The sequence below is a fragment of the Legionella jamestowniensis genome, from assembly GCF_001467745.1.
Taxonomy (GTDB): Bacteria; Pseudomonadota; Gammaproteobacteria; order Legionellales; family Legionellaceae; genus Tatlockia; species Tatlockia jamestowniensis.
The window spans coordinates 982,697-1,040,367 of the sequence record NZ_LNYG01000013.1; the positions used below are offsets into that span (position 1 = coordinate 982,697).

Genomic DNA, 57,671 nt, shown 5'->3' on the forward strand with positions numbered 1-57,671 from the left:
TAGAGGCAAATCTGATTGGCATAAAAATGCCAACCAGACCTTAATATTTTTATTTGAGATGGATTTTGTTTCGTCTCGACTAAGTTCGCGACACTATTAATCAATTTCCCAACTGATTCTGCTGGTGCAGTACTTGCTGGATAGTTGTACGCTTTGCATGTAAGTTGTAAACGAGAAAATTAAAAATAGACTCCGCAATGTTTTGATACGCTTGTTTCACGTCTTGAGCACTATCAAACGAATTAGAGTCGTCGCACTTGGTTAAGTATCTTTTATCTTCACTATCATCAAGGTTTAAACCATCTAAATAAGGATATAGCTCAGTCGCAGTTAGTTTTCCCTGCATGTAGGCGTTAAACTGTTCCAAAAAATCAATGTTTTCACTAAAAAGGCCTTTTTCGGCTACCTTTTTTAAGATATTCCAATTATCACCGTTCAAATTATAAAAATAGTTACCCTGTATTTTACAGCTTGGCGGACAACTGTGTTTAACCGCCGCGATAAAATCATCGATTGTATTCGAGTCTACTTCACGTTTTGTTATAATTTGACTGGCAAAAAGTATGTTTCTTCTGGAAGGAAGATTTTTCTCATCTTTTACTGCTGGCGAATACACACTGAGTGATCTTTTTCTCTCACCGCTATCCCGTTGCAAGTCCGATGTACTTTTAGAGCGTCTTGCACTCATTTGTGTTTTCAATTCATCATTATTCGATTTTTTTTTACCTTCATCTTTGGATTTTTTAAACAATTTAAACATAATTAACCTACTACAATTTAATCAGCCCCCAAGTATATCATATTTTCAACCATTGGGATTTTATTTTTTACAAAATGCTTCTTATTGACTCTACTTGCTGTTTTATACTACTTATGATTTGAATTCATTTACCTTCCACCCTTTTGAATAAATTATCTGTCATCAGAAACTTAGCGAAGGATGATTACCTTGGTTAAGGAATGATTTACTCTATTGTGTAAAAAGTAACGCTTGCAAACCACTCACAACATGTGTATAAAGAAACTTGTTTGCAATATAAATAGGCATACTAGTTAGTAATGAAACTTCAAGCTGCTTTTTCATTATTCCCCTCATCCAAGGAAAACACGAAAAGTTTTCTTCTTGCTCTAATTTTATCGGTTAGCAATGTCAATGTGGCCGGCGCGGCCGACTAACTCACTTCAAACCTATCCACACTTTCTGCTAAACAAATTAGGAACTTTAATGATGCAACGATATAAATCCATTTTTATCTATGGTTTTGCAATTTTTGCCATGTTTTTTGGCTCCGGAAACCTGGTTTTCCCTTTACAAATTGGAGAAGCAGCTGGTAATCATTGGGTGATTGGGTTCGTTGGTCTTTTGCTTACGGGTATTTTGCTTCCGTTAACCGGCCTTTTTGTTATTAAATTGTATCAAGGGAATTATCATGCTTTCTTTGGGGAAGCGGGTAAATTCGCAGCCTTTTTATTGCCCCTCTTTATGTTATCCCTCCTAGGTTCTTTTGGTGTCGTTCCCCGGTGTATTACCGTCGCCTACGGTAGTCTAAGTTATCTTTTACCGCAAATTAAGCTTTCTTATTTTAGTTTCTTTTTTTGTCTGGTTACTTTCTTTTTCTGCTTAAATGACAAAGTAATGATCAAGCTGTTAGGCAAATGGATGAGCCCAATCCTGCTTATCACGCTCTTCATTTTAATTGTAATTGCTATTATCAAGGCACCTGCTACTGTGGGCTCTATACCGGGTAAACAAGCGTTTAGCTACGGATTTATCACGGGATATCAAACCATGGATTTATTTGCCGCCTTTTTCTTTTCAGCCTTAATTTTTACACAAATCCAGCAATCACTGCCTGATGCTTCAGCGAAAGAGGTTCTTCTATTTGCCATTAAACCGAGTATCCTTGGTGCTTCATTGCTAGCCCTTGTTTATTTAGGATTTGTATTTCTTGGCTCGCATTATTCACCGCTAATTGCCGGTATTAAGCCTGAATTGATGCTACCTAGTATCGCCAAACAGGCCATGGGTGATTATGCGACTCTGTTTATGGGCATTGCCATGTTTTTTTCATGTTTAACAACAGCTGTTGCCCTTAATAATCTGTACGCACGCTACCTTCACTCCTTGTTAAAACTGAAGAATGAAAACTTTTACCTGATTTTATTGTTTACAACTGGCTTATCTTTTATCATTTCATTGCTGGATTTTAAAGGGATTGCCGCATTCCTGGCCCCAATCCTTGAATTAACTTATCCAGGAATTATCGCACTAACAGTAATGGCAATTGTAATAAAAGGGCGTCATGCATACAAAAAGGCAGTATTTTATGCAATGACTTTTTTAATGTGCATTCCTATGGCCATGCATTAATATTCACAAAGGAGATTTTAATGGTGCAATTTTTTCGACATGATTTTGCCGCAGAAGTGGACGATTTAGTTAAACGCATGGAAGTATTAAAGCAAGCACTTCAGGAAAAAAGTGGGGAAAATGCAGAAAACAATAAAGATTTGGCAACCAAATTTACTATTGCAGCCACGGATATTAATACTGTTATTAGCAATTACAAGTCTGCTATTTATAACAGTACGAATGAATCTGAGAAAAGGCAGTTGGTTAATGAGTTTAAAGACATCGTTGTTTGCTTGGAAACCCTACGTGAAAACCCGCAGACACCTCGTCTTAATGAACTAATTGCAAATCTTAAGAAAACTAATGAGCGTTCACCTAGCAAAGAAGCCCTGGCCCGAATAGGCGATGCACTTGCAACCATGTTTTGGTTAGGTGTTTTTATGATTTCAATCGTGTCACTGACTGTTTCTATGTCAACTATACCAGCAGATCCATTGGGGGGTATTGCTTTTTCTATGGTCTCCTTTGGTTTAATGAGCTATTCGTTTTACAACATGTTGAACCATTTTGATGGCGTGTTTGAAAATAAATACTTCTATGAAAACTCCCGACAAATTAATGCAGATGATATTTCATTTTTAAGCAATATTAAGGACGCTTATACACCAGCAGCAGAAATATCTACATTAGCAGTTTAATTTTCCTGATTCCTTCCCCCTGGGGGAAGGAAAAACACTATGCTATAATGCCATTCAACTTGAATCCATGTATAATGATAAATTCATGAACACATGTCTTCTTTGTTTTACAGCTTAAGTCATGTAATACTCTTACCGCCATAGGTCATTATGATTGAAAAAATTCGCAATGTCGCCATTATCGCCCACGTCGATCATGGTAAAACTACTTTAGTTGATAAATTACTGCAGCAAACTGGGACATTAAATGAGCGTGCCCCTAAAGTTGAGCGCGTCATGGACTCCAATGCATTAGAAAAAGAGCGGGGAATTACCATTCTCGCTAAAAATACCTGCGTACACTGGAACGGCTATCAAATTAATATTGTTGATACGCCTGGTCATGCGGATTTCGGCGGTGAAGTTGAACGTATCTTATCCATGGTGGACAGTGTTCTATTACTTGTTGACGCCGTAGATGGCCCTATGCCACAAACACGCTTCGTTACGCAAAAAGCCTTTGCACGTGGATTAAATCCAATTGTGGTGATTAATAAAATTGACAGGCCTGGCGCCAGACCTCATTGGGTGATGGATCAGGTATTCGATTTGTTCGACAATCTGGGTGCAACGGATGAGCAACTCGATTTCCCAGTAGTTTATGCATCCGCATTGAATGGTTATGCCAAACTAGATTTGGAAGATGAAGCTGAGGATATGTCCGCCTTGTTGCAAACCATTGTTGATAAAGTGCAACCTCCACCAGTAGATGCTGAGGGGCCTTTTCAAATGCAAATAAGCTCTCTGGATTACTCTTCCTATGTGGGAACTATCGGTATTGGGCGTATTACACGCGGACATATCACCGCAAAATCCCCCGTTAAGATTATTGATAAAGACGGCCAGGTTCGCAGTGGCCGTTTACTGCAACTCTTGGGCTTCAAAGGCTTGGAGCGTGTCGAAGTTGAACAGGCACGGGCGGGCGATATTATTGCAGTCACAGGAATTGAGCAGCTTAATATTTCTGACACCTTATGTGATCCGAACCATGTGGAAGCATTGCCTCCCTTGACTGTGGATGAACCGACTATCAGCATGACCTTTCAAGTCAATGATTCTCCCTTTGCTGGTCAGGAAGGTAAATTTGTTACCAGTCGTAAACTTCGGGAACGATTACAAACCGAACTTTTACACAACGTGGCCTTGCGTGTTGAAGATACAGAAGATCCTGATAAATTCAGGGTTTCTGGTCGAGGTGAGCTCCATCTTTCTATTTTAATTGAGAATATGCGCCGTGAAGGTTATGAGTTAGCCATCTCCAAACCAGAAGTTATTCTGCGCGAAGAAGAGGGTGAACAACAAGAACCTTACGAACGCCTTACAGTGGATGTTGAAGAAACACATCAAGGCAGTATTATGGAAAAGCTGGGGGAGCGCCGGGGCGAATTGCAAAATATGCTGCCAGATGGCAAAGGACGCGTGCGGCTTGATTACATTGTTCCCACGCGTGGTTTGATTGGATTTCATACGGAGTTTCTCTCCAGTACTTCAGGGACAGGCTTGATGTACCATGTGTATGATCATTACGGCCCTGCTATTCGAGGTCGTATTGGTAAACGGAATAATGGGGTGCTGATCGCTAACTGCCAGGGGGCAGCCCGCGCTTTTGCTTTATTCAATTTACAAGAAAGAGGCCGTTTATTCATTGAACCTCAAACAGTTTGCTACGAAGGGATGATTGTGGGCATTCATGCCCGTGATAATGATCTCGTCGTTAACGTGACCAAGGAAAAGCAGTTGACTAATATCCGCGCTGCGGGTAGTGACGAAAATATTTTATTAACCCCACCTATCAAACTTTCCCTGGAACAAGCGCTGGAATTTATTGATGACGATGAGCTAGTTGAAGTAACACCGCAATCAATACGCCTGCGCAAAAAGGCCTTAAAAGAGCATGAGCGTAAGCGTGCATCGCGCTCCAGTGAAGAATAATAATGATTTGAGTGTTAGCCCTCCTTCTCGAGGGCGTCTAAAATAGGCGTCCTCTCTTTGCTCTCTTACGATTTAGCATTTATAGTTATAAAAAGTCTATGTGAGCTTGTATGAGATCAGGTCTACTTAATTTTATTTCAGAACTGCGCGCCAGTTATTGGTACATTCCCTTGATAATGGCCATAGCTGCTTTTCTGCTCGCTATTTTAACGCTACGGCTTGATAATATCCTGGTTTGGCACTGGCTAGAGACATGGGGTTGGCTGCATGCAAAAAATCCCGAGGGAGCAAGAATTCTTTTATCTACCATCGCTACTTCGATGATTACTGTTGCCGGAGTCACTTTTTCCATCACTATTGTGGCTGTAGCATTTGCTGCAAGTCAAGTTGGGCCTAGGCTTGCAACTAATTTCATGCGCGATAGATCCAATCAAATTACCCTTGGTACTTTTATTGCTACGTTTTTATTTTGTCTATTTATCCTACTTGCATTATTCAATGCCAATAAATCTGGAATTATCGAAGTAGACAACATAGTTTTTGTTCCTCATATTTCTTTGCTTGTCGCAATTTTACTGACCCTAAGCAGCATCATTGTTTTGATTAATTTTGTTCATCACATTCCAGAAAGCATTAATATGTCCAATATAATTGCTCAAGTTGGAGAAGAGTTTGCTTGTCAAATTGATAGGCAATTTCCTATTAATATAGGAAAAGAACATCCTAAAAAACCAGTTGATATACCTCAACGTTATCAAAAGCATAAAGCTATTGTTGCCAAAAAAAATGGCTATATTCGTATTTTAGATGGCAATTCTCTTATAGACATCGCCCACAACAATGAGTTAATCATTCAATTGGAAGTGAGGCCGGGTGATTATGTTGCTGAGGATTCGCCTTTACTCGACATTTATTTCGCAAAAGAAATAGAGAATAGCGTTTGTGAACAATGCTTAAATACTTTTGTTCTAGGCCATAAACGTAACCAGGAACAAGATATTCTCTTTCTTGTAGATGAAATGGTGGAAATTATTGCTCGTGCTCTATCATCCGGTGTGAACGACCCATTCACAGCAATAAACTGCATGGACTGGCTGCAATCAAACTTACTTAAAATCTCAAAAACCGCTGAACCTTCCCCTTATCGTTATGATTCAGAAGATAATTTACGTTTAATCACAAAGCCTATCAGTTTTACTGAGTTTTGTGAGCTTATTTTTTGCAGGATACAACCCTATGTCTGTAGGGACAGGAATGCAGCATTACACCTGATGACAGTGATTATTTCAATTTATAATAATATTAATAATCATGAGCATAAAATTACTTTAGCATCCCATGCTCAATCACTCAAAGATGCAGTGACTAACTTTCTTATGAATGAGGATTCGAACAGAATTCGTAACTTATACAATAAAAACTTTTCTACGTAGTTTATAGTGATGTAATCTACTCTTTAGATGAAGATAAAAGATTAGTCTCTTTTTCAATTACTTTTGAACGCTTAGCCTGCTTTTTAATTTCATTTCGATCACTCTGCAACCCACCTTCTGCATGAGTTGCTACTGTGGTTGATTCTTTACTTGGCTTTATTGGCTCACATACAGGTTTCTCGCTAAATTTTGCTGCTTGCAATTGTTTGGCAGTCTTTTTATCAAAACTCAACTCGATTTCTGTACCTGGCATTGTAATCTCTGCCTCTTGAAAAGCACTTTTTACCAAACGAATAGCCGATGACTTAACTTTCTGCCAATTGTATTTATTGCTATTAAGCCAGAAGTAAATGCGTAAATTAACAGTTCCTGAGAGTATATTATCCACCAACACCAAAGGTTCTGGATCTTTTAAAATTGCGGGATGTTTTTCGAGGGTTTCTACGGCAACTTCTTGTGCTTTGGAGATTGACGTATTTCCTCCAATGCCAATGATAAAGTTCTCACGACGATTAGGGTTACTTGTATAATTATAAATATTACTCTGATAGACAACCGCATTAGGAACCTGCACTAAATGACCATCGGGAGTCATGAGCACCGTCGCTCTAGTCGTTAATCCCTGCACATAACCTGTGACACCTGCTACTTCAATTAAATCTTCATTGTGAAAGGGATTTTGTATACTTAATAAAATACTGGCCAAAAGATTCTCGGTAATATTTTTAAATGCTATACCTAAAATAATACCCATGATTCCTGTACCACCCAAGATAGTAAAAGCCATGGTGGTTAACCCTAACAATCTTAAAATAATATAGACCCCAAATAAGATAAAAAGGAATGACACAGCATGAGCGATTACATTAGAAAGAAGGGGATGAAGCTTTCGGGCATTTAAAGCCCTACGACTGGTAGCAGCAATAAGTTTTGCGACAAACCAAGAAATCATTAAAACAACTAACGATAAGAAAAATAGCGGCAAATTTCGTATTAAGGCTTTCCATTGCTCTTTAAAACTTGCACTTAATTGTTTTTGGAAATCCCAAACAGAGGAGCCCACTATTTCAATTTGATTAACAACCGCTACAACGTCCTGCGTATTATGGGCCAATGTTTCTGCCCATGTCTTATATTCTTTCGTCTTAGTCCTTCCTTTCAAAAACACGACACCATCTTTGACGCTGACCTTTGGATTCTGGTACCAGGAAGTGGCTTTGAGTATTTCTTCAATCCGCTTACTAATTTCTGTATCACGGACAAGGGGTTTTACTTCCACTTTATTGGGTATTTCTGATGGTTGAGGAGAGGAAATCGTTTGATTAGGTTTTGATTTTATTGTTTCAGCACCGAATGCAACGGGGACAAAAGTTATTAAACATATCCAACTTAACAAAAAAACCAATTTGTAAGGATCTATTGCTAATCTTAATGACATCCCTTTCCAAAAATTAATAACTCATCAACGATTATTTAGATTAATATAATTAAGGGTTATACATCAACAATGAAGTGTATTTGATCATCTAGTTTATAGGATATAAGAGGAAATACTGTAAAATAGATAATAGGTACCCTTTCTTTTGTTAATAGTAAACGATGAAGCAAAAATTTAAACGCGTTATCCTCTATGCACGCCAGCACCGTGCTAATCAAGATGTCAATGAAAGTTTGCAGCGTCTGGTAGATTTTCTGCATCACGAACAAATCGATGCCTATTTGGATATCGATACAGCAACTTATTTTGATGTGGATTTACCTACCCTTGACCGCAATCTTATGGGCAAAAAACAGGATTTGATTGTGGTTGTCGGCGGTGACGGCAGTCTATTATCGGCCGCTCGCATGGCCATTAAAGTCAACGTGCCGGTTATTGGCATCAATAGAGGCCGACTTGGATTTTTAACCGATATTTCGCCTCAAGACATAGAGCCCCATCTTGGTGCAGTTTTAAATGGTCAATATGAAGAGGAACATCGTTTTTTGCTTCATACATCCATTCACGATGGGGAAACCATCTATTTTCAAGGGGATGCACTAAATGATGTCGTTTTAGGGCGAGGAAATGAAACCCATTTAATTGAATTTGATGTTTTTATTAATCAACGTTTTGTAAGCCGCTATCGCTCTGATGGTATGATTTTAGCCACTCCCACAGGTTCAACAGCCTATGCCCTCTCAGCAGGCGGCCCTATCATGCATCCTCAACTCAATGCCATAGTGTTAGTTCCCATGTTTTCGCACAGCTTAAGCTCACGCCCCTTTGTTGTCGATGGTGAAGTTAAAATTGACTTAAAAATTAGTGACCGGAACGAAAGCGATTTGCGTATTAGCTGCGATGGGCATGAGTCTCGACTAGTAAAACCAGGGCAGGTGGTTTCAATCGAAAAAAATGCACAACATTTGCGTCTATTGCATCCTCTTGATTACCATTATTATGATACATTACGCATTAAGTTAGGCTGGGAATCTAAACATCAAGGATAATCATGCTTGTAACCTTGCGCATCGAAAATTTCGCTATTGTCAAAAAACTGGAGCTTGACCTCTCAGCAGGCATGACCGCATTTACAGGCGAAACAGGAGCTGGAAAATCCATTATGATTGATGCTCTCATGCTGGCTCTTGGTGAGCGCGCTGATGCTTCGGTCATTCGCGCCGGTGAAGAAAAATGTGATATTACTGCAAGCTTTCATATTGAACAGGATTCCCTTCCAGCCCAATGGTTAATTGATAACGACTTACAAACTGAAGACGGCACTGTTATTTTAAGACGCGTTCTTTATAGTGAAGGGCGTTCAAAATCTTACATTAACGGACATCCCTTTCCTCTGCAAAGGGTTAAAGAACTCAGTGAAATGCTTGTTCATATTCATGGACAACATCAGCATCAAACGCTATTGCAGCATGCAACTCACCGTGAGCAGCTCGATCGATACGCAGGGCATTTTGCATTGCTGGACGAAGTACAGCAATTGTATAAAAAAAGCCAGAAAATTAAGCAAGAATTAGAGAGTTTGCGCAATAGGGGCGCAGACGATGATAAAATTACTCTGTTGAAATTTCAAATTGAAGAATTATCAACCCTTAATTTACAAGATAATGAAATAAAAACGCTGCATGAAGAGCATCAACTACTACATCATGCCTGTGATTATTTGCAAAGCACACAGCAAATTCTCCATTTGTTAAATGCCGATGATGAAGCCAATATTTGTCAGCGCCTCAACCAAATTTTGCAACTATTGCACAACCTACCACAAGAACATACCAGCATAAAAACCAGTTGTGAGTTAATCAATAGTGCAATTATTCAATGCGAAGAAACACTCACAGAGGTTAAACACTTTGCCGAACAGGTGCAATTAGATCCAGAGCGCCTTCAGGAAGTAGAAACGCGCATGAGTATACTTCATCAAGTAAGTCGAAAATATCATGTCGATGTTAATCAATTATCCAGCTATCTGTTGCAACTACAAGCGCAATTAAACGAATTGGAGGATAGCGAAAGACGTATTGAAATACTTGAACAAGATTATAAAAAGCAAACTACCGCCTTTGAGTCAGCAGCTCTTAAGCTTCGAGCCTCTCGTGAATCGTATGCAAAAAAATTAGCAGCAGAAATCACTGCAACTATTCAACAATTAGGGATGCCTAAAGGGTATATAGCAATTGAAATTACACCGCTTGATAAAATGCAGGCACATGGCTTGGATAGAGTGGAATACAAAGTTTGCACCAATCCAGGCATGGCTCCAGATAGCCTAGCAAAAATTGCTTCCGGTGGAGAGCTCTCAAGAATTAGTCTTGCTATCCAGATGATTACCGCCCAGCGAGGCGCCACTCCCACCTTGCTTTTTGATGAAGTTGATGTAGGTATTGGCGGTGGCACTGCAGCCTTGGTAGGCCAACTTCTTCGTAAATTAGGGGAGCGCTTGCAGGTTTTTTGTGTGACACATCAACCCCAGGTCGCTTCTTGCGCACACCAGCATTTTATTGTCGAAAAACACAGTGACAAACAGCAGACTTATTCCCACATTATTGCCTTACAAGACAAGGAAAGAATTAATGAAATTGCACGCATGCTAGGAGGTTTGACAATTACTGAGCAAACCCGCTCTCATGCGAAAGAACTGCTAGCACAGGGAAATGCGTGTTTTGAAGTTGCTTTATGAGGGAAAATTATAATTACACAGGTGCCAAAGACGTTTCAACGGCAGGCTCATAACTATCCTGAAGATGGTTTAGCAATGAAATATTTTCTACATTAATTAGTCGATAGTCGTTGTAGAAATCCTTGGCTCCGAATGCACTCTGAAGATTCTTCGCCGCTTTGTAAAGGCAGCCATACATCAAACCAAAGCATCCCAGCGTGAAAGCAATACCAAATGCTGGATTTTGAGGCACAATGAACAGAGATATAGTAAAAGACACGCTTGAAACGATTAACCCCCCCAACCAGAATAAAGCGAAAAGCCCATCGATTACACGCTGTAAGGCTTCGAAATAAGGTAAAGCCTTATTTGTTTTTTCAATGCCTTTAATGAAGTTGTTAACATATTGAGGATCATGATTATTGCAAATGGCCTCTAAACAAACAACAATACTTTCAAAGTCGCTGATCAATACCTCTCTCTCGACTCTATTGTTTGTATTGCTATAGATAGCAACGGTATAGTAGTTGATAAGGGTATCCATATCATCCGCTACAGTTGTGTATTTATTTGCCAATGCGGTATTTGCTTCTGCATTCTCCTTATTTTTATTTAAAAATAATTGCTGCAATTGTCTCATACGTCCAGTCAATTCAATAACTTCTACGGTACGCCCATCTTGAAAAAATTTAGGCATCTAAACCTCCCTGGAGAATTTATGGATGCCGTGCATAAAGCACGGCAGGTAGACACAGCTGAGGCAATTTTGCGTTCAAGCCAGATTCGTTCCCCGCTGTGTAAGCTTATAAGCGAGAAAGCGATAATCAGATTAAAACGATTACTTGCTTATTGATTTGCTCATGCAGTGTCTCGATAAACTCATTTACTGAAGACACCTCTTTACCACATAGAAAATTAGCGGCCCCTTTTTTAACAAAAGCCCTAATCGCTTGTCCCAATTGTCCATGGCGCAAGACTTCTTTATGGACGAGCAGATTACTACGTTCACCGTCCTCATTAAGAGCCTTACTCAAGGCAGTAATTGCTGCATCCTCCTCTTCTAAGCTAGGTTCTTTTTTAAAGATGCTACAAGCCCAGTGAACCAACCCTGAGTTACGATGCGGCCGTCTAGTTTTTTGATAATCCGTAAGCAGATTTACCAGATTTTCGCTAATTAGTGGAGCCAATGCTTTTTGATAGAAAGCCATCTCAAGCTGAATATTTTTATGTTCATCTTTGTTTAACACAGCAATTAAAGGCAGGTTAAAATTCTCATTCGCTTTTTTAACTGTGTCAATGTTTACATCGGCATCATCAAAATACACAATACGGTTTACCCAGTCTGGTTTATATTTTGCAAATAGAGCAAACATATAAGCCTTTTCATCCACATAATAAGTTTCATTTGCCATCATGTCGGCAAATATTTTTGCACTCTTGGTCACTACACCGACAACATTACAAACATCTGTAGTATGTTCCCTAATGTCAGCGATCTTATCTTCTGTGGAAGCGGCAAGAGCTTCTGCAAAAGCGATGCCGGGTCTGGAAGCCAATGCGTCATTGAGGGCCGCATATTTGTCTTCTGCTAATAAATCTTTAGTCGTTTTACCAGTCGTTTTACTATTAAGACACTCGTCTAAAAATTCTTTAATTAGATTTCTATCTGCTAGCCAGAAAAGGTCATTGGGGGTAATAACGCCATGCACTGTAAAACCCTTCGTTTGCATATGATCGATAAGCTTTTGGCGATCTGCAATTTTTGAAGGGTAGAGATGCATGGAGCTGAATAAATAAACATCGCGAATCCCCGCTTTTTTAAGGGTTTCCAATAAATTATCATTGTATATTACGGTATCGGCATTACCCTGAAACACCAGGGTATTATCAACATCCAGCAAACCAACATCCTTTTTAACAATCAGGCCAGGCATTATTCACTCTCCAATTAGAAATAAAATGAACACATTTAACATTGACCTAATTGTAATTAAAATGAACAATAAAAAGATATGGGTAAATTTACCCACGCCTATACGATATCATTTCCGAATGTTTCATCGCGATAAATTCTTATACCCATAATTATCATGGCGGTATTGTAAACAATGTTAATACCTATGTAGCAAATAATGGCGCCAACTAGATTCAACCAGGGGATAAAAATCAGGCAGGCAATAATTTGCAAAAAGAGGAGATTTAACGTTAATTTTGCACCTACCCTACTGCCTTCTTTGGAGTATTGAATCATTTTGTAAAGAGGCATCGATATCGCATAAGTAAAAATATTTATCAGGCAAATATAAGTGTAAGGTAGCGCATCAATAAAGTTAGATTGATAAAGTAATAAAATCTTTTTGGCAAAAAGGCCAATAATTAAAGCAATAAAACAAGCAATCCCAAAGCAAATTAGCATGTATTTTTTCATTGTTTTTAAAAGTACTTCTTTACTTTGCGTAAATGCCGCAGAAATATCAGGACCAATCAAAATGCCAATGGGCCCAATGGCAATAAATGCCAGAGAAATAATTGAGGTGATTGCGGAAAATAAGCCTGTAGCATGTTCCGTATGTCCCAACCACTCAATAACAAGGAGTGGAATCGCTGTAAAGACAAATTTGTTTAAATTTTGTACTGTATAACCATATATTTTTTCTTTCCAAACATCCACTGTGATGCTGGCATTCGTTTCAGGGTTTAAAAAAATCTGTAATTTCGTTTTCTGTTGAATAATGAATGCCACACCGACAGTAAATAAATAGCTTAAAATAAAGCCTATAAGCATTACATGGGGAAAATAATGGGGATCATCGTGAAATAAAACAGGATAAAGATAAAAATAAGTAAATAAACTTAACAAGAAATAGATGATAGTCTGTATTAAACTCAAAATAATTGCGGTGCGCATATAATCCACAGCACGAAAGAACTGTAGATAAATGGTATACATGGAGATTCCTACGGCCCCCCAAAGAAAAAGGGATAAAGGATGACTAATTTCAAACAAGCGTAAGCCTTTAATTGCCAGGCTTAGGCTAATGATTGACAAACTTAATAACAAACCTCCAACAAGCAAACTTAAATAAATAGGTTTAAGAAAATCCCTGACGGAGAATGTTAAAGCGACAATATCTTTATATTTTTTTTTCACATAAAACTTAGGGACATAATAGCCAATGATTGAGTCAATACCGAAGGTAATGATTGTTGCGATTAAAAAAAGGGCATTTGTTGCAACAGTAAAATCACCAAACAATACCTCACCAGCATGTCTTGCTACCAACATATTAATGACAAAAAGCATAAATTGGTCAGCAATGATAATTAATAAATTAAATAAAAATTCCATAAGCATTACGGCCGATTAGCAAACTATAAATATATCAGCTATTTCCTTATTAGAAACAGTAAAATTGAATATTGAATATCACTTAAAAAAAATTCATATAATCAATGCGATTATTATCTACCAAAAAGAGGATATCGGTTTTATAAAAAAAACTTAATAACGATTTATACTTAGAGAATGATTATAAAAAAAGGATAGTAATGATAGGACTGATACAAAAAATTTTATTTACCATGATTCAAGATATGCGAGGCGACGAAGGTGTTAAAGAATTAAAGAAGCTCGCGCAAGTCCCATTAGATAAAACGTTTCAAATCAATAATATTTATTCCGATGAAGAATGGCAGCGTCTTTTCCTAGCGGCGCAAAACATGCTCAATCTAAGTCAGGAAGAAGTCGAAATGCAGTATGCGAATTACTTTTGCAAAGATGTTGTGCAACGATTCCCTACTTGGTTTAAGATGTCAAAAAACTCCTATGATTTTTTATCCATACAGCCAACTATTCACAACTGCTTTGCAACCAGTACAGCTGATGCTGAATCCAGGCAGGCTGTTAATGAAAAATTCAAGCTGGAGCAATTACCCAATCAATTAATTACTCACTATCGCTCCCCCAATCAATTATGCGGTTTATATAAAGCTCTGGCCCAGTGGGTTATTGCCTATTATCAGGATAAAGCAAGTATAGAAGAGAAAAAGTGTCTAAAATTAGGGGATAACGAGTGCGAAATCCATGTTAAATGGACAAAATTAAGGAATTAGCATGCGTCATTCAGATTTGGCATTTTCTGAGGTTCAAAAAAACATTGAAGAAATGGCAAATCAACTTTGTCTGGCAGTAAAAGGCGAGTTTGACTTTACCATCAAAATTGACACTGAAAATGAAAGCATGCAAAAACTCACGATGCTGGTTAATTTCGTACTAGATACCGCCCGTCGCTCATTAGTTGAAGTCAGAGAGAAAAATAACCGGTTAATGGAGCTTGATCAGCTAAAGTCTGATTTTATTGCCAATGTGAGCCATGAGCTTCGCACCCCCTTAACCCTAATTTTGGCGCCACTAAAAACAATTCTTGAAAATAAGAATCAGCCCCTATCCGAAGAGGTTTTGCAAAATCTTCAGCGAATTCAGCGGAATGCAGCCCGATTGTATACTCTGGTAAGCAACATTCTTGATTTTTCAAAACTTGAAGCTGGAAAATTTATCCCTCATGACGAATTGATTAATTTAAATGCGTTTATTTCACAGCTTGTCGATGATGCCCAAGATTTGGCAAAGGAAAGGCATATTGATTTAACGTTTAAAGCGCATGGCAAAACGAAGGACGTACTTCTCGATAAAAATATGCTCGAGAAAATTTTACTTAACTTAATATCTAATGCCTTAAAATTTACACCAGCACAAGGATTTATTACTATCGAATTACAGCAAAACACTAATACTTGTATACTTATCCGTGACAGCGGGACAGGCATACCTAAAGAACAACTGCCTTCTATTTTTGATCGCTTCCATCAAGTGGACTCTTCAAGCACCCGTGCTTATGAGGGCACAGGTATAGGTCTTACTGTTGTGAAGCAATTCGTAGAACTATTGCAAGGCACCATTGCAGTGGAAAGTGAGGTTGGGAAGGGAACTACCTTCCGTATTACTTTACCCGCTCGTTTTGCCAAGGACTCCAAGAAAAAGCTAACTGTTCAAGCTAGAGACTCCTCTTTTGAAACATTCAAAACAAGTCTTTCTACTACGCCAGGCGAAACAGTGAGGGCCTTCAACGCGTCACACAAGAAAAATCAATTGCCTTTGATGATTCTGGCGGATGACAATTCCGATATTAGGGCCTATATCGTCTCTTTGCTGAAAGATAAATTTAATATTATTGCTGTTGAAAATGGCAAAGCCGCACTTGAGGCCATCGATCAATCCAATCCACAGATTATTTTATCCGACATTATGATGCCTTTTCTTGACGGTTACGAATTAACTAAAATTTTAAAAAGCAAGAAAGACACCTGCCATATTCCTATTATATTAATTACTGCAAAAGCAGGTGATGATGCGGTTGTCACAAGCCTCGATGTAGGCGCTGATGATTATTTGGTAAAACCCTTCTCCCCTCAGGAATTAATTGCACGAACCACGGCTGCCTACAAACATTATGAACGTTATCTGGAAAATTGTCGGTTGAATTCACAATTACTCACCACTGCAAGGCGCGCAGGGATGGCTGACATCGCCACGTCCATTTTGCATAACATCGGTAATGTGCTTAACAGTGCGAATGTATCTTTAGACATGATAAAAGAAAACTCCAATCAACCTTACTTACAGGATTTAACGCTTGTTTCTTTGTTACTTAAAGACAATATAAACAATCTCGCTTCCTATCTAACGACAAATAACAAAGGAAAATTACTACCTGACTATTTAATAGCCCTGATTAATAAAATCAGCCAGGGACATGAAGCGATTGGCAAGGAGATGAATTGTTTAAGAAATCAAATCGCCCATATTAAAGAGGTAGTGGCCATGCAAAAATCACTCAGCGGCATTTCTGGTGTGTTGGAAAAATTTTCTGCTCGGGAAATTATTGATAGCGCCGTTTCAATCTGCGAGAATTCTTTTAAAAAACAAGATATTAAAATAAAAATAGAAAGCCCTGAGGATATCTTTATAATCACAGATAAAGCCAAGTTGTTACAAATACTTATTAATTTAATTCAAAATGCCATTGATGCTGTGAGTGGCTTTGACAACATTCCACGAATCAATAAATTTATCTGCTTTACTGTAAGAGAGCAGCTAGAACAGTCTAATATTACTATTAGTGTGCAGGATAATGGGATAGGCATAAAAGAGGAGCATCAAGATAAAATTTTTACATTTGGCTTCACCACTAAGCCCGACGGCCATGGTTTTGGTCTACATACAAGCGCACTCGCAGCAAAAGAACTCGGAGGTAGCTTACAAGTAAGAAGCAAAGGTGTGGGGCATGGCGCAGAATTTATACTGACACTACCCCTGAAAGAGGTAGAACGGAGAGCGATGCATGGTGACTACGAGAAGCGTAAAAATTCTCATTATTGATGATAATCCAGATATCCATTCAGATTTCATCAAAATATTAACGACAAAAAGTGCCCATGAGAATGATCAACTTGCAAAATTTGAACATCAAGTCTTTGGAAAGCAGCATTCCAATTCCAATTTACCGTCTTTTCGTCTGATAACCGCCACCCAGGGACAAGAAGGAGTTGCCAAAATTGCAGAGGGGATTGAAGAAAATGATCCCTATGCATTAGCGTTTGTTGACATACGTATGCCACCAGGATGGGATGGCATTGAAACCGCTAAAAAGATTTGGGAACTTGATCCTAATATCCAGATAGTTCTTTGTACTGCTTATTCAGATTACACGTGGGAAGAAACAATTCAGCATCTGGGGCAACGGGAAAATTTGCTTATCCTTAAAAAGCCATTTGACAGCATTGCCGTACGACAATTGTCGTGTGCCTTGACCAAAAAATGGGAGTTACTCCAAGAAACACGAGACTATACACAATTACTGGAAAAACAAGTTAAAGAAAGGACGCGGTCTTTGCAAGAATCATTATCAGTCACACGAGGAACACTTGAATCATCCGCTGATGGCATCCTGGTGGTAAATAATAAAAATCAAGTGATTGATTACAACAAAAATTTAATGAAAATGTTTCAAATAACCCAAAAGGATATTTTAGAAGAAGCCTCTTCTATACTTAACTTCATTGCTGAAAAAATTGACAAACCCAACACTTTCCTAAAGTTTGTCTTTAAATTAGGAATTTCGAAAAATAACAGCAAAACCACCACACTAAAATGCAAAGATCGACGGATTTTAGAAATTTATACACAACCTTATAAACTGCATGAGACGATTACAGGACGCATTTGGTGTTTTCGTGATATTACAAAACGTGCCTTATTAGAAGAACAGCTGCAACACCAAGCAACACATGATTCCTTAACTCAATTACCCAATCGCGTGTTATTAACCGATAGACTATCGCAATTAATTTCTAATGCGAAACGCAATAATACGGTATTTTGCGTGCTGTTTTTTGATTTGGATCGTTTTAAATTAATTAACGACAGCTTTAGTCATATCGCGGGTGATAAATTATTACAGGACGTTGTCCAAAGAATTCGTCAGGTCATGCGGGAAGAAGACACCCTGGCAAGACTAGGAGGAGACGAATTCGTTGCCCTTTTAAAGTCACATGATGAAACAAATGGGGCCAAAGTCGCCAAAAAATTTCTTGATGTTTTTCATAATCCTTTTGAGGTAAATTCTCATCAAATCCGAATAACCCCGAGTATCGGCATTGCTATTTTCCCACGAGACGGACAATCAATTGATGAGTTATTACGAAATGCCGATATTGCGATGTATCGCGCCAAAGAAGAAGGCGGTAACCAATTTCAATTCTATACTTACAGCTTAGGCAAAAAAAGTGTGGCGAGAATGGAACTGGAGGCCGAATTATATCAGGCTCTCGAACGTGATGAATTCTTTTTATGTTATCAGCCTCAACTTGATTTTAAAACAAAAAAACTGGTATCCGCCGAGGCTTTAATTCGTTGGCGTCATCCTAAGAAAGGGATTCTCTTACCTGTTAATTTTATTCCGTTGGCTGAGGAAACCGGGCTTATTCTTCCCGTTGGTGAATGGGTTTTGCGAGAGGCTTGTAAACAGAATAAACAATGGCAACAACTTGGGCTACCCAATATCCGGGTAGCGGTTAATGTAGCTACCAAACAGCTTAAGCATCCAGAATTTGGTATTGTCGTGCGTGAAATATTAGCAGAAACCAAGCTAAGCCCTGAGTTTCTTGAAATAGAAGTTACAGAAAATGTAATTTTAACGAGCAAAGAAGCTGCTTCGATTTTTAGTGATTTAAAAAAGCTGGGGATCCATTTGGCGCTTGATGATTTTGGCTCAGGCTATATGCTATTAAATCATCTCAAAGTATTCCCTATTGATAGAATCAAAATTGACAAATCCTATATTAGCAACATTCATTACAACAAAGTCGATGAAGTAATTATTCAAGCGATTATTACCTTAGCCCACAGTCTTGATTTAGAAATTGTCGCTGAAGGCGTGGAGTCTTGCGAACAACTTCAATTCCTGGAAACCCATCATTGCACGGAAGCACAAGGTTATTATTTTTGCAAACCACTTGCTTCTAATGAGTTTGAGGCATTCCTGAGAAAGAGTGAGTCTGTATAATTTAAATCATTTTTTTCTCTAATTCACAATAGACTTCTTTGTAATCATCTGAGGAGAAATCATCATCATTAGGGTAAAGAATGTAGTCTTCTGCCTTATCTTTTTGATAAATAAGATAATCATATTTTTTATTAGAATCAATCTGAATAATTATCCCTAACTTATCTGCCATTTTATTTGATTTAAACCAGTTAACTTCTTTCGCGTGTGCGATATCAGGTATTAGGGCAAAGTTTAAAAATTCATCGCGAGTAATTTCAATCATTTCTATCCTTAAAATAGTCACGCCATTTACATATGGTTTCTGATGATCCTTAAAGAAGAATAGAAAACTGTGATAATTTTTTCAAATAATCTCTTAAGTAACTCTTTGCCAAAAGACAACAATTAGTATCGCATTTTTAAGAGTGTCAGTAATGCAAAGCTATCTTGCAATTACCGTCGTTTTGGGCAAAGCTAAGGATTTTCCTTGAGATCGTATTTAGCCTGCAAAATGAGATCCTTCAAGCAGCTGCGCTGCTTTCAGGATGACGTGCGGTATAAACCGTCATTCTGAGCGTAGCAACGTCATTCTGAGCAAAGCGAAGAATCTCCAGCAGCTAAATCCAATTTTAAACAATCCTTCGCTTTGCTCTGGATAACATCGCTTTATTTATAATTTAAGCAAACCTGACTTTCCCTGCCTTTGTAACCTTTTCCACTTGCTTCTTGCCCAAATAGGCTATATTAATTAAAAAGACAATGCTTATCTTGAAGCTCCAAAAAAAGGATTATCTAGAGTTCAAGAGGAATGGAGGGAACATGAATCAATATGATTATAAAGGCTTTAAAGTAAATTATAGGGTGGACTTATCGGATGCAGTCCCTCATTTATATAAAGCTGATGGCTATGTTATCCGTGCCACTGAAAATAAAAATAGTAATTCACCCCAAAAATTCCATACCGAACACCCCACTAAAAAGGGGGCAGAAATTGAAATTAAAAAACTTCTCGAAGACTATATTGATTTTGAATGGCAAGAATTTTACGAAATGCAAAATGAAAGCCAGTAATTCTTTGAATTAATGTATTGTTTTATCGGCGCAAAAACGCGGCTAGAACAATTAAACTGAGTCCACCGATAAAAAGCGACGTTGCTAGCGGCCGCTTGCGTGCTTTTTGTAAGACAAGTCCTGAGTAGTCTTTAACATTATCACTAATATGCGATACGGTTTCTCGGGTGTCTTCATACAGATTATTGGCAATTTTTTTACCGCCTTTAAGTATTTTTTCTGTACGTTCTTTTACCTGAGAATTCCCGCCACTTCTAATATCCATGTCCAACTCCTTAAATCCAATTTAGCAAATTAAATACATCCTGTATGAAAGTATAGCAAATAGTCAATTAAAGAGCGTTTAATGCCAAGGATCTCAGTTGAACTTCGTGCGTTTTATCAACCAATAATAAATGATTAGCCGGTACATCTTGCCAGTCTGTATTAAAATTAGTAAGCCTCTCCGAAGCAATTAAACAACATTGGTAAGTATGTTGAGGATGTTTAACCGTTGTTGTGTGATCAAACGTTGTAAAGCAACCGCCCACGAAATAATGTAATGATTCAGGCTTGGCTTTTTTATGGGTGGTATAACGGCTGGCCACTAATCGCTCGCCATCTGTTAGACAAACATTAAAATAAGAAGCCTCACTGGTGCCGAAATATTTAATGAGTTCATTAATTTGTGCAAACGTTTCTTCCAGTACATCCGCAACTACCGCTAATTGACTTAAATCTTTCCCTTTTGCCAATTGTAAAAACAAAGCAAAGAGATGCTCAGAATCGGTTTCCCCTTGAATCCAATGGTAAATATCATCATCAAGCAAATGGCGTAAATGTCGTTTAACCACAATAAAATCTGCAATATCCCCATTGTGCATTAACATCCAGCGCCCATGAATAAAAGGATGGCAATTGTAGTTAGTGACACCTCCAGCGCCTGCGGCTCTCACATGGGCAAAAAAACAGGGGGATTTAATTTTAGCGGTAAGATGCAACAAATTTCTATCATTCCAGGCTGGCGAAATAGAAGTAAACAGAGCAGGTTCTTCGCTAATCAATGGCGTATACCATCCTAAACCGAAGCCATCACCATTGGTAGGCACCACCGTTTCACGCGCATGCAAGCTCTGCATTACTATCGAATTAGCAGGTTTAACCAATATATCATCCAATAACGCTTCATGCCCCAAATAAGCTACAAAACGACACATAGGAAACTCCTATTTTTATTTTTAACTATAGCAAGAAAAGCAGGAGAAATTTTTCACAACCACCTATATCTTTTAAATCAATTAGTTATTGCATAAATTAGTAAGGAGGGCTTAACCTATAATTATGAAATTATCAGGAGTTTATACACCTGCCATAATTTACCCTAACCAGGTGAAGGAAGCCTAAAAACTGCAATATGTTTTAAGGGATGTTTTTCCGTTTATTTAATTAAGAGATTTATATGCAAGATGCTTATCTATTGTTCTTCATCTTGGGCTTAACATTATTGATGTTCATGTGGGGACATTATCGATATGATACCGTAGCCTTAATGAGTCTTCTTGCCCTGGTATTAACGGGGCTTGTTCCAGTCGAGCATGCATTTTCAGGTTTTGGTAATCCTGCTGTAATTACAGTAGCAGCGGTAATGGTCATCTCAGCAGTATTGATCCAGGCAGGCTTGGTGGAGGAAATCCTAAAGTACATTAAGCCCTTTTGCACTTCACCGACATCACTCATTGGTTTTACTTGTTGCATTGCTGCCTTTTTATCCGCCTTTATGAACAACGTTGGTGCTTTGTCCCTCATAATGCCGGTAGCCATTCAGGGGGCAATCAATGCAAAATTGTCGCCGTCAAAAATTTTAATGCCCTTATCGTTTGCCACCATCTTAGGGGGAATGACAACCAAAATTGGCACGCCACCTAATTTGATTATTTCCGCCTATAAAGAAAAGCTAACCCAAGTCCCCTTTACGATGTTTGCCTTTACGCCAACAGGATTAACAGTGGCCATAGGAGGCCTTATTTTTATTATATTATTGGGCTGGCGATTCCTTCCTTCACGTCGCAAAGCAACAGGCGAGGGTAGTGAACTCTATCAAATACAAGATTATATTAGTGAAATTCGAATTCCTGAAGACTCTCCTGTAGTGGGTATGGAGCGTCAACAGCTTGAGCGCTTTATCGAAGGGGATTTTTCTATTCTAGCACTTATTAGAGGACGTAAGAAAAAACTGGTTGTCCCCTATGATGAAGAATTACAAGTCAATGATATTTTAATCATTGAAGCTTCGCATGAAGATTTATACCGTTTAATTGAGAGCGGCAAGCTCGAATTAACACAGGGCGAAGTAATTTCACCGGAAATTTTGCTGGGTAAGGATGTCAGTACGGTTGAGGCAGTAGTTACCCCAGGCTCAAGAATTCAGGGACGCTCCTGGCAAAAACTTCGAATTCGCTCCCGCATGGGATTAAACTTACTGGCTGTAGCACGAGCAGGAAGAGCTATAAAAAATCGTTTAAATCATGTTAATTTTAATGCAGGCGATGTTTTACTTATTCAAGGCCCCAGTGAAGACCTACGAGAAAATGTAGTCAGCTTAGGCCTGGTTCCCCTGGCAGAAAGAACCATTAATGTAGGCTTTAGACGCAGCACATTAATACCATTAACTTTCTTTATTGTGGGTATTTTACTCTCAGCACTGCAAATTCTCCCCATTGAAGTGGCCTTTACGTTGGTTGTAGTAGGCCTGGTAATCGTTAATATTCTTCCCATGCGCAAAGTCTATCAGCATATTGATTGGTCCATTATTGTCTTGTTGGGCGCTTTAATTCCTTTAGGGGAAGCATTAGAAAGGACAGGGGCGGCTAAAATGATTGGAAATTTCTTGTTAGCCATGACAGGAAGCGGCTCTATTCTTCTTGTTTTAGGATTGTTATTGCTGATAACCATGACGGTGTCAGATTTGATGAATAACGCTGCCACAGCCGTCGTGATGGCACCTATTGGGGCAGATTTAGCTAAACTACTGCATACCAATGTCGATCCTTTTTTAATTGCAGTCAGTATAGGTGCATCCTGCTCCTGCTTGACACCTATAAGCCATCAGAACAACACTTTAGTCATGGGGCCAGGAGGATACAAATTTTTTGATTATCTGCGACTGGGAGTGCCTTTAGAGTTGGTAGTACTCGCTACAGCGCTACCCGCACTGTATGTATTTTGGCTCTAGTAAATAACGCATAGACAATCAGGCTTTTTTCTTTGATTTTTCAGTTTCTTTTTTTGGAAAAGATTGCTTGCCTTTCTTGTCTTTACCCATGCTTTTCTTAAGTAAGGTAATAAAATCAACTACATCATCTGGCTTTCGAACTCTTTCCCTGGTTTTTTTACCGGCTTCTTTCTCTGCTTCTGCCGATTTTTTCTCAATCCATTTCGTCAATGCTTCCTGATAATCATCATGGTATTTTTCAGGCTTCCAAGGAGCTGTCATGTCTTTTATTAATTCAGTTGCCATTTTCATTTCTCGCTCTGAAATCTTATAACTTCTTAGCGATTCTGTAGGTACTTTTAAATCATCTTCTGGACGAATCTCTTGTTGAAACCGAATAAGATTAAGTACGAGTGCATTTTCATGAGGCATGACCAAACATAAGTATTCTTTGGTGCGAATCATGGCCTTCGCAACCCCCACTTTCCTGGTTTTTTTTAATGCCTCCCTTAAGAGGACGTAGGCCTTTTGATTTTTAGAATCAGGTACAATGTAATAAGGTTTATCAAAATATAGGCTGTCAATCTCATCCAGCTCAATAAATTCTTCAATGTCAATGGATTTATACACTTCAGGGCTTGCCTCTTCAAAGGCTTTTTCATCGACAATAATGTAATTCCCCTTATCAAATTCATAACCCTTTACAATCTTATCCCAAGGGACTTCTTTATCGGTATTACTGTTAACCCGTTTATAACGAATCCGCGATTTATCACGAGCATCTAATAGATGAAAATGCAAATCTTTTTTTTCTTCAACAGGAATAATTTGCACTGGAATTGTAACCAAACCAAATGAAATATCACCTTTCCATATTGCTTTCATAACATCATCTCAATTATTTACTTAGTTTAAGTATATAGGGCAAAAATAATGCAACGATGCAAGTTAAATCACTTTTCCAATAATGCGCGCCTTTGCTTTAAGAATTACTCCTAGTATTTTGCCGTTGCATCACTAGCCGGAAAAGTATCTTCTATTGTTTTATCCAATCTTTTCTCTTTTTGCTTTCGCTTGGCTTTTAATGCCTCCCTATTCTTATTGGATGAATCCACGTTTGTTTTCTCATTTTTTGGTCTAACTTCTTTATCCATTGTTTCTCCATATAGTTAGCTATTTACAATTATTCCTCCATTAGGATGTAACACTTGTCCTGTCATATAGGATGAATCAGCAGACGCGAGGAAAACAAAGGCTGGGGCAATTTCAGAAGGTTGTCCCGCTCGTTTCATCGGTGCTTGCAAACCAAATTTAGCCACTTCTTCCGCACTAAAACTTGCAGGAATTAAAGGGGTCCACACTGGGCCAGGTGCCACCGCATTCACACGAATTCCTTTTTTAAGTAAATTTTGTGAAAGCGAGCGGGTTAACGCGATAATTGCCCCTTTAGTAGCCGAATAATCAATGAGATGATCACTTCCTTTGTAAGCCGTAACTGACGTAGTATTGATAATCACACTCCCCTTTTTTAAGTGAGGCAATAGTGCTTTAATCATATAAAAATAAGAAAAAAAATTTGTTTTAAACGTTTCTTCAAGTTGCTCACAACTGATCTCCTCAATGGTGTCTTTAGGATGCTGTTCGGCAATGTTATTGACAAGGATATCAATTTGCGGTGCCAACTTTAGTGCTTTATTCACCAATTCTTTACAAGCTTCATTGGTTTGTAAATTTGCTGGTAAAAGCCAACAGCGACTTCCTGTGCTTTCAATAAACTGTTTTGTTTCTTCCGCATCTTCATGCTCATTCAAATAGTGAATAATAATATCAGCTCCCTCTAGTGCAAAAGCACAAGCGATAGCTCGTCCAATACCACTGTCCCCTCCGGTGATAAGCGCTACTTTACCGGCTAGCTTATTACTACCTTGATAATGAGGGGCTACGTACTGTGGTCTTGGATGCATATGTGCTTCTATGCCTGGTTGTTTGCTCTGATGCTGTGGCGGTTGCTGTCTTTCATTAGTCATACATCCCCCTTCAGCAGAGAAGTAATTTTTTATTTCTCTGCTGATTCTTATTTAGACGCTAAAGATATTGGTGCTTAATGTCTTGCCCGATTAGGGAGGGCACCATAATATTTATGAATAGAAGCGCCCCAACTCGGGTTTGACATATCAGGCCAATGATCCTTGTCGAAGCCTGGAGAGTTCTTTAGTGTTTCTTTATCAACCGCGATAACGAAACAATCTTTTGCATCGTCATAGGAAAATATGCTCCAGGGCATGGCAAACAGTTTATCCCCCATACCCAGAAAGCCTCCAAAAGACAATACAACATAAGACACACAACCTTCGAGTTTATCAAGCATCAATGCTTCAATTTTCCCAAGATCTTCACCTTGTAAGTTTTTAACTTTTACACCGACGACATCGTCGGCATTTACAATTTGATGTGTCATTGCTGCCTCCTTGTAGTTACAATTAATAACCTGTTGTTTGACCTTTGTTCTTTGTTGCAGCACCATTATTCATGGTAGTGTTATCTGTTGTTGCATCATCGACTGCAATTTTCATTTGGTCATCAACCTTATTAACACCTTTGACTGATTTAACAACATTTAAAATCGCTTGTTTTTCTTGTGCTGAAGCAACTTGCCCTGACAAGAAAACTTGTCCGTTTTTAGTCTCAACACCAACAGTCCAGGATGGCAAGTCTTTACCCATAATATCTGCTTGAATTAAAGCTGCTTTAACTTTGGCAGTTATCCAGCTATCCTGCAAAGGTGCATTACTATCCTTAACAGTAAGATTATCTACATTAACGTTTCCAATCCCTCGCGTTGATTCCACCAGGGTAACAACATTTTCATAATCCGTGTCAGAAGGCAGCTGTCCTGATAGGTAAACAATCCCATTGGTTACCTTGATGCTTACTTTCTCTTTATAGGTACCAAGTGAGGATTCAACAGCAGACAACAATGCATCATCACTTAAATGCATAGTAGTACCTTGCACGTTGTTAGATTGCATTCCTTCTGTCTTATCAGATTGAGGTGATTGAACAGCTGTAGCAGGATCTGTGCTTGGTGTCACTGTGGTGTTATTCACGTTAGCAAAAGCAGCAAAGGCCATACCACCGGACAATAATGCTGTTGCAATTTTTAAGTGAATTAATTTGTCCATAATACACTCCCTCATTCCATTAATTTAAATAGTTAACCATTTACAATATTCTAAATTGCATTAAGTGATATCACGTTTAACACGAAAGCAGTATTGGGAAATAATTGAATAACAGCCAAGGGCAATACAAAATCTTTTTAAAGTAGGTCATTGAAATACAGCTGTCACTTAAGCAATATTACCCTGCTCATACAATTAATTCCTTTAATCATATGACCTATTTTTAAGCATAGACGACAACTGTTTGTCATGCAAAAACAATCCTATTCTGAAAAATTCCTTCCTGACCTTAAAAATTACTTTAATTTTTTCCTTTATAATTTACACTAACTGCTTGACCTTCATGGAGTTTATTAAATGAACTGGCTGTTAAACATTAATGCAAACCAAGCTCTTGTTTATGTTGTCATCCGCTCATTTTTACTTTTCGGTTTTAGCATTATTCTGATTCGTTATGGTAATCGCCGCTATAATTTAAATACTGCCTCTGATTATCTTTTATTGGTAATTTTTGGGGGGTTAATCAGCCGCGGTATCAATGGTCAAGCTAGTTTAATGTCCACTTTGATAGCTGTAAGCAGTCTGGTTATTTTCCATCGTGTCATTGCCGTAATTACCTATCGTTCCCCCCATCTTGAATCTTTTATTAAAGGACACGCCCGGTTAATTGTGAAAGATGGACAATTTTTGCTGTCTCAATTGCAGAAATACCATCTGACGCAAAGTGACATTCTCACGGAAATGCGCGTACAATTAAATGAAAAAGACATTCAACTAGTTTCCGCAGCTTATTTGGAACCAACCGGTCGTATTTCTTTTATTCGTAAAAAGAATTAACGTTTTTGCTATCAATCTGCTTTCAAGGCCACTACCAGTCAACTCCCCGCTGAATCTTCTACACAACTGAAGAAAACCCGGTCCAGTTCTACTTTCCGACCTCCCTCGCTTGCCGCGGGGCGTCGGCAAAGATGTGATCAAGAGACCGGGACAAGCCGCGAGGCGTAGACAGAGAGGTTACCAAGAGACAGCAACTCCCAAAGGGACAAACTATAGATTTTTAGTGATTGACAATACTAGCTGATATGATAAGTTTAAAATGAGTGCTTAATTTTTAAGCAACAACGTTTGTTCATGGAAAGTTAATCATTTTTACCACTTTCCAGCTATTAACTGTATCCATTAAGATACTTGGAGCTAGATATGGAAGTCTCAAAGGAAACTGTACAGGCAAGCTTTGAATTAAATCGAATCGCTGAAGAATTAGTAGGCATTAAGCATGCCCTTTTTCAACTTGTTGGCATGCTACATCAAGAAAAGGAAACCAGCCAAGAAAGACCACTAGAAGAACCACCTTTACCGGAACCCCATGAGCCAGGTCCCGCTAATCTTCCTGAATCAGAACCTGTTGAGTTACCCGAAACACAACCAGAATCATTGCCTGATATCGAACCCATCAAAAAACCAGAACCAATACCAGGCGACTCTACATCCCAGTTAAACTTAAATGTCAAGCGTGCTTAAATCGCTTCTTCTTTTGATAATTGATGAACTGTAACCTTGATGACGCATAGCGAAATCAAGGTTTTCTTACTCACTATAAACTAAAAGTGATTAACCCTTATCACGATGCCTTAAGGCTACAAACAATTTTCCCTATAACTAAACCTGACAAGCCATAAAATGCTATCCAGCAATGGCTTGGAATTTGACCATACATTACTTTAATATAAAAAATCAAACCTACTGCTGTCGCCATTAAAAACCAAGGCATTAATTTTTCCCATTGTACATACACAACTTGATAAAGCCCAAGAATGATTAACGCAAAAAAGAGCGCACCAGCAATATCATAAACGTTATGATAATTAAAATGCATTAAACTCAGTGCTATACCAGTGAGTAAAATTGCTGTAACTGCCTTAATCCCACGAATATTCGTTTTATAGGCAATCCATCCATATAAAACCGCTGCCATTTGCATATGGCCACTCGGAAATGCAAACCAATTTTTAGCAAGACTAGGCGATAGTGGAACTTGAAAACTAACTTTCAAAGCCACATTAATGATGCTGCTTATTAACACCAGACATATTGCCTGATAATAAAGATTCCTATCCAAGCAAATCAATCCAATTATCAAAAAAGGGACAATGACAATACCATTGCTAAATAAAAGAAAAAATTGGCTTAAAGCATCTAGCATAACGGGGGTATTTAAAAATGAACTGGGCCCATCCTACCATGCGATAGCTTGCAATAAAATTGATTTAAAAGAGGACAATTACCTAAGACTCAGTTTTTTCTCGAATTAATTTTGAAACCCACAATTTTATCCACAGAAATTGTGGATTATAGAAATAAAGAGCCCATTTTATAATATCATTATTTATCAAGTAATTAAAGGGATTTTTGCCTTCTTTATTGGCAACTATTATTTTTAAAGACAAAGTTATCCACAGGCTTTATTCCTTATTTAAGTGAGTCCGACGCTCATTCATTGTTTCTATACTATTAATCACCGTTTGCAGGCAAATTTCCTTCATGATTGGAATATCTTTTAGAGGAATGTCAGAATGGATGGCATAAGCAATGAATAAACTATCCTGCCACATTTTTTCATTTTTTCGCGCCTTTGACTTTAACCACAAAGCTATCCATAAAAAATGAAATACCCATTTATCTCGCTGTGGCTCTAGCTCTTGCGCAAAAACAGCATTCATGGCGTCTTCCATGGTACACACTTTAACCCCTTCGATAATTGTACAGCAACGGTTTACTAATTTATCGATATGAGAATTCTCAATATACCAGGATTCTGTAAAGCGCTTGTTTTTTGGCCAGGACTTGGAGCGTTTGAGTGACGATTGCAATGCCTCTGGCGTAAAAGGGGTTATCTGTACAGACAATTGCTCAATGACGTGTGAAACATCGATAAAATGGGGTAGAAAATGCAATCCAAGAAGTTCCTGAATTTCCAGTAAATGTAAGTCAGGCATTTCTTCGCGCTGCACCATAAGTGCTAAAAAGTGCCCCACCATCATTAGTAAATAAGAAGTGTCAATCTCACGTAAGGTCACACTGTCATCAAAGGCTTCGTGATAATACTTGGGAATATCATCGGCTTGAATTGCAGGAGTAATCCAAGCATCTTTAATGCCGTAATCATATTTGAATAATAAACCACACAAATAGTCTTTGCCCCGTTTTTTAACGTGAATAAAGATACCCTGGGCACCACTACCATCCACTTCGCTGGCTTTAATACTAATAAGAGGAGAGGACTGTTCCGTATGGAATACCACACCGTTCTTACGTTGTATCTTGATCCAATGGTCAAACTGGTTGCGATAAGAAGGAGGATACCAATTTTTAATGGCTTGCAACCGCGAAAGGGAAACAGAGGTTAATGTGATCGTTTTCATGATTTGATTACACGTGGCGATGGCTACCTCCCGAACTTCTTTCTTTGGATGTAACAAACTCAACAAAGCAATATCATGACCTTCTTCGATGCTGTATAAATCAAACAACAAATCGACAAAAAAATCCGGGGGCATAGCATAACTTTGCGCAAAGAAATTTTCCGCAATGTCAAAGACAGACAAATCTGACAATTCTTCAATCATTTCACGAATAGCGTTTAAATGATCAACCTCTTCTTCTGGCGTTAACTCCTCTATTTGTCCGGCTAAATTTAAATAGGCTTGCTTTAACTCAGGAATTAAATCCACGTGGACTTCATAAAAAGCATTAAGGATCGGGAGCCAAAATCCCAATGCATGATGACCTTTATTAATGACTTCAGCAATTTGCAGCATCACTTGATTTAATGTTTTCGTGGCCAGTTTATTGCCGCTTTCTTGAGCGGTTTGTAACTGTGCCACACAAATATCCAAGGCAAACACGCAAGCCGAATAATAAGCCTGCCCTGGTTCGCTATCGTCCTCTATTTCGTCTAGAAGCGTAATAAGCTCCAGCGCCAAATCAGGCTGTTGGAGGAAGGAAGAAAAATGCTGCGGATCTGGTTCTGCATTTTGCATGATCAATGCCGCCATATTCATTAGCCACTTTTTTAACGCTTCAGAATCAAATGTCATGCTCAGTCAGGCACCTTTCGTGGTTTTCCTTCTTTATCAATTGCCACAAAAATAAATGTTCCTTGGGTCACTTTGTATCGACCACCTGTGGTTGCTGGTTCTGCCCAAACTTCGACATCAATCGTCATGGAAGTTGTCCCTCTTTTTATTAACTCAACATGACAACTCACAATATCACCAACATGCACCGGTTTTAAAAAACTCATGCTATGAATTGAAACGGTCGCTACTCTGCCATGAGCTATCTTTTTAGCAAGAACACCAGCCGCCAAGTCCATTTGTGAAACCAGCCAGCCACCAAAGATATCACCATTGGCATTTGTATCTGCTGGCATGGCTAACGTTTGAATTGTTAATTCCCCGCGAGGTATTGTCATAACCTAGGAACCACGCTTTAATTTCGCCAAAGCATCTGCCATTGCTGTATTGAAAATTGTTTTTTTAGCTGTCTCTTGCTTTTTCTTCACTTCAGGCTTGGCTGGTTTTTTAACAGAAGATGGTTTTTTCGCCAACGCTTGTTGAGGTTTGGTTACCTTTTTCTGAACCACAGGTGCCTTTCCCTCTTGCAGTTTCATGCTTAAGCCAATGCGGCGACGCTCCTTATCCACTTCAATTACTTTTACAGTAACGATGTCACCGGCTTTTACAATGGCATGTGGATCGTTAATAAAACGATTTGTCATGGCAGAAATATGCACTAAACCGTCCTGATGAACCCCAATATCAACAAATGCGCCAAAATTGGTAACATTAGAAACAACGCCTTCTAAAATCATGCCTTCTGCCAGATGACTAATATCTTCAATGCCTTCTTTGAAGTTAGCAGTTTTAAATTCCGGACGCGGATCACGGCCTGGTTTCTCCAACTCTCTTAATACATCGCGGATAGTGGGTAAGCCGTACACATCATCGATATACTGTTCAGCATTCACGCTTTGCAGTAAATCCCGATTGCCTATTGCCTTGCGAATATCAACACCTTGATCATTTAAAATTTTTTCTACTAAAGGATAAGCCTCTGGATGGACACAAGAGGCATCCAAAGGATTTTCACCATTCATGATACGCAAAAATCCTGCTGCCTGTTGAAAAGATTTCTCTCCCATCCTGGTTACGCTTTTTAACTGTTCACGATTTTGAAAAGCCCCATGTTCATCTCTATACTGAACTAGATTTTTAGCCAGGGTTTCGTTTAATCCGGAAACGCGGGTCAGCAAAGCAACTGAAGCGGTATTGACATCAACGCCCACCGCATTCACACAGTCTTCTACTACGCCATCCAAAGAGCGAGCCAGACGTGTCTGGTTAACATCATGCTGATATTGTCCAACACCAATTGATTTAGGTTCAATTTTTACTAACTCAGCCAAGGGATCTTGTAAGCGTCTAGCAATTGAAACAGCACCACGTAATGAAACATCCAGGTCAGGAAATTCATTGGCTGCCAATTCAGAGGCTGAATAAACAGAAGCGCCCGCTTCGCTAACAACAATTTTGGTTAATTTTAGGTCGGGATACATTTTTATCATGTCTGAAACCAAGCGTTCTGTTTCACGAGAACCTGTACCATTACCAATGCTAATTAAATTTACCTCATACCTGGCTGCTAATTTAGCCAGTTCTGCAATGGCTTGATGCCATTCATTTTGTGGTGCAAAGGGAAAAATCGTCGTGAAATCCAGCAACTTACCCGTTGCATCCACGACCACTACTTTGACACCGGTACGAATACCGGGGTCAAGACCAATCGTCACTCGGTGGCCCGCAGGTGCTGCCAATAATAAATCACGCAAATTTTTGGCGAAAACATGGATTGCCTCTTCATCCGCCATTTCGCGTAAACGCGTAAATAATTCCAACTCCAGTTTGGTAAATAATTTTATTTTCCAGGTTAAGCGCACCGTAGCAAGCAACCAGGTATCGGCAGCGCGTTGTTGATCACTAATATTAAAATAGGAGGCGACGCGTTTTTCGCCATAATCAGCATCGGGAAGCATTAAACTGAGCTGTAATATAGACTCGCGGCGCCCGCGAAATAGGGCTAATGCCCGATGCGAAGGAATTTTTTTAATAGGTTCTTCATACTGAAAGTAATCAGCAAATTTACTGCCAGTCGCTTTTTTGTCACTGACAACTGTTGATTTTAATACAGCGTGCTGCCACAGGTATTCGCGTAATTCATTAATTAATTCGGCGTCTTCTGCAAATTTCTCCATTAAAATTTGACTGGCTCCCTCAAGGGCAGCTTTTACATCGGCAACACCTGCTTCAGGATTAATAAATTCTTGTGCCTTCGCTTCTGGGGTTAAGCCAGGGTCTTGCCATAGCGCTAAAGCCAAAGGCTCCAACCCAGCCTCTTTAGCCAACTGCGCTTTTGTGCGACGCTTTGGCCTATAGGGTAAATACAAATCCTCCAGTCGGGTTTTGGTATCTGCCGCAAGAATCGCTTGCTCAAGCTCAGGGGTTAATTTTTCCTGTTCACGTATTGATTCTAGAACCACGGCGCGACGCTCGTTTAGTTCACGGATATAAAGCAAGCGCTCTGCTAATAACCGCAATTGGGTATCATCAAGTCCTTCGGTGGCTTCTTTACGATAGCGCGCGATAAACGGGACAGTAGCCCCATCATCCAGTAAACGAATAGCTGTTTCCACTTGCGAAACTTTAACTTTAAGTTCTTCTGCAATAATGGCCGCTGCCGCCAATATTTCTTGAGTCATTTACATCCCCGACACATGTAAAAAAAAACGCAGTCATTATATACTGATTACTTCCCATTTGGCGAACCTTTCCGATGCTTTAGTTCGTGGTTTGCATTATTCATCACCTGTTTTTTTTATTTACCAGAATTTAAAATCTGGCAAACTATTAAAAAATAATTTAGAGAAGCTGACGATGCCCAATCATAAACTGGTTCTTGGTTTTGCCCACTGGGGTAGTATGAGAGTCCCTGTCCTCAATATGATAAACACGGTTAAACTTGCTGTCGAAAACGGCATTGAAGAAATTGACTGCGCACCGCATTACGGGGATGGTGCACAGGAGAATATCTTGGGAGTCGCTTTGCTATGTTTACCGGAAGATCTGCGTAATCGTGTAAAAATCTCTACCAAAGCTGGACGTGTTATCGATCCAAATAAAAAATCAGACTGTAGCAATGGCTTTACCAACAGTAGTGGATTTTCCCAATCTTTTGATTATAGCAAAAAAGGTATTGAAGACTCATTTCAGCAGAGCCAGTTAAGAATGCGCGTCTCCAGTGTCCATGCTCTTTATTTACACGATATCGATGCAGCTACCCATAAAGAAAATCATACCCGACATTATGAAATTTTTGTAAAGGAAGGATACCTCGCTTTTGAGGAATTAAAAACGCAAAAAAAAATTACAATTGCCGGTATAGGCTCAAATGATGCTGACATTTGCGTTAAACTTATTAAAGACGGTCGTTTCAGCATTGACCGAATAATGATAGCGGGCTGCTACAATTTACTTAATTTCTCTGCCCTTGATGAGCTTTTTCCGTTGTGCAAGGAACGAAATATCCAGCTTTACATCGCAGCGCCTTATGGCGGTGGGCTATTAAGCGGTCAAACAGAAAATAATTTCTTCCGCTATGAAAAAGCAAATAATGCGTTACTTGAAAAATTGGACAAGATTAAATCCATTTGTATCAGTTATAATGTATCCCTGCCTCATGCAGCCATGCAATTTGTACACATGCATCCTCAAGTTAATAAAGTTGTCGTCGGTGCTCGAACGGAAGAGGAACTGCGTGCTTCCTTAACCTATGCAAACGAACCAATTAACCCTAAATTTTGGGAAGCCCTCAAAAAAGCCCAGTTAATTCCTGAAAAAACACCTGTTATGCCACTTAAATTAAAAACACCTGCCTCTTCTATATTTAAAGAAGCTGATGAAAAACTAGAGACATCACAAAATTTTATGGAAATCAAATATTAATGGTTTGGCAAAAAATTTAAGTGGATTATTTTTGAATTAACCAAACTTCATGCTTGGCTTGATGGACACCTTGCTTAAATAAGCATTCATTGTCTATGGACTGACTATCTTCGCTTTTAATACAAGTTATTGTCTGGCAAGACCCGTATAAAAGAAAAACCTCATCACTTGTAACACTGAAAGGTGGGCCTTCAATATGTTTGTCTTCATAACGCATAGTTTTTAATAAAATTTTTCCTTGTGACTTTAACCCTTGCAGACAAATATCTACATAAGATTGGCGTAAACTGGCGGGCAATGCAATGAGCGAAGCACGATCATAAATTGCATCAACTTTAGGAATTAAATCTGCATTAAGTTGAAAAATATCACTAACGCTTATGCGGATGCCTTCTGTGGAATAATAAATAACACCACTTTTTGTACTCTTTGTCATAGTTAAGTGATTATCTTCTACAAACTGTTGCACCGCTAACTCACTTAACTCTATTCCAAAAACATGAAAACCCTGCTTCGCTAGCCATAGCATATCAAGACTTTTGCCACACAAAGGAAGCAGAATTTTAGCACCTAGCGATAAATTTAAACATGGCCAGTATTTTAATAAATCCGTGTTGACAGTCTTTTGGTGGAAGGGAATTTTCCCTTCCTGCCACATATCCAACCAAAATTGCTTAACGCGGCTCACTCCACAGTAACCGATTTGGCTAAATTTCTTGGTTGATCAACATCAGTTCCTTTAGCAACAGCCACATGATAGGCAAGTAATTGCAAAGGAATTGTATAAACGATAGGGGCAACCCATTGTCCACATGCAGGTACAGGAATTAAACGTGCGCCGTCTGCTTCCCATGTTTGAGAATCATCAACAAAAACAATTAATTGGCCACCACGGGCACTTACTTCATGTAAATTGGATTTCAATTTATCGAGTAATTCGTCATTGGGGGCTACGGCTATTACCGGCATTTCTTTGTCCACCAAAGCAAGGGGACCATGCTTTAATTCACCTGCAGGGTAAGCTTCTGCATGAATATAAGAAATTTCCTTTAATTTCAAAGCACCTTCCAGTGCTACGGGATATTGCACCCCTCGACCTAAAAATAAAGCATGGGCTTTATTGACAAATAAAGACGCTAAAGCCTTTATTTTGTCGTTCATTTCCAAGGCGCGCTCACAACAAGCAGGTAACTCTTGCAGTTCAGTAAGCACTCGCACTGCCCTTTCATCCTTACAAAGCGCTACAGCAAGCATTAAAAATGCGGCTAATTGGGTGGTAAATGCTTTGGTAGAGGCAACACCTATCTCAACACCCGCTCGTGTGAGAAACACACAATCCGCCTCCCGGACCAATGTACTAGTAGCCACATTACAAATCGCCAAGCTGCCCAGATAATTCATAGACTTGGCTTTATGAAGCGCAGCAAGTGTGTCTGCTGTTTCACCAGACTGAGACACGGTAATAAACAGAGTATTATCCCCGACAACGACATCGCGGTAACGATACTCACTGGCAATTTCAACTTGCGTAGGTAAACCCGTCAAGGATTCGAGCCAATAACGAGCAATTAAACCGGCATGATAGCTCGTTCCACAGGCGACAATATGAATTTGTTTAACTTGTTGAAAGATGGCTGAGGCACGTTCACCAAAACTAGCTCTCACCACTTCTTTGCTGCTAATGCGTCCTTCCAAAGTATCTGCCAATACTTTCGTTTGTTCATATATTTCCTTTAACATAAAATGGCGGTAAGGTCCTTTGCTAACTGCCTGGCTATCTCCATTAAGCACATGTGACTCACGGGTTATTGTCTCACCTTGTGCATTAAACAAGGAAACCTTGCCACTCGTTAACAGAGCACTATCACCTTCTTCAAGATAAATAACAGATTGAGCAAAAGAACGCAGAGCCAATGCATCAGAAGCGATAAAATGCTCGTTAATGCCAAGACCGATTACCAAGGGACTCCCTTTACGGATAGCCACCAATTCTTGAGGGCGCTGCTGATGAATGACCCCCAAAGCAAAAGCACCGTGCATTTCCAGGGCTGCCTCCCTAACTGCACGTAACAGATTTTCATGGTGTTGATAATAAAAATGAATAAGATGGGCGGCAACTTCCGTATCGGTTTCAGAAGTAAACTTATAACCTGCGGTGCGTAATTTTTCACGCAGCGCGTCATGGTTTTCGATAATCCCATTGTGGACAATAGCAATCTCATCATTTGAGAGGTGAGGATGTGCATTTTGTTCGCAAGGTTTGCCATGGGTCGCCCAGCGGGTGTGGGCAATACCTACATTTCCAGTAATTGCAGTTGCCTGCATGGCATCTGCCAAGCTTTGGACTTTCCCTTGAATCCTTACACGTTTTAAACGTCCACTATTATCAATCAAAGCGATACCTGCTGAATCATAACCGCGATATTCCAGACGTTTTAATCCTTCCAATAACACCTTACTAATATCACGTTGAGATGTTGCACCCATGATCCCACACATAGAAACTCCTTAGATCATCGATCTCACCCGTATTTTCAATACTGTAGAACATAGGGTGAGCTCTTGCAAAATTACCCAGTATGCCATACTCAGCGCTAAAACCTAAATATTTGCTGGCGCTTCGCATGTAATTTTGTAACCATGTTGTTTCATAACCTCGCAAATCTCATAAGCCAGGTAGCGATGGGCACGAGTGGTTGGATGAATTTCATCCCAAAACAAATAACCATCAGGTGCATCACAGACGTGGTAATTCTTGTCATTAGGACCAAAATGCCTGTCGCGATATTGCAACACCTGTGCATATTGCAACACATAGTTTCTTGCAAAGGGTGAATTGGCAAACGCCCTGAACATAGGGAATTTTACGTCAATACAGGCATCGGTAGTATTTGAAAAACCATATCTTTGTGGATCTATCAACGCTTTTTGTAAGAATTGCTGCAAATCAATGTATAAAAAATCTACGTCAGGATAACTCGTCCGCCACTCTTCAACCCGTCTTTGCAGACGTTCATTATGCTGTTGCAAAGCAGCAGTTAGAACGGGTTTATCCGTCGTGTGGACAAATTTTGGTGTTTCACCAATATTGGGTAATCCCATAATAACAACATGGCGAGCCCCCGCTTGAATCAACTTTCGAACGCCTGCCCCCAAACCATCAATCACATTATCGATGTAGCTATTCATCACTGCAGGGTTGTAATTGTCTTCAAAAAACAAAACATTCAAATAATCATTAGCACCAGTCAGTACAAAATAAACAGCATTCTCATCGAGTGAATTTTTCATCATTAAATAAGCTTGTACGGTCAAGCCCAAGCTGGGTGGAATCAATTTTCCAACAATTAATGTTTTTAATGTCCCAAGCGGGTGACGAATTAAATTCCAGGTAGTCACTTGATAATCGTAAGTTACAGCCCAACTGCCTCCAAAAGCCTGATTGTCATAGAAATGCACGTCTTCTCTATCTACCCCTATCATGGAGGCCAGATATTCATTCCACACCCGCCCATTTGAAAAATGGTTTTGCCAATACGGTTCTCCTGGAAGAATGGGCACCTTACGCACTTTGCCTACTAAATTCGCCAAAAAAGGACCCAATTCGGTATCGAAGAATTCGGTAACTATCCCAATCCCTGTATCGAGAACGGCCTGTGGTACATAATAGTCATAGGCAAACTCTTCCATTTTATTAATAACAAAAATTTTTAATGGTCGTACCAGATAAGCAGGACTTTCCTCCTGTCGTAAACTTTTTAAGAGATGAGTAGTATTCCCGACATCAGATAAACTATCGCCGAAAACGACCATGGACTTAACAGGGGTAGCTGCAACCAGGATGGAACAAAACACCATCGCACACAGCCCTAAGCACATCCTCGTGCAAATTGATGACATAAATCTCTCCTTAGATTCATAAAAATTCCATTTGAGCTTGCTTGCTTTAATTCTAAAAAAAGGAAGGTTGTTTACGAATTCATCTACTAGATTAGATCCTGTCTCAATTTTTTGTCAACTTTTAAAACCTACCGCGCTAACAAAATGTGATTACAGTCACTGACTGCTTAAACTTTATTTTATTGACTAACTATGCCATCTTTTAATTAAGCTGCTTCTTTTTGTAATGGGAAATAGGATGACTTATCTAATCACCACCAAGCGCCTTGGTTTACGCCCTATGCGCAAGGAAGATATAACCTATTTGGAAACACTGGATAAAGATCCAGAGGTTAAAAAATATTATCCCGAAGGCACCCTAAGTTGCCATGAAATTAAAGAGTACATGAAAGAATGCCAGTGCAATTTCGAAAATAAAAATTTACCCTGCCTCGTTATTTTTACGCTCAAAACGGATAAATTTGTGGGTGAGGCTTATTTTGATGAACTGGAAACGGGTGAAATCAAGGTCGGTTATCTTTTTCATAAAAAATATTGGAATAAAGGCTATGCAACAGAGGTATTAAAAGCATTGCTGGAATGGGCAAAACATAACATAGACAGCGATTATATCATTGCTTACGCTGACAAAAGTAACACTGCTTCCCTTCGTGTCATGGAAAAATGCGGCATGCAATATTACAAAGAAGATGTTTATTTGGACATGGAATCACGATTTTACCGCATAAAAAACCGCTAGTCAGCTTTATTACTCCTACAATACAAATTCACCACATTTTTAAGCATGTGCTCACAGATTGTAAGTTGCTCAATACTGATAAATTCATTGGGCCGATGCGCTTGTTCGATATTTCCGGGGCCACAAATAATCGAAGGAATTCCAGCATCCTGGTAAGCCCTCGCTTCTGTTGAATAGGAAACTTTATATCGCTCTTTGACACCGGTTATTGTTCTCACAAGATGAGTCAGCGGAGCATCTTCATAAGCAGCAAACCCTGGGGCTTCCGAGACTTGATCTAGATAAATTGCCGCTTTGGGGTATATCTTTCTCATTTCTGGCACTAATTCTTCATTAATATAATTCTCAACCTGGCTTCGAAAATTTTCAAGGGGAAATTGGGGCAGATACCGTACTTCAAACAACAACTCACAACTTCCAGGGATAACATTGGTAGCAGAGCCCCCACTAATGATATTGGTAGAAATAGTAGTAAATGGCAGGTCAAAATCTTTATCGAAGGGCCCCTTTTCCCGGGTGTAGTTAGCAATTTTGTTGATGTAACAAATTAGACGACTGGCGTATTCAATTGCATTACAACCTTTATCTGCTCGAGACGAATGCGCAGATAAGCCTTGTATTTGGCAATGGAAAACCTGCCTTGATTTCTCGCCAACAATAGGACGCATACTGGAGGGCTCCCCAACAATACAACCTTCAGGGTTAAGCGCAATTTCTTGCAAATAGTCGATTAAAAAATCAACACCGATACAACCGACTTCCTCGTCATAAGTCAACGCAAAATGAATAGGTTTCTCGAGTTGCAAGCGGTTAAATTCAGGAACTAACGCCAGCATTACCGCAATAAATCCTTTCATGTCACTGGTGCCACGGCCATAAATTTTGCCATCTTTTTTTGTGGCCACGAAAGGGTCGGTTTCCCATAGTTGACCAGCAACAGGGACTACATCCGTATGTCCCGATAATAAAATACCTCCCTGAGTAACGCCGTTTTTAGCCGGAATACTGGCCAATAGATTCGCTTTTGTTTTAGAGGCATCATGAAGGATATGGTAATGCAAATTATGTTTTTTAAACCAAAGCACAACAGACTCGATTAATTCCATATTGGAATTGTGGGAAATAGTATTAAATCCGACAAGTTTTGTGAGCCATTGCAATGTATCCATGGTTATATCCCGTCTGTTTTTGTCACTCTCTAAATAAGTCCTACTACTTAGCATAGATGAATTTTGATACTTAACGCGACTTATCCTTTGGACAATAACGGGAAGCTTTTTAAAAAAATGGGTAAACATACCCATTTTCAAGCGTGGCAAGAGCTAATATAATAATTAGCGAATAGTCAGAAAATAGTCAGTGTCCGACCAGTTGTAAATGAATAGTTTGCAGCTGCCGGACACTCGCTATTGTCCCATCCTTAATACCTTATTTTAAACTCTACAAATCATCTATTAATATAAAAATAGGTTTGTCGCGTGTGTACCCACCAAGCTATCTTGGCTACTATGCGGGGTAAAAAAACCGCTTGTACCTATACTTATTTGAGATTGTGATCCGCTGCTTTTTGACTGATGACGCAGCAAAATCATTTGCAATTGGGCAATTATGGGACGATTGTCCATGGCGTTTGCTAGTTGCCAAGCTTGAATAATTTTCTCCTCAACGAAATCATCCACTGCTTCCAATAAACGTTGTGCAAGGTGATTGTGCCCAGCAATGATTGCTATATCAAGTGGAGTAATACCAGGGATACGGTTAGGAAGAAAATCTTGATATTTTGCTTTAAACCAAGCCTCTAGGGCATTTTTGCAATGATTTTTTTCAGCCAAAGTCAGCAAAAACCGAACATCTTCCTGCATTCCTGAGAAGACAGACGCTTTTTTTGCCAATAAACAATTCACTATTTCAACATGATTTTCTTGTACGGCGATATGTAAGGCAGTTGCCCCATCATCCGTGCAGGTCGCATTAATATTGGTTTTACCGTGAGCGATTAAACGTTTGACCACCTCTGTATGGCCATTTTGTGCCGCCATATATAGAGCAAAAGCCCCATCCGTCGTACGCGCAGCGTTAACGTCCGTTTTATGGTGGGCAAGCAAACATCCAACGGTTTCAGCATGACCATTTTGTGCGGCCACAAATAAAGCAGTAGCACCATCAACTGTAGAGGCAGCATTTACATCAATTTCCTCATGAATTAGTAAGGCATGAGCTAATAAAAGTCGAACCACTTTCGTATGACCTTTTTCTGCTGCAGCAAATAAGGCCGTAGCTCCGTCGGTTGTGGTAGCATTTACATTAATTCGCTCCATATCAAAACATGCCCAAGGGCATGCTTTAATATGTCTATCGTGATCGAGCAAGCATCTGATCACCTTCGTATGGCCATTTTGTGCCGCAAGAAATAAAGCCGTGGCGCCATCCTTTGCACGGGTAGCATTCACTCTTGCTTCATCCTGAGACAGTAAATATTCAATTAATTGAAGATATCCAGCTCTTGCTGCAACATGGAAGGCGGTGACTTGATGAGGAGAAACAGCATCAAAACTAGAGCCTAGCTCCGCCAATTCTTTAATTTGTTTAAGCGATTGGCGACAAATAATTGCCCAATGCAGTAAGGTATAACCGGTTGCCTCATCGATTTGCTCAATATTTATTTTTCTGGGCTGGCTTTGATAAAAAGGGAGAATTAAATGTTTATACATATAATCCAAGAGATCCTGATTGCCTGCTTTATAGGCCCAATCGTATAAAGAAAGGTAATTTTTATCCTTGAAGTATAAGTCCTCTAACTTAATTTTCCCTTTCAATACGAGGTTATTGCCCATTAAAAGTAGGAATAACAGTTCGGGAAGATGTTTACTTTTTTCTTCAGGCCATTGCTCTGCTACTATTTTTTTAAAATCAGTATCCTTAAGGTCAGGAAAATACGGTTTAATAATCGATTTTATGAATAGTCGGTCGTGAGTGATTTGGTAAAAACGTTGGGAAACTTGCTTGACATCATAATATGTGACTGAGGGTAAGAAATTTAGGATAGCAAAAAGCACCTCATCGGGCATGGTATCCCAGTCAACTGTTATCTCCTCCAATAAATCAACCACTTGCGTAGGTACAGATAGCTGTTTCTCATTGGGTTCATATTTCGTTTGCATCGTACAAGTGAGTATTAATAAAACAAGGTTGCTATCATAGTCTCTGCTTAAGGGTAATAAAAATTGGTCTTTTGTATGTGTGACATCTATTTTTTATATGCCCGGAAAGACAGGATTACTTGTAGGAAAAAGGATATGCTCATTTTGGGCTGAGTCTTTACAATGGCTACTTACTCTGTTTGTGGATGGTCGAAGAATCATTAGGAAATGCTAAATAGGCTGTAGCACCTGCTTTCTTACGATTTTTAAAAAAAAGACCGATGGCCGCCTTATTGAGTTCTGCCTGTATACTTCTTAATCCTACCCCTTCACCTCCGTTAAATTTTTTTTGCTCTTTGTGCTCGGGTTTAACACTTGCAACCCAAAAGTATTTCCCCTTTTCTTGATGAAAAAAACCTGACCCATTGTCTTTTAATTTTACCAAAAACTGCGAATCATTTTTTTGAATAATTAATGTGATACGTAATGTCTTTCCTATTACCAACCCTTTTTTGGCATAACTGTCATAGCAATTTTCAATAAGTTCCTGTAACACTTCCTCAAATAAAAAGGGGAATTTAATAGTCTCGCGCTTGGCAGCTTGTTGAATAAACCCCATACTTTTCTTCGCAATTGAGGCTGGATGGTATTCATCATGGGTGGGTTTTTGGATGAAGGATTGAATGTCTGCTGACAATACAGGAATACTAAAAGTATACTCAAATCTCATATTTTTCCCCTCAAGTCTCTCGCCGCAACGCTCAATATTCTCTATAGTTATCTTGTTGCTGATAAGCTATGATTCATTTAGTGTTTCCTAGCTGGGCTTTCAATGAATTATACCGTCGTCTCTTGCTCTCCTAAGCATGCAGAAGAATTATACCAACAAATCGCTGCGGATTTTCCCGAACACCACGGTCTATACAAAGCCGATGCACATAGTGACAGCATGCCATCTTGTACGCATTTTAAAGTCACCTGCGATAATCATGATGCCGGCCTGCTAAGTCTTTCCTTCCCTTATCCTGCTACTTGTCATATCGATTGGATAGGGGTTTTAAAAAGATATCAAGGAAAAGGATTTGAACATATATTACTTCAGCAAGCCTTTTCTTATGCTACACAGCGACAAGCTAAAATAATCACCGTAGAGACGCTTGCACCTTTTGAAGCAGATGCCAATTACCCAGGACTCTACCCTCTTTATGAAGCGAACAGATTTTATCCACTATTCAATAGAACACCGCAATCCTACGCGAAGACCGTGGTGTATATGGCAAAATCCTTTTATCAACCACTTCAAGCACTTATTGAAGTGGAGCAAGAAGCACGCCAATTTGGCTTTGATTGGCCCAATGAAATGATGATCCTTGAGCAAGCAATCGATGAATGCAACGAAATACAAGAAGCAATCGCTCAATGTGAGTCCAAGAAACGTGTACAAGAAGAAATAGGCGATTTGTTACACACGGCGATTTCACTCTGTCTTTTTGCCGGATTTGATGTGGAAGAAACACTGACAAAAATCACCCACAAATTCACCACTCGTTTCCAGGCATTAAAAGAAATTGCTCAAAAACAGGGATTCACTACGCTTAAGGGACAATCTCTTACTGCAATGATGGCACTATGGCGAGACGCTAAAGAAATGACAGCCCAAAGCCACAATGGTCATTCATGATGAAGTCTAATGTGAATACCGCACATTAGATTTATACCTAAGTGCAAATTCGCCAATAGATCAATTATGTTTTTTCAACAGGCGAGCACGCTCCCGATTCCAATCCCTGTCTTTAATCGTCTCCCGCTTGTCATGCGTCTTTTTACCTTTGGCTAAAGCCAATTTCATCTTTACGCGGTTATGCTTCCAGTATAAAGAGAGTGGAATAAGCGTATATCCCTGGCGCTCAACACTACCAATAAGTTGATTAATTTCTTTGCGATTTAACAGTAATTTTCGGGTACGGATAGGGTCGGGGAAAAGATGAGCTGCGGCTGTTGGCAGGGGCTGTATTTGCGCGCCAAGTAAAAAAGCTTCACCATATTTTATAATGATGTGAGCATCCGACAAATTAATCTTCCCCGCCCGCAAACTTTTCACTTCCCAGCCTTCAAGAACAATCCCTGCCTCGTATTCATCTTCGATGAAATACTCAAAATGCGCTTTTTTGTTCGTGGCAATTGTAGCACTTTGCTGTTTTTGGCTACCCATAGAAAACACCTAAAATTAATAATTACCGTTTTAATCTTAAAAGCAGCATTATACACTCAACAATAGCACTTGGCGAAACTCTTGATTTGCCGTCAGGGAAAATTAGAATCACGTTAATTTGCGCAAATATGACAGTGTTAAAAAAACAAACGATTGCCTTGTTTATAGTGATTTGATTTTTAAATAACTATTTCCTATATCCCGCTGCTTGCCAGCAGTATCCATAAGATATTACTCTGGATGCTCCGTAGCACATCCGGGTCATTTATAAATTAATCACTATACTCAGGTGATGAGGAGAATATTATGAATATTGGCGATAAAATAGATAATTTTGAATTTACTGCAACCAGTGGTTTGGAAGGCAAATTAAAGGACTATGAAGGGCAATGGTTAATTTTTTATTTTTATCCCAAAGACTCTACCCCCGGTTGCACGACAGAAGGCCAAGATTTTCGTGATGCCTATCCGCAATTTAAAGCATTAAATGCAGAAATATTTGGCATTTCGAGAGATAGTTTAAAATCCCATGAAAATTTTAAATGTAAACAAGAATTTCCCTTTGAGTTAATCAGTGATAAGGAAGAAATACTTTGTAAAAAATTTGACGTCATTAAAATGAAAACAATGTATGGCAAGCAAGTACGAGGAATAGAGCGCAGTACATTTCTTATTGATCCACAAGGTATTTTACGACAGGAATGGCGTAAAGTGAATGTCAAGGGACACGTCGATGAAGTCATGAATACGTTAAAACAATTACAAAGTTAACTTCAGGACCTAACTAATTGAAAATTAGAAAAGATAACGCTTGACTGCATTAATCACCCTCAGCACAATGAATACATTTAGCTGATAGGTGAAATCATGGAAAAGGAAAATAAAGACACTAAATTGTTCGTACTGGATACGAATATCATGATGCATGATCCTACGGCTATCTATCGCTTTGAAGAGCATGATATTTACTTACCTATGGTAGTGTTGGAAGAGTTAGATAGCCATAAGACCGGTCTTTCTGAAGTTGCTCGCAACGTGCGTCAAACCAACCGTATGCTTGTTGAGTTAATGAGTAATGCCAGCCACCAGGAAATAGTGGCAGGCTTGCCCATTGCCAATTTTCTTAGTGGTGAAAAAGTAAAAAGTAGCGGGCATTTATTTTTCCAAACGGATGAATTCGAACAATTGCGTCCCACTTCCTTGCCAGGTCATAAAGCAGACAATACCTTACTTGCTACCGCCTTAGGCTTACAGAAAAAATACCCTGGTCGCCAGGTTATTATTATCTCTAAAGACATTAATTTACGTATTAAAGCAGGTATCCTTGGTATTCCCGCCGAAGATTATTACAATGACAAAGTATTGGATGATGTTAATCTTTTGCACAGTGGTTTACACATTCTCGAAGATAATTTTTGGGATACCCATGCCAAAAATATGGAAGCTTGGCAAGATAATGGCAAAACATTTTATCGTATCAGCGGACCATTGACAGCCCAATGGAATTTTAATGATTGTATCAGCACCCAAGATAATCAGTTTCAAGCCATTGTTAAAGACATTTCAGAGGGTGGAACTGTCGTGCAATTGGCGCGTGACTACACGCAACCCAAACATGCCATATGGGGAATAACCGCCCGCAACCGCGAACAGAATTTCGCACTTAATTTATTACTGGACCCTGAGATTGATTTTGTAACTTTGCAGGGCTCTGCCGGTACAGGAAAAACGTTGCTCACTATTGCTGCGGGCCTTACGCAAGTCCTGGATCAAAGTCGTTACAATGAAATCTTAATGACCAGAGTGACCATCCCCGTGGGTGAGGACATTGGCTTTTTACCAGGCACGGAAGAAGAGAAAATGACACCCTGGATGGGTGCTCTCATGGATAACCTTGAAGTGTTACACAGTTCACAGGAAGGTGGAAGCTTTGGTCGCGGCGCGACACAGGATCTATTACAGAACAAGATTAAAATTCGCTCACTTAATTTCATGCGCGGCCGCACCTTCCTAAATCGCTTTATTATTATTGATGAGGCGCAAAACTTGACATCAAAACAAATTAAAACCCTGGTGACACGAGCCGGTCCTGGCAGTAAAATTATCTGTCTTGGTGATATTAAGCAAATTGATACACCCTATTTAACAGAAACGACTTCTGGATTAACCTTTGCTGTCGATCGTTTCAAGCATTGGCAACACAGTGCCCATATGACATTGACGCGTGGTGAGCGCTCAAGGCTTGCTTATTATGCTGCTGAGCATTTATAGTACACGCTTTTGCTTATCCACATGAGGATCGATAATGAATAACCAAGCCATCACTTTTGATGATGTACTACTGGTGCCAGCCTATAATCATCACGAATCCAGGCGTGTCGTCAACGTCAGTATGACTGACCGCTTGGGTAAACTCAGTTTGCAATTGCCTGTCATCAGCTCCAACATGGACACCATTACTGAGAGCAAGATGGCTAATTTCATGCACAGCAAAGGTGGCATGGGTGCTTTGCATCGCTTTTTAAGTATTGAAGAAAATATTAAGGAATTTAAAAACTGCCAGGGGCCTGTCTTTGTTTCTGTAGGCTGTACCGATGCAGAATTACAACGGGCAGAAGCGTTACGGGACGCCGGTGCTGATTATTTTTGTGTCGATGTCGCGCATGGCCATGCCAAATATGTGGGAAAAACGCTTAAAAGTTTAAGGAAATTATTGGGTAGTCGCTGCATTATGGCCGGCAATGTCGCAACCTATGCTGGAGCGGACTATCTAGCCTCTTGTGGTGCCGATATCATTAAAGCAGGCATTGGCGGTGGCTCAGTATGCAGCACACGCATTAAAACAGGCTTTGGTATTCCGATGCTAACCTGTATTCAGGATTGTGCCCGTACTGATCGTTCCATTGTAGCTGATGGGGGCATCCGCACCTCAGGCGACATCGTTAAAGCACTGGCCTTTGGGGCTGATTTTGTCATGATAGGTGGTATCCTGGCTGGAACAGAACCAACACCCGGTGAAGTGATTACCAAGGAAGATGGCAAGCAGGTGAAGCGTTATCGTGGAATGGCATCTAGAGAGGCCCAGGAAGATTTCTTAGGGCAAATGCACGAATGGAAAACTGCAGAAGGGGTTGCGACCGAAGTTCCCTATCGTGATAATCAGGATAGCATTATTGCTGATATTATCGGCGGCTTGCGTTCCGGATTAACTTATGCAGGTGCTGATACTATTAGTGAGCTACAGCGTAAACTGGATTATGTCATCGTTACTCAAGCAGGGCGCCTTGAGAGTCTACCGCACAAGCTGTTAGAGAATTAGATTATGCTAATCAAAATGGGAAAGAGTCTTACTCTTTTCCATTTATGCTAAAGCTAACAGTTCGGGATTTGCTTCGATAGTTTCCGCAATTTCTGAAGTAGATCCACTACTAGTGAGGCCATTCATAGATTCCAAGCCCTCGTTGGAACTGCTTGTTGGACTACTCACTGAATCCATAGACATAGACTCCATCGGCGAATCGTCGAAAACACTTTCGAGGTCCTCCCCAAATTCCATGTCTTCGATATCATCATGGCTGCCAGACCCATTGGAGTTAGAAGGAGTTGAAGGATCATCATCATCAAAGACACTCTCTATATCATCACCAAACTCCATGTCTTCGATGTCATCATGGGTGTTATCATCGCTGGGAGCGTCGTCATCGTCATTGTTTGATTTTTTGCCTTTGCCCTTCAGGCCAAAGCCACTGTTTAAACCTTGTTTAAATGCTTTCCCTAATTCGTCATAAAAGCCGCCGTATAGCATATTATTTACATCACTAACCATATTCTGCAGCTCTTTCACCATTTTCATTTGCAAATCATTGGTAGTTTCTTCTTTATTATCAGACTTAGAACCGCTAATGGGCTTCGGTTGTGGCGCCTGTTGCTTGGCTTTATTATCCTTAGCATTGTCATTAGCATCGTCATTCCCAATATCTTGGTAGAAATCTTCTAAACCGGGCATGATAACTCCCCTACAAAATTGTCGCGTTATTAATTAAAAGATAGCATAATTTGAACAAGAATCATCAATAGAGCCTTCTTGCATTTACTGCAATCTTAAGCTCACGTATTCTTAAACGTGGAAATTTCGCTTAAGATGAGAAGTAACTATCCTTTAAAGCGTGTAACTGTATCCTTGATAATACCAAATTACTGTTTATAGCCTAGACTTTTAGTAGTAATTTACAGTTATTTTGCAAATTTTTTTACCAAAAGGGACATGCATGAATATTGATGACTTTCGCGCCATGAGACGGGGGATTCCCCTTTTTGCGCTTGATAAAAAAGATGCGGCAATCATCGCTCCAATTGAGCAGCGCAATGGCCAAAAAAAGAGAGCATTACTTTTATTGCACGGCTTTACTTCTACACCTGCCGTCTTTCGCCTTATGCTGCCTTCCCTCACCTTTTACGATACCATCGTATGTCCTGTATTACCTGGACATGCAGACAATCTCAAAGCATTTGCTGAAGTGAAAGCGGACGCCTGGCTAAAAGCCGCCGAACAGTCCTGTGAACTTTTAGTCCGTGAATTTGAACAGGTCGATGTCTTGGGATTATCGTTAGGTGGAGTACTTGCCTGTTACTTGAGTAACCAATTTAAATTGCACCATCTCTACTTATTAGCACCTGCCCTCGATTTGCGGATGCCGATAGAAAAAACATTAAAATTAGCTAAGTTTTTGACACGGCTGGGGTTTCAGGAAGTTCGTGGACTTTCTGGTGATTTGTTTACCAATCAGAATTGTGAGATTGCTTACCGAAAATTACCGCTAACAGCGATCATTGAAATTTTTAATTTAATTAAACAGTTTTCTTTCAATTTACCTGACTGCCCAACCGATGTGTTTTTAGGTTGTCATGACAAAGTAGTCTCTTCATGGCGGGTAGCTGCGCGTTTTGCGAATAGAGAAAATGTAACCATTCATTGGCTTAGCAATTCAGCGCATGTCATTCCTTTAGATGGGGACATTGAAAATATTATTGCGTGTATGAAAGAACATTGGCAATAACTATTCATGGAGATTTGCACAAGACAAATTGGAGTCGCGTCTTTGCGAGCGTGAGCGAAGCAATCCAGTACGATCTTTGAACAAAAATCTGTTCTGGGTTGCTTCACTCCGTTCGCAACGACGACATAAATTTTGTCCGGCAAAAAGGATTATTTATTGTAGCGATCGTATTCCTGCATAGCATATAAATCCCAATCACGCATATCAAGGACCGCGCCATTATAAGCCATGAAATCAGTTTTCATCGAGGGGATATTATAAAAGTAAATATCACTGGCATCCGTAGCTAGTGTGTGTTGTCTTCTAACGGCGGATATTTCGGCAACAGCCTTATCATGGGTTTTAACAAATGCACGACCTGCACGTAAATAGCGCCCCTTGAATTGTGCTTGTTCGCACAATTCCACATCCAGTTTACCAACAATCCCGGCCAGCTGCACCACAGAATGGCCTTTTGCCCGCACGATTAAGGCATTACTTTTAATCCAATTCATTCCTAACCAGGCGTTGCTGTCTAGGTTAAGCCTGGTGATATTTACAATACCTGATAATTGCACTTTACTGTTATCCTGGATGGACAATTGCAAATTTTGGCTGGTAACGCCGCTAATTTGTGTATAGCCACCACCACTTACCGTTAATTTTCTTAGGAAAATTTTTCCACCTAAAGTAGTACGGCCTGGATTTTCAATAGAAAGATCCATTAATCCTGAGCGCAGGTTATTACCTGTGATGGTACCCGCACCGCGGTAATTAAAGCCATTTAAATAGCGTCCGCGTATTTCTGCCGTAATTGGTCCGCAACGTGGGTACCCTTTTCCTACCGCAATTAGCAGGGTACTACCAGTAACCACTGTTTTAACTTGCAATAGATCCGTGGGATCACCATGAAGGATGAGCTTAGGACGCGCATAACCTGTATGCAAACTTACATTGACATTTCCTTCCACAGTAACCTGGTTAAATGCAGGAAGCTTTCGGTGTTGCAGGGCTTGTTTAGCAGGTGGCGGAATAATAGTAACCTGCTTGGTACAGCTGGTGCCTACCAACAAGGTGATGAAAATTACTAAGAAAAACCGCCTTAACATGCCAACCCTTTTCCTTACTTGAATTTCCTTACATTAGAGGAAGTTGTTCTAATGCGCAAGGCTATTATGGGACTAATTATTAAAATCCGAAATCGTTATATTCCTTGGGCAACCCTCGTAGCGTGTAAAATCAGGCGCCTTATTAACAAGCATTTGCAAAGAGTCCGTTTGTGCTATTACTGCCGGTAATTGAATAAAAATATCAACCAACATGCCGTTTTTACACCCCAAATACACTTTATGTGTAGCATTTTCCCCAAACGATTCGCGTACCATGGCGTGTAGCCTCTCTTTCGTGACCGCCTCGCCAACATGCTCATGTAGAAATTGGCCAAGAAGGGTTTTGTTCGCTTCCTGATTCAAGCGTATGGCCAAGGAAAAGTAAGCATCACTTGAAAGCACCTGACAACTACCATGTTTATTCCATTCATGCCGCTCAAGACAACTACCGGCAGCGTAACTAGGCATAAATTGTTGTAAAGCCTGGGAAACATCGCTAGTTAAACTAACGGCAGGGTAATCACAGTGATGCTTTTTAGCTTCTACACCGCAAAATCCATAATTTTCACCGCAAATTTGCTGGTTAGGCCATAACCCATGCAACACTAAATGATTGGCTTGATAAGCGTTAGCAGGCAATTTTAAACATTCCGGTTTACCTACTTCATACCCATAAGCTTCACAAAATCCGGGCTGCCAACTCAATGCCAAGACATAGGAATCCGCAAGACCCGGGCTTTGCTCACAAGAGGTCTTCCCATTGGCATCAAAGTAATAATGACCGCATTCAGTACTTACCCAACGTAAAGCCTGTTCTGCATTTGACAACTCAATGCGTAACCAATCAGGATTAGTGGGGCGATTGATTTCACGAATACTATAATTTTGCGAAGGAATCACTGTTAACCCATCAGGGTTATTTTTTTTATTTTTGGAGATATAAGCTGGACAAGATTTTTGAGCTTCAAAATTGCCATTCACACTTACAGAAGAGAAAGTAATTAGCGGAAAAAGAATTCCTAACAAACCGACTATTTTTATCATTTAGCATCCCAGCAGCGATAAGATAGGCTGATTATACTCGCAAGTAGAGTAAAATGCCCTTTGCACAAGACAAAATTTTTCACGTTGTCGTGGCGAACGAATTAAAGTCATCCAGAACATATCTTGCTCAAAGAATCACATTAGATGCTGCTAGTGCTCGCAAAGCCGCGATCTTAAGTTTGTCCTGTGCAGGAATACTTAGGGAGCTAGCTGTGAAATAACAGAGCACTCCTCTGTCGAATTTTGTCGAGTAAAAAAAGCATAAGGGTGATGATTTTTCATATTGGCACCTTTGATTAGATCCATAATATCTTCACGACCCATAATCTCAGCAATGTCTATCGGTAAAATAGAAATGGTATCTTCCTTTGCCCCCTGGCGCTCTATTAGTTCATTTATTTTTGATAAAATAACTTCCTCTGCACCATTCTCATCCATGGTAACTTGTAAAAAGGTTATCAAGTTATCTTTACTCACTGACCATGACGTGCTGAAATCCATATTGTGCTCTAATAGCCATTGAATAATATCAATATTTCCCTTACTCACTGCAAAATGAGCTGGCGTAGAATTATCAACAAGTTTTTGATTTAGGCTAGCCCCAAACGCGTGTAAAATCTTAATCATCTCAAGATGACCCTTTAGAATTGCAGGATAGATGCAGTTTGCATCCTTAACAGTTTGATTAAAATCAGCACCCTTTTGATGGAGCTTTTCTATGATCGCTATACAATCTTGATTAGTAGCGATCAAAGCAGGCGTCAGTCCCTCGGTTGTTTTTTGATTGGGATCAGCGCCATTATCAAGAAGCTCATTAGCTATTTCAATTTGATTTTCAAACAGCGCTAAATGAAGGGGGGCATGTGCTCGAGCATTAAGTTTATTAGGGTCAGCTTTATGCTTTAGAAGCAATTTTACCATACGGAGGGAACCCTTCGTCGCTGCTATGTGAAGCGGACTCTCACCGTCGGCCAGTTTGTTAGGATCAGCACCACATAGAAGAAGCAGAGTAACGACATCCTCTTTATTGAGAAGAACCGCAGCACTGAGGGGAGTTTGCCCCTCGTTGTAAGCAATATTAAAATCCGCACCCAAATGATACAAACAAACAAGGTATTCAGTTTTACTAGTAAATACTGCGATATGAGCGAGCGTTGGGGTTGCGGAGATGTCCTTCAGATGTGGGCTAAGGTCCTCAAGAACCGTATTTAGTTTATTAAAAAGACTCCGTAGTTCTTTATTCAATACTATAGTTGGTTGGGTACAGATACTGATTACCAACTTTCTAATCGGTGGCGTGAATTTCTTTATAATGGTGTAATTATTTACTATGGTTTTAATGAATAATTTTGCACGGTTTATGTCATTCAGGATAAAGTACAATAGGGGAGCTTGATTTGTCGCTGAAGACTGCAGTAATAACGTTTCTATTGGAAAAATAGATAGTACAATACCTAACCGCTTTTCTGAAAAATCGACCATCAATTCCTGTCGTGCTTTTTCAGAGGGATCCGTTGGCTGTGCCACTAGCGGAGAAAAAGGTAATTTTGTTTTTGTTATTGTTTTAGGCTGAGCGTGTGAAACCTCTTTTCCTTTGTTTTTCTTCGGTACATTAAGCTGTTCTTTTTGAACCGTTTTCTTTTCTATTACTTCTGCAGGTTTCAAATGAATATATGGCATTGTATGCTGCTGAAACGCTTTAAACTGCTCCATGTTACGGCCAAGTATGCCAAGAAAGATATCGCGGGCCTGGGTTTCATTTCCCTGCTGTAGTAGTTTTCTTGCCTCAGCTTCCCAATCTTGTGTGGTTGACTGGTGGACGGGGGTACTTTGCGGTGATGCTGCCTGTTTGTTTTCCTGGGTAAAGGCAGGCTTTAAGGCATCGTACAAGGCTTCGCTACGATGTTCCTTGTTTTGTACGATGATAAGTTTTCGCTTTGCACGGGTAATCCCGGTAATAAAGCGGTTAAAATAAGGAAGGCAGGATTCATCCCCTTCCCCTGTTTTGGGCAAATGGCTTGTGGTATGAACAGTACCCTGCTTTTCTTTCAGTTTGCTGCAAGCTGCAGCACCGTCTTTCCCATCGAAGGGACGCCAAAAAAGAATGGTGTCATATTCAAGGCCTTTAATTTGTTCAGGGGTGAAGATTAAAGGGGTTTTAAATGTTTTTCGTGCTTCTTCAATAAACTCAGGGAAAGCAACAAGGGCAAACTTGGCACTTTGGGTGGCTTCTTGTTGCAGAGCCTCCAAGTCTTTCTTGCTGTTGGTTGCAAGCCAAAGAAGTTCCCCGTTGTCCTGCTCTTCTTTTGCTGAAATAATATGCCCCAGCTCGACCTTATCGGCAGCACCTCCTGTCACCTGGTATTTAAGTTGAATCAGTTGGTTGGTGACATTCACAATGGATGCCGGACAGCGATAGCTAGCTGGCAACTGGTGTTCGCTATACGGTTGCTCCTTTTTATGGAACAACTGGCGCAGAAAGGGTAGCCGCGATTTGCCATCAAAAAGGATTTGATGGTCGCCTAAGAAATAAACGATATTGCCTTTGTCAGCCAGCGTATAAAGGCTTTCCAGTTGTGCAAATGAGAAATCCTGGGCCTCATCCACCAGTATCATGGGGTAAGGTTTGGTGGGGGAAAGGGGCGTAAGTTCACTTGCCATATAGTGGCTGAGAAAAGCGTTGTAGAGCTTGCAAACCATTTGGCGTTGCCCTTCATCCAGGCTGCTTTGCCTTGTCCCTAAGTGAATATAGTCTTCCTCGCTGTAACCTGAGCGAATCCTAAACTCAAGCCACACCGTTTCAGCCGTGAGGGTATTCAACCCTTTATACGCTGCCTGTTTAATCGTCTTGGCAAACCAGTCTTGAAACAAACCAGTATCGGCCAGAGGTTTCTTCTTGTCGGTACAATGGTTGTTAAACAACTCCTCATAGGTTAGAAAACTAACGCAATCCTGCAGTTTTTCATCAACACTACCCTTCCATTGGGCTTTCATTTCCGCAACCAGTGTGGCTGAACGGCTTACATAAAGAACCGGCGAGGTGTCTTTCTGCATTCTACGCTTGACATAATCATGCAACGCAAAGAAGGCCACACAGGTTTTACCAGAGCCTGCAGGTCCATAAACCAGCGCAGGCAACTTAGCCTGCAGTGCTTGTTCTTGTTGGGCGCTTAAACCAATAAAATTTTCCTTGTAGTAATCCAAGGCAACGAAGCGACTCTTTTCTTTCTTGGGCGGTAGCCGCTTCTTCAAGTCTTCCTTTTCCTCAGCACTCAGCGCCTCGAGGCTTAACTTTTCCCCCCATCGAAACTCAATACTCGCATCCAGTTTGGCAAAAAAACTGTTTAATAAACCAGGGTTTCTTAAATAACGGTTCTTATGATAATCATGGTTGGCTACCACATCGAGTAAATATAATTTTCCTTTATACGTCGTAAACAGCAGACGTGTCTCTTTATTGACCCGAATGCTATAAATGGGCGTTCCTGAAACACCACGCAGCTTTTCCAGGTCAAGGCTTTTATACTCCCCCGCTGCCAGCTGCTCTATCTCTGTGGCAAACGTCGATAATAAATCGCTTTCACCAATAATTTCCCGCCAATAAAGAATGTCACTCATTAATAAATTAAACTAAAAGCAAATTGGCATATATTAATTCAATATGAATTAAATCTGGATGGGTAAATTTACCTATAGAATTTCTATCGAGGAATGAAAAGGGGAACGAATGTTATACGGCTTGACCGGCAGCCCAGCCCGATGACCAAGCCCATTGGAAATTATAGCCACCCAACCAACCTGTCACATCAAGAACTTCGCCAACAAAATAAAGTCCAGGAATAGCATTCACTTGCATGGTTTGTGAGGAAATAGCGCGGGTATCCACTCCTCCTAAAGTGACTTCGGCTGTGCGATAACCTTCTGTCCCATTAGGTTTAATACTCCATTGTTTAAAACTATCACCAATTTTTTGTAATCGTTTGTCAGAAAAAGTTTGCAACTCAGATTCTAACCCATCCTCATCCAAAAACGTGGCAACGACCCTTTTAGGCAAAGCCTCTTCCAGACATTGCTTTAATCGTGTATTGGGATTTAAGCGTTTGCGCTTTATTAAAGATCGAGCCCATTCGTCATTTGCATCCAAATCAATGGTTAATGGATCACCCGGCTGCCAATAAGAAGAGATTTGTAGCATTGCAGGTCCACTCAAGCCGCGATGTGTAAAAAGCATATCCAAGGTAAAACTTTGCTCATTACAATTGACTTGACAGGGTAATGAAATACCGGAAAGAAGACTTAAACGCTCCTTGTCTTCTGGTTGCAAGGTAAAAGGGACCAAGCCTGCACGCGTTGGTAAAACAGCCAAGCCAAACTGGGTCGCCAATTGATAGCCAAAAGGTGAGGCACCCATTGTTGGAATAGATAATCCCCCCGTAGCAATAACCAAAGAATGGGATGCGAAATGTTCTCCACCACCTAAGCGTACTGAAAAACCTTTCTCCGTTTTATCAACGCGATTAATGCTCGTATTAAGACGAATTGTGACATTTGCCTCTGAACAACAAGCGAGCAGCATACCCACAATGTCGGATGCTTTATTATCGCAAAACAATTGCCCATGGGATTTTTCATGGAAGGGAATATTATGCTTCCTTACAAGAGTAATAAAGTCATAAGAGGTATAACGTTTAAGAGCCGACTTGCAAAAATGTGGATTTGCTGAAAGGTAATGATGCGGTTCTATGACATAATTCGTGAAATTACAGCGTCCACCGCCTGACATTAAAATTTTTTTGCCAACTTTGTTAGCATGATCAATAACTAATACCCGCCTACCGCGTTTGCCTGCTTCTATTGCACACATTAACCCGGCCGCACCTGCACCAATAATGATTACATCAGGATTTTTCATAGAAAAAAAAGATCATCCCCCTCTGATGTCAGGCAATCCATGACAGCAAAGAGGGAAGATGCAGAGAAACAGCAGAGATTAAATGGCAGTTACCTCTTCCGCTTGCAAACCTTTAGGACCCTTGGTTACTGAGAATGCAACGCGTTGGCCTTCTCTTAGTGTTTTGCGGCCAGCCTCGCTGACGATTGCGCGAAAATGCACAAATACATCATCTTGACCGTTATCACGACTGATGAATCCGTAACCTTTATCATCATTAAACCACTTAACGTGGCCTGTTTCTTTATCAGACATTTCTACTTTCCAAATAAAATTAAACACACACTTGCGACAGCCTCTAACAAGAAACAGATAAAGTTAAACCACGCTAATTCGCCACTTTGAACTACAAAAGGAGGGATTTTCACGAAGAACACTGTATTCCAGCCGGAAGCAAAATGATCACAAGTGCTTTGATTATAACCTAGTCTTGAGCAAATAGCGAGAATTGTGTGCGAAATAATTCTCAATTGCACTGTACGAATAGAATGAGAGTGGCAAAGGGGAGTAGCAAATACTCCAATGAACCCATCTTTTTGCTATACGATAAAAATGAATTTTCCTGGTACTGGAAATAGCGGGGAAAAATCAAGTTATTATTTGACCAACCAGTTGTTCTTTAACAGCCATTAAAAGCGCAATAAGCTGTTAATTATTTCAAATAACAGTCAATTTATTCATATTGACTTGATTTTGCCCAAAAAAATGGTAAATTAGTCTCCTGACTATTCATGAGGTTCCACACTATGCCTTTTTTTTCGATGCAAACTCCTGAACAAATTAGGAATTATTGCCAAAAACAATCTTTTGACGAACTAAGAA

At 39.8% G+C, this 57,671-nt stretch carries 52 protein-coding genes (2 of these 52 running past the window's edge); 22 read left to right on the top strand and 30 right to left on the bottom strand.

Annotated elements, in window-relative coordinates; genetic code table 11:
* Nucleotides 1-3: the end of a chloride channel protein gene (locus Ljam_RS08655; protein WP_058449642.1), read on the top strand. It extends 1,749 nt beyond the left edge of the window; 3 of the gene's 1,752 nt are visible here — the last part of the coding sequence; its start codon lies off the left edge, out of view; the stop codon is at nt 1-3.
* Between the two features lie 97 nt (nt 4-100).
* Here the strand turns inward: Ljam_RS08655 and Ljam_RS08660 are convergent, their stop codons facing one another.
* Nucleotides 101-760, bottom strand: coding sequence for a hypothetical protein (locus Ljam_RS08660; RefSeq protein WP_058449643.1), 660 nt, complete (start codon nt 758-760; stop codon nt 101-103).
* A 465-nt stretch (nt 761-1,225) separates the two neighbouring features.
* Between Ljam_RS08660 and Ljam_RS08665 the strand changes: the two genes are divergently transcribed.
* The 4 genes from Ljam_RS08665 to Ljam_RS08680 all read left to right on the top strand — a co-directional run bounded on the left by Ljam_RS08665 (nt 1,226) and on the right by Ljam_RS08680 (nt 6,455).
* On the top strand, nt 1,226-2,371 hold the full coding sequence (locus Ljam_RS08665) for a branched-chain amino acid transport system II carrier protein (RefSeq protein ID WP_058449644.1): 1,146 nt from the start codon (nt 1,226-1,228) through the stop codon (nt 2,369-2,371).
* 20 nt (nt 2,372-2,391) lie between these two features.
* Nucleotides 2,392-3,051, top strand: a complete 660-nt coding sequence (locus tag Ljam_RS08670) for a hypothetical protein (protein WP_058449645.1) — start codon at nt 2,392-2,394, stop codon at nt 3,049-3,051.
* A gap of 150 nt (nt 3,052-3,201) precedes the next feature.
* On the top strand, nt 3,202-5,022 hold the full coding sequence (gene typA, locus Ljam_RS08675) for a translational GTPase TypA (protein WP_058449646.1): 1,821 nt from the start codon (nt 3,202-3,204) through the stop codon (nt 5,020-5,022).
* A gap of 110 nt (nt 5,023-5,132) precedes the next feature.
* A complete protein-coding gene (locus Ljam_RS08680; RefSeq protein WP_058449647.1) occupies nt 5,133-6,455 on the top strand; it encodes a DUF2254 domain-containing protein in 1,323 nt (440 codons plus the stop codon).
* 16 nt (nt 6,456-6,471) lie between these two features.
* Here the strand turns inward: Ljam_RS08680 and Ljam_RS08685 are convergent, their stop codons facing one another.
* Entirely contained in the window at nt 6,472-7,893 is a 1,422-nt protein-coding gene (locus Ljam_RS08685; RefSeq protein ID WP_082651610.1) for a mechanosensitive ion channel domain-containing protein, read from the bottom strand.
* Between the two features lie 161 nt (nt 7,894-8,054).
* Between Ljam_RS08685 and Ljam_RS08690 the strand changes: the two genes are divergently transcribed.
* Nucleotides 8,055-8,942 (top strand): NAD(+) kinase, encoded by an 888-nt coding sequence (locus Ljam_RS08690; protein WP_058449648.1) that lies wholly within the window; start codon nt 8,055-8,057, stop codon nt 8,940-8,942.
* A 2-nt stretch (nt 8,943-8,944) separates the two neighbouring features.
* On the top strand, nt 8,945-10,630 hold the full coding sequence (recN, locus tag Ljam_RS08695) for a DNA repair protein RecN (protein WP_058449649.1): 1,686 nt from the start codon (nt 8,945-8,947) through the stop codon (nt 10,628-10,630).
* Nucleotides 10,631-10,643: 13 nt separating this feature from the next.
* On the opposite strand, the gene Ljam_RS08700 is transcribed toward recN, so the two are convergent.
* The 3 genes from Ljam_RS08700 to Ljam_RS08710 all read right to left on the bottom strand — a co-directional run bounded on the left by Ljam_RS08700 (nt 10,644) and on the right by Ljam_RS08710 (nt 13,958).
* A complete protein-coding gene (locus Ljam_RS08700; protein WP_058449650.1) occupies nt 10,644-11,306 on the bottom strand; it encodes a hypothetical protein in 663 nt (220 codons plus the stop codon).
* A gap of 127 nt (nt 11,307-11,433) precedes the next feature.
* Nucleotides 11,434-12,543 carry a hypothetical protein gene (locus tag Ljam_RS08705; protein ID WP_058449651.1) on the bottom strand — a complete coding sequence of 370 codons (1,110 nt, stop codon included), beginning with the start codon at nt 12,541-12,543 and terminating at the stop codon, nt 11,434-11,436.
* A gap of 98 nt (nt 12,544-12,641) precedes the next feature.
* Nucleotides 12,642-13,958 (bottom strand): lipopolysaccharide biosynthesis protein, encoded by a 1,317-nt coding sequence (locus Ljam_RS08710; RefSeq protein ID WP_131762393.1) that lies wholly within the window; start codon nt 13,956-13,958, stop codon nt 12,642-12,644.
* A 200-nt stretch (nt 13,959-14,158) separates the two neighbouring features.
* On the opposite strand from Ljam_RS08710, the gene Ljam_RS08715 reads away from it, so the two are divergent.
* The 3 genes from Ljam_RS08715 to Ljam_RS08725 are packed head-to-tail and all read left to right on the top strand — an operon-like array spanning nt 14,159 to nt 19,233.
* Nucleotides 14,159-14,722: a heme NO-binding domain-containing protein gene (locus Ljam_RS08715; RefSeq protein ID WP_058449653.1), complete on the top strand. Its 564-nt coding sequence runs from the start codon at nt 14,159-14,161 to the stop codon at nt 14,720-14,722.
* 1 nt (nt 14,723) lies between these two features.
* Nucleotides 14,724-17,048: an ATP-binding protein gene (locus tag Ljam_RS08720; protein ID WP_058449654.1), complete on the top strand. Its 2,325-nt coding sequence runs from the start codon at nt 14,724-14,726 to the stop codon at nt 17,046-17,048.
* Entirely contained in the window at nt 17,011-19,233 is a 2,223-nt protein-coding gene (locus Ljam_RS08725) for an EAL domain-containing protein (protein ID WP_058449655.1), read from the top strand. The genes Ljam_RS08720 and Ljam_RS08725 overlap by 38 nt, the downstream gene beginning before the upstream one ends.
* Nucleotide 19,234: 1 nt before the next feature.
* Here the strand turns inward: Ljam_RS08725 and Ljam_RS08730 are convergent, their stop codons facing one another.
* Entirely contained in the window at nt 19,235-19,498 is a 264-nt protein-coding gene (locus tag Ljam_RS08730) for a hypothetical protein (RefSeq protein WP_058449656.1), read from the bottom strand.
* A gap of 536 nt (nt 19,499-20,034) precedes the next feature.
* On the opposite strand from Ljam_RS08730, the gene Ljam_RS08735 reads away from it, so the two are divergent.
* A complete protein-coding gene (locus Ljam_RS08735) occupies nt 20,035-20,286 on the top strand; it encodes a hypothetical protein (protein ID WP_058449657.1) in 252 nt (83 codons plus the stop codon).
* A gap of 22 nt (nt 20,287-20,308) precedes the next feature.
* Here the strand turns inward: Ljam_RS08735 and Ljam_RS08740 are convergent, their stop codons facing one another.
* Both Ljam_RS08740 and Ljam_RS08745 read right to left on the bottom strand, forming a co-directional pair.
* On the bottom strand, nt 20,309-20,551 hold the full coding sequence (locus Ljam_RS08740; RefSeq protein ID WP_058449658.1) for a hypothetical protein: 243 nt from the start codon (nt 20,549-20,551) through the stop codon (nt 20,309-20,311).
* A 67-nt stretch (nt 20,552-20,618) separates the two neighbouring features.
* Nucleotides 20,619-21,482 carry a class II glutamine amidotransferase gene (locus Ljam_RS08745; RefSeq protein WP_058449659.1) on the bottom strand — a complete coding sequence of 288 codons (864 nt, stop codon included), beginning with the start codon at nt 21,480-21,482 and terminating at the stop codon, nt 20,619-20,621.
* 242 nt (nt 21,483-21,724) lie between these two features.
* Between Ljam_RS08745 and Ljam_RS08750 the strand changes: the two genes are divergently transcribed.
* On the top strand, nt 21,725-23,497 hold the full coding sequence (locus tag Ljam_RS08750; RefSeq protein ID WP_058449660.1) for an SLC13 family permease: 1,773 nt from the start codon (nt 21,725-21,727) through the stop codon (nt 23,495-23,497).
* An 18-nt stretch (nt 23,498-23,515) separates the two neighbouring features.
* On the opposite strand, the gene ku is transcribed toward Ljam_RS08750, so the two are convergent.
* The 5 genes from ku to Ljam_RS08770 form a co-directional block, all read right to left on the bottom strand.
* Entirely contained in the window at nt 23,516-24,361 is an 846-nt protein-coding gene (gene ku, locus Ljam_RS08755; protein ID WP_058449661.1) for a non-homologous end joining protein Ku, read from the bottom strand.
* A 110-nt stretch (nt 24,362-24,471) separates the two neighbouring features.
* Nucleotides 24,472-24,630: a hypothetical protein gene (locus Ljam_RS15210; protein WP_156411922.1), complete on the bottom strand. Its 159-nt coding sequence runs from the start codon at nt 24,628-24,630 to the stop codon at nt 24,472-24,474.
* 15 nt (nt 24,631-24,645) lie between these two features.
* Nucleotides 24,646-25,503, bottom strand: coding sequence for an SDR family oxidoreductase (locus Ljam_RS08760; RefSeq protein WP_058449662.1), 858 nt, complete (start codon nt 25,501-25,503; stop codon nt 24,646-24,648).
* A 74-nt stretch (nt 25,504-25,577) separates the two neighbouring features.
* On the bottom strand, nt 25,578-25,934 hold the full coding sequence (locus Ljam_RS08765) for a PRC-barrel domain-containing protein (protein WP_058449663.1): 357 nt from the start codon (nt 25,932-25,934) through the stop codon (nt 25,578-25,580).
* 22 nt (nt 25,935-25,956) lie between these two features.
* The gene (locus Ljam_RS08770) at nt 25,957-26,658 is read right to left on the bottom strand and encodes a BON domain-containing protein (protein WP_058449664.1); all 702 of its coding nucleotides are present in this window, start codon (nt 26,656-26,658) and stop codon (nt 25,957-25,959) included.
* A gap of 357 nt (nt 26,659-27,015) precedes the next feature.
* On the opposite strand from Ljam_RS08770, the gene Ljam_RS08775 reads away from it, so the two are divergent.
* Both Ljam_RS08775 and Ljam_RS08780 read left to right on the top strand, forming a co-directional pair.
* Complete coding sequence (locus Ljam_RS08775; protein ID WP_058449665.1) at nt 27,016-27,495, top strand: DUF421 domain-containing protein; 480 nt, start codon at nt 27,016-27,018, stop codon at nt 27,493-27,495.
* Between the two features lie 363 nt (nt 27,496-27,858).
* Nucleotides 27,859-28,179: a hypothetical protein gene (locus tag Ljam_RS08780; protein WP_058449666.1), complete on the top strand. Its 321-nt coding sequence runs from the start codon at nt 27,859-27,861 to the stop codon at nt 28,177-28,179.
* A gap of 100 nt (nt 28,180-28,279) precedes the next feature.
* On the opposite strand, the gene Ljam_RS08785 is transcribed toward Ljam_RS08780, so the two are convergent.
* The 4 genes from Ljam_RS08785 to Ljam_RS08800 form a co-directional block, all read right to left on the bottom strand.
* Nucleotides 28,280-28,861, bottom strand: a complete 582-nt coding sequence (locus tag Ljam_RS08785) for a phosphatase PAP2 family protein (RefSeq protein WP_058449667.1) — start codon at nt 28,859-28,861, stop codon at nt 28,280-28,282.
* Between the two features lie 259 nt (nt 28,862-29,120).
* On the bottom strand, nt 29,121-30,755 hold the full coding sequence (locus tag Ljam_RS08790) for an exonuclease SbcCD subunit D C-terminal domain-containing protein (RefSeq protein WP_058449668.1): 1,635 nt from the start codon (nt 30,753-30,755) through the stop codon (nt 29,121-29,123).
* 2 nt (nt 30,756-30,757) lie between these two features.
* Nucleotides 30,758-31,132 (bottom strand): acyl-CoA thioester hydrolase YciA, encoded by a 375-nt coding sequence (gene yciA, locus Ljam_RS08795; protein WP_058449669.1) that lies wholly within the window; start codon nt 31,130-31,132, stop codon nt 30,758-30,760.
* A 3-nt stretch (nt 31,133-31,135) separates the two neighbouring features.
* Nucleotides 31,136-33,475: a Tex family protein gene (locus Ljam_RS08800; protein WP_058449670.1), complete on the bottom strand. Its 2,340-nt coding sequence runs from the start codon at nt 33,473-33,475 to the stop codon at nt 31,136-31,138.
* Between the two features lie 175 nt (nt 33,476-33,650).
* On the opposite strand from Ljam_RS08800, the gene Ljam_RS08805 reads away from it, so the two are divergent.
* On the top strand, nt 33,651-34,718 hold the full coding sequence (locus Ljam_RS08805) for an aldo/keto reductase (RefSeq protein ID WP_131762391.1): 1,068 nt from the start codon (nt 33,651-33,653) through the stop codon (nt 34,716-34,718).
* A gap of 25 nt (nt 34,719-34,743) precedes the next feature.
* Here Ljam_RS08805 and Ljam_RS08810 read toward each other — a convergent pair whose 3' ends face one another.
* The 3 genes from Ljam_RS08810 to plaC form a co-directional block, all read right to left on the bottom strand.
* A complete protein-coding gene (locus tag Ljam_RS08810; protein ID WP_065235533.1) occupies nt 34,744-35,406 on the bottom strand; it encodes a thiopurine S-methyltransferase in 663 nt (220 codons plus the stop codon).
* The gene (glmS, locus tag Ljam_RS08815) at nt 35,403-37,217 is read right to left on the bottom strand and encodes a glutamine--fructose-6-phosphate transaminase (isomerizing) (RefSeq protein ID WP_058449673.1); all 1,815 of its coding nucleotides are present in this window, start codon (nt 37,215-37,217) and stop codon (nt 35,403-35,405) included. Before glmS ends, Ljam_RS08810 begins: the two co-directional genes overlap by 4 nt.
* Nucleotides 37,218-37,319: 102 nt before the next feature.
* Nucleotides 37,320-38,618, bottom strand: a complete 1,299-nt coding sequence (gene plaC, locus Ljam_RS08820; protein ID WP_058449674.1) for a lysophospholipase/glycerophospholipid:cholesterol acyltransferase PlaC — start codon at nt 38,616-38,618, stop codon at nt 37,320-37,322.
* Nucleotides 38,619-38,856: 238 nt separating this feature from the next.
* Here plaC and Ljam_RS08825 point away from each other — a divergent pair, with 238 nt between their 5' ends.
* Entirely contained in the window at nt 38,857-39,357 is a 501-nt protein-coding gene (locus Ljam_RS08825; RefSeq protein WP_058449675.1) for a GNAT family N-acetyltransferase, read from the top strand.
* Here the strand turns inward: Ljam_RS08825 and argE are convergent.
* The 3 genes from argE to Ljam_RS08840 form a co-directional block, all read right to left on the bottom strand.
* The gene (gene argE / locus Ljam_RS08830; RefSeq protein WP_058449676.1) at nt 39,354-40,526 is read right to left on the bottom strand and encodes an acetylornithine deacetylase; all 1,173 of its coding nucleotides are present in this window, start codon (nt 40,524-40,526) and stop codon (nt 39,354-39,356) included. The two genes, Ljam_RS08825 and argE, sit on opposite strands and share 4 nt — an antisense overlap.
* 285 nt (nt 40,527-40,811) lie before the next feature.
* On the bottom strand, nt 40,812-42,518 hold the full coding sequence (locus Ljam_RS08835; RefSeq protein WP_058449677.1) for an ankyrin repeat domain-containing protein: 1,707 nt from the start codon (nt 42,516-42,518) through the stop codon (nt 40,812-40,814).
* Between the two features lie 166 nt (nt 42,519-42,684).
* Nucleotides 42,685-43,227: an ATP-binding protein gene (locus Ljam_RS08840; protein ID WP_058449678.1), complete on the bottom strand. Its 543-nt coding sequence runs from the start codon at nt 43,225-43,227 to the stop codon at nt 42,685-42,687.
* A 102-nt stretch (nt 43,228-43,329) separates the two neighbouring features.
* Here Ljam_RS08840 and Ljam_RS15415 point away from each other — a divergent pair, with 102 nt between their 5' ends.
* Nucleotides 43,330-44,178: a GNAT family N-acetyltransferase gene (locus Ljam_RS15415; RefSeq protein WP_202967567.1), complete on the top strand. Its 849-nt coding sequence runs from the start codon at nt 43,330-43,332 to the stop codon at nt 44,176-44,178.
* 60 nt (nt 44,179-44,238) lie between these two features.
* On the opposite strand, the gene smpB is transcribed toward Ljam_RS15415, so the two are convergent.
* Entirely contained in the window at nt 44,239-44,709 is a 471-nt protein-coding gene (smpB, locus tag Ljam_RS08850; RefSeq protein WP_058449679.1) for an SsrA-binding protein SmpB, read from the bottom strand.
* A gap of 306 nt (nt 44,710-45,015) precedes the next feature.
* Between smpB and Ljam_RS08855 the strand changes: the two genes are divergently transcribed.
* From Ljam_RS08855 to Ljam_RS08865, 3 genes are all read left to right on the top strand, one after another.
* Nucleotides 45,016-45,480, top strand: a complete 465-nt coding sequence (locus Ljam_RS08855; protein WP_058449680.1) for a peroxiredoxin — start codon at nt 45,016-45,018, stop codon at nt 45,478-45,480.
* Between the two features lie 96 nt (nt 45,481-45,576).
* Nucleotides 45,577-46,980: a PhoH family protein gene (locus Ljam_RS08860; RefSeq protein WP_058449681.1), complete on the top strand. Its 1,404-nt coding sequence runs from the start codon at nt 45,577-45,579 to the stop codon at nt 46,978-46,980.
* Between the two features lie 34 nt (nt 46,981-47,014).
* Nucleotides 47,015-48,028 (top strand): guanosine monophosphate reductase, encoded by a 1,014-nt coding sequence (locus tag Ljam_RS08865; RefSeq protein ID WP_058449682.1) that lies wholly within the window; start codon nt 47,015-47,017, stop codon nt 48,026-48,028.
* A gap of 42 nt (nt 48,029-48,070) precedes the next feature.
* Here Ljam_RS08865 and Ljam_RS08870 read toward each other — a convergent pair whose 3' ends face one another.
* On the bottom strand, nt 48,071-48,715 hold the full coding sequence (locus Ljam_RS08870) for a hypothetical protein (RefSeq protein ID WP_058449683.1): 645 nt from the start codon (nt 48,713-48,715) through the stop codon (nt 48,071-48,073).
* Nucleotides 48,716-48,977: 262 nt separating this feature from the next.
* Between Ljam_RS08870 and Ljam_RS08875 the strand changes: the two genes are divergently transcribed.
* Nucleotides 48,978-49,766: an alpha/beta hydrolase gene (locus tag Ljam_RS08875; RefSeq protein ID WP_058449684.1), complete on the top strand. Its 789-nt coding sequence runs from the start codon at nt 48,978-48,980 to the stop codon at nt 49,764-49,766.
* A 149-nt stretch (nt 49,767-49,915) separates the two neighbouring features.
* Here the strand turns inward: Ljam_RS08875 and Ljam_RS08880 are convergent, their stop codons facing one another.
* The 5 genes from Ljam_RS08880 to Ljam_RS08900 all read right to left on the bottom strand — a co-directional run bounded on the left by Ljam_RS08880 (nt 49,916) and on the right by Ljam_RS08900 (nt 57,104).
* The gene (locus Ljam_RS08880) at nt 49,916-50,854 is read right to left on the bottom strand and encodes a GIN domain-containing protein (protein WP_058449685.1); all 939 of its coding nucleotides are present in this window, start codon (nt 50,852-50,854) and stop codon (nt 49,916-49,918) included.
* Between the two features lie 72 nt (nt 50,855-50,926).
* Complete coding sequence (locus tag Ljam_RS08885) at nt 50,927-51,898, bottom strand: ribonuclease T2 family protein (RefSeq protein ID WP_058449686.1); 972 nt, start codon at nt 51,896-51,898, stop codon at nt 50,927-50,929.
* A 198-nt stretch (nt 51,899-52,096) separates the two neighbouring features.
* Nucleotides 52,097-55,516: an ankyrin repeat domain-containing protein gene (locus Ljam_RS08890; RefSeq protein WP_058449687.1), complete on the bottom strand. Its 3,420-nt coding sequence runs from the start codon at nt 55,514-55,516 to the stop codon at nt 52,097-52,099.
* Nucleotides 55,517-55,628: 112 nt separating this feature from the next.
* Nucleotides 55,629-56,810, bottom strand: coding sequence for a BaiN/RdsA family NAD(P)/FAD-dependent oxidoreductase (locus Ljam_RS08895; RefSeq protein WP_058449688.1), 1,182 nt, complete (start codon nt 56,808-56,810; stop codon nt 55,629-55,631).
* Between the two features lie 78 nt (nt 56,811-56,888).
* A complete protein-coding gene (locus Ljam_RS08900) occupies nt 56,889-57,104 on the bottom strand; it encodes a cold-shock protein (RefSeq protein WP_058449689.1) in 216 nt (71 codons plus the stop codon).
* A 491-nt stretch (nt 57,105-57,595) separates the two neighbouring features.
* On the opposite strand from Ljam_RS08900, the gene Ljam_RS08905 reads away from it, so the two are divergent.
* Nucleotides 57,596-57,671 carry the 5' end (the start) of a hypothetical protein gene (locus Ljam_RS08905; RefSeq protein WP_058449690.1) on the top strand. 410 nt of this gene lie beyond the right edge of the window, so only the first 76 of its 486 coding nucleotides appear in the window; its start codon is at nt 57,596-57,598; its stop codon lies beyond the right edge, outside the window.

What these genes read in the sequence shown, in the direction of transcription:
- Ljam_RS08750 (WP_058449660.1), top strand. Translation starts at nt 21,725, where the DNA reads ATGCAAGATGCTTATCTATTGTTCTTCATCTTGGGCTTAACATTATTG.
- Ljam_RS08725 (WP_058449655.1), top strand. Translation starts at nt 17,011, where the DNA reads ATGGTGACTACGAGAAGCGTAAAAATTCTCATTATTGATGATAATCCA.
- Ljam_RS08890 (WP_058449687.1), bottom strand. Translation starts at nt 55,516, where the DNA reads ATGAGTGACATTCTTTATTGGCGGGAAATTATTGGTGAAAGCGATTTA.
- yciA (WP_058449669.1), bottom strand. Translation starts at nt 31,132, where the DNA reads ATGACAATACCTCGCGGGGAATTAACAATTCAAACGTTAGCCATGCCA.
- Ljam_RS08765 (WP_058449663.1), bottom strand. Translation starts at nt 25,934, where the DNA reads ATGACACATCAAATTGTAAATGCCGACGATGTCGTCGGTGTAAAAGTT.
- ku (WP_058449661.1), bottom strand. Translation starts at nt 24,361, where the DNA reads ATGAAAGCAATATGGAAAGGTGATATTTCATTTGGTTTGGTTACAATT.
- Ljam_RS08870 (WP_058449683.1), bottom strand. Translation starts at nt 48,715, where the DNA reads ATGCCCGGTTTAGAAGATTTCTACCAAGATATTGGGAATGACGATGCT.
- argE (WP_058449676.1), bottom strand. Translation starts at nt 40,526, where the DNA reads ATGGATACATTGCAATGGCTCACAAAACTTGTCGGATTTAATACTATT.
- Ljam_RS08885 (WP_058449686.1), bottom strand. Translation starts at nt 51,898, where the DNA reads ATGATAAAAATAGTCGGTTTGTTAGGAATTCTTTTTCCGCTAATTACT.
- Ljam_RS08730 (WP_058449656.1), bottom strand. Translation starts at nt 19,498, where the DNA reads ATGATTGAAATTACTCGCGATGAATTTTTAAACTTTGCCCTAATACCT.
- Ljam_RS08770 (WP_058449664.1), bottom strand. Translation starts at nt 26,658, where the DNA reads ATGGACAAATTAATTCACTTAAAAATTGCAACAGCATTATTGTCCGGT.
- Ljam_RS08680 (WP_058449647.1), top strand. Translation starts at nt 5,133, where the DNA reads ATGAGATCAGGTCTACTTAATTTTATTTCAGAACTGCGCGCCAGTTAT.
- Ljam_RS08660 (WP_058449643.1), bottom strand. Translation starts at nt 760, where the DNA reads ATGTTTAAATTGTTTAAAAAATCCAAAGATGAAGGTAAAAAAAAATCG.
- Ljam_RS08785 (WP_058449667.1), bottom strand. Translation starts at nt 28,861, where the DNA reads ATGCTAGATGCTTTAAGCCAATTTTTTCTTTTATTTAGCAATGGTATT.
- Ljam_RS08665 (WP_058449644.1), top strand. Translation starts at nt 1,226, where the DNA reads ATGATGCAACGATATAAATCCATTTTTATCTATGGTTTTGCAATTTTT.
- Ljam_RS15415 (WP_202967567.1), top strand. Translation starts at nt 43,330, where the DNA reads ATGAATTATACCGTCGTCTCTTGCTCTCCTAAGCATGCAGAAGAATTA.
- Ljam_RS08690 (WP_058449648.1), top strand. Translation starts at nt 8,055, where the DNA reads ATGAAGCAAAAATTTAAACGCGTTATCCTCTATGCACGCCAGCACCGT.
- Ljam_RS08865 (WP_058449682.1), top strand. Translation starts at nt 47,015, where the DNA reads ATGAATAACCAAGCCATCACTTTTGATGATGTACTACTGGTGCCAGCC.
- Ljam_RS08790 (WP_058449668.1), bottom strand. Translation starts at nt 30,755, where the DNA reads ATGACATTTGATTCTGAAGCGTTAAAAAAGTGGCTAATGAATATGGCG.
- recN (WP_058449649.1), top strand. Translation starts at nt 8,945, where the DNA reads ATGCTTGTAACCTTGCGCATCGAAAATTTCGCTATTGTCAAAAAACTG.
- Ljam_RS15210 (WP_156411922.1), bottom strand. Translation starts at nt 24,630, where the DNA reads ATGGATAAAGAAGTTAGACCAAAAAATGAGAAAACAAACGTGGATTCA.
- Ljam_RS08745 (WP_058449659.1), bottom strand. Translation starts at nt 21,482, where the DNA reads ATGTGTCGTTTTGTAGCTTATTTGGGGCATGAAGCGTTATTGGATGAT.
- Ljam_RS08705 (WP_058449651.1), bottom strand. Translation starts at nt 12,543, where the DNA reads ATGCCTGGCCTGATTGTTAAAAAGGATGTTGGTTTGCTGGATGTTGAT.
- Ljam_RS08860 (WP_058449681.1), top strand. Translation starts at nt 45,577, where the DNA reads ATGGAAAAGGAAAATAAAGACACTAAATTGTTCGTACTGGATACGAAT.
- Ljam_RS08710 (WP_131762393.1), bottom strand. Translation starts at nt 13,958, where the DNA reads ATGGAATTTTTATTTAATTTATTAATTATCATTGCTGACCAATTTATG.
- Ljam_RS08780 (WP_058449666.1), top strand. Translation starts at nt 27,859, where the DNA reads ATGGAAGTCTCAAAGGAAACTGTACAGGCAAGCTTTGAATTAAATCGA.
- Ljam_RS08670 (WP_058449645.1), top strand. Translation starts at nt 2,392, where the DNA reads ATGGTGCAATTTTTTCGACATGATTTTGCCGCAGAAGTGGACGATTTA.
- typA (WP_058449646.1), top strand. Translation starts at nt 3,202, where the DNA reads ATGATTGAAAAAATTCGCAATGTCGCCATTATCGCCCACGTCGATCAT.
- Ljam_RS08800 (WP_058449670.1), bottom strand. Translation starts at nt 33,475, where the DNA reads ATGACTCAAGAAATATTGGCGGCAGCGGCCATTATTGCAGAAGAACTT.
- Ljam_RS08735 (WP_058449657.1), top strand. Translation starts at nt 20,035, where the DNA reads ATGAATCAATATGATTATAAAGGCTTTAAAGTAAATTATAGGGTGGAC.
- Ljam_RS08740 (WP_058449658.1), bottom strand. Translation starts at nt 20,551, where the DNA reads ATGGATATTAGAAGTGGCGGGAATTCTCAGGTAAAAGAACGTACAGAA.
- Ljam_RS08685 (WP_082651610.1), bottom strand. Translation starts at nt 7,893, where the DNA reads ATGTCATTAAGATTAGCAATAGATCCTTACAAATTGGTTTTTTTGTTA.
- Ljam_RS08875 (WP_058449684.1), top strand. Translation starts at nt 48,978, where the DNA reads ATGAATATTGATGACTTTCGCGCCATGAGACGGGGGATTCCCCTTTTT.
- Ljam_RS08760 (WP_058449662.1), bottom strand. Translation starts at nt 25,503, where the DNA reads ATGACTAATGAAAGACAGCAACCGCCACAGCATCAGAGCAAACAACCA.
- Ljam_RS08835 (WP_058449677.1), bottom strand. Translation starts at nt 42,518, where the DNA reads ATGCAAACGAAATATGAACCCAATGAGAAACAGCTATCTGTACCTACG.
- Ljam_RS08720 (WP_058449654.1), top strand. Translation starts at nt 14,724, where the DNA reads ATGCGTCATTCAGATTTGGCATTTTCTGAGGTTCAAAAAAACATTGAA.
- Ljam_RS08840 (WP_058449678.1), bottom strand. Translation starts at nt 43,227, where the DNA reads ATGAGATTTGAGTATACTTTTAGTATTCCTGTATTGTCAGCAGACATT.
- glmS (WP_058449673.1), bottom strand. Translation starts at nt 37,217, where the DNA reads ATGTGTGGGATCATGGGTGCAACATCTCAACGTGATATTAGTAAGGTG.
- Ljam_RS08775 (WP_058449665.1), top strand. Translation starts at nt 27,016, where the DNA reads ATGAACTGGCTGTTAAACATTAATGCAAACCAAGCTCTTGTTTATGTT.
- Ljam_RS08715 (WP_058449653.1), top strand. Translation starts at nt 14,159, where the DNA reads ATGATAGGACTGATACAAAAAATTTTATTTACCATGATTCAAGATATG.
- Ljam_RS08880 (WP_058449685.1), bottom strand. Translation starts at nt 50,854, where the DNA reads ATGTTAAGGCGGTTTTTCTTAGTAATTTTCATCACCTTGTTGGTAGGC.
- Ljam_RS08825 (WP_058449675.1), top strand. Translation starts at nt 38,857, where the DNA reads ATGACTTATCTAATCACCACCAAGCGCCTTGGTTTACGCCCTATGCGC.
- plaC (WP_058449674.1), bottom strand. Translation starts at nt 38,618, where the DNA reads ATGTCATCAATTTGCACGAGGATGTGCTTAGGGCTGTGTGCGATGGTG.
- Ljam_RS08895 (WP_058449688.1), bottom strand. Translation starts at nt 56,810, where the DNA reads ATGAAAAATCCTGATGTAATCATTATTGGTGCAGGTGCGGCCGGGTTA.
- Ljam_RS08855 (WP_058449680.1), top strand. Translation starts at nt 45,016, where the DNA reads ATGAATATTGGCGATAAAATAGATAATTTTGAATTTACTGCAACCAGT.
- smpB (WP_058449679.1), bottom strand. Translation starts at nt 44,709, where the DNA reads ATGGGTAGCCAAAAACAGCAAAGTGCTACAATTGCCACGAACAAAAAA.
- Ljam_RS08700 (WP_058449650.1), bottom strand. Translation starts at nt 11,306, where the DNA reads ATGCCTAAATTTTTTCAAGATGGGCGTACCGTAGAAGTTATTGAATTG.
- Ljam_RS08900 (WP_058449689.1), bottom strand. Translation starts at nt 57,104, where the DNA reads ATGTCTGATAAAGAAACAGGCCACGTTAAGTGGTTTAATGATGATAAA.
- Ljam_RS08805 (WP_131762391.1), top strand. Translation starts at nt 33,651, where the DNA reads ATGCCCAATCATAAACTGGTTCTTGGTTTTGCCCACTGGGGTAGTATG.